The following is a 42,500-nucleotide window of genomic DNA, read 5'->3' on the forward strand; positions in this document are numbered from 1 at the left end:
GTGCATAGATAAGGCTGTCTATGGTCCCTGGGAGCATAGTTAGAACTGACTATGAGATCTGCGAGCATTTTGCGCTGGCCGACATAGATACAATTATCTATGCTTCAGACAGGCATAGTCAGAAATATCTATGAAGGATCTGAGTTGAATTATTTAGGCTCAAAGGGCGCAAGTGGCGCGTGGCAAATTATCAGTGCATCGATGCCGCCGCACGATACCTTTATTGAAACGCATGTAGGTACAGGACAAGTTTTGCGGCGCAAGATCGCCAGCGCCAGGACAATCGCAAACGATATAGATCCGGAAACGCTCCGTGATTATCCATTACCGGCTGGGGTGGAAATTCACAATATGGATGCCATAGCGTTCTTAAACATCCTTGATCTCAGATCGATGGGCCGGGTTCTGATCTATGCTGATCCGCCTTATCTTCATTGCACCCGCACCAGTAATAAGCGGTATCGGTTTGAATACACCGAAAAGGATCACATTATGCTTCTGTCAAATCTGAAAGATTTGGCGGAAGCCGGGCACATGGTAATGGTGTCGGGTTATCCGTCTGCGCTTTACGACGATCTGTTGACCGGCTGGCGGTCTATCGAGTTTCAAGCGATGACCCGTGGCGGTGTCCGAACGGAAAAATTATGGTTGAGTTTTGCCGATGGCGCGGCCCATTGGGTCAACTTGGCAGGCAAGGATTTTACCGACCGCCAAAGGATCAAACGAAAAGCCGAACGATGGGCGGCAAATTTCGCTTCTCTGCCGCAATGGGAAAGACAAGCGGTGTTATCGGCTATTATGGCGCAAGCGGCCTCAGACGGCCCGGAAATCGGTCAACCAGAATCCGACATAGACGAAATTATCTATGCTTCAGTAACAGAATAAAGAAACCCGCCTTGCTAGGCGGGTTTCTCAGCAACGCGCGGCGCATGATCGAACCTGCGTCACGGTCAATTCTGAGTATGGTGGTTAGTTCGATAACAGATTCACGGTTTTGCTGATGCCCAAATACAGAGTTGTCAAAATGGTAACCAAAAAGAAGAAACAGAAGAAGTACAGGACAAATCGTCCAGCCGGTGAAAATTGTCGCCTACCATCTGGACTTTCGCGTACCAGTTTCTTGTTCACGACGTTTTTGTTCAAAAAATCGAACAACAAGCGGAAAGGCACTATAAAAATCACAGCCAGAACGCACATCGCGAAAGCAAAGGCATTAACACCATCAAAAACCATCCAGGTTATTCCCCCCAAAAACATGAGGGCGATACCAAACACGCTCGGGTTTGTAAGTGGTGGTTTCTTATTCTTTCTGCGGAATGTGATCATCTGTTTTGGCCTTTTGATTGGTTCCGGCAAACTCGGTGGTCATTGAAGAAGCCCCGCTTTGAACGCTCTCCATCAGCCAGTCGTTTGCTGTATATTGAGGTTCGTACAAGTGCCATTTGTCATCATAACTGGATATGAACGCAGATGACGCAACAGCCAGTTCCGGTATGTATCTTTGAGGCAAAACAGAATATTCGGGCGGGCAAGGCCCTAACATATTCTTGTTGCCCTCACCGATCTGTTTGTCAGTCTTTATAAGAACCCCATCGATCAGGCATCCGTAAATTTCTTTAACGAAACCGATAGGCTTGCCTTCTCTTACGTTCGCAAAAATCTGCACGGTGATATCTAAAGCGTTCTTGTGCTTGATGCTGGTATCTATGTTTTCGATATCTTCCGCCGCTGCCGAAACCCGGTGCAGAACCGCCATACAATCACTGTCACAAGCCTCGTCCGCCTGTGCTGTTGTGGAAATCATGGCTATGAATATCGTCAGCATAGAATATCGCGTGAGACGTTTAATCATCGTTTCCCTCTGTTGTCGGGGGCTGCGGGATAGGTATTGTCTTGGCCGTGTTTTCCAAAAACTGCATAAAAGCAGTACGATACGGCGCGTCATCTGCCATGGTGTAAGAGTGATATAGTGCGCGTAAAAGTCGCGCCATGTGTGGCCGGATCTTCGAAGGGTCATCGAACCATCGAGATACGGTATCACGCCCAACCGCCGCCAAAGCCGACAAATTGTTTTGTTGCCCGGCTTCTATCCCATGATTCAGCGTGGTAGCTATGTATGCCAGCTCACCTTCGGAAACCGGATCGACAAAATCCTTCGGTTGTTTGATTTTTTTCATTCTGTATTCCGATGATTAAATCAACACTTTAAATTACATGATGATTTAATCAACATGTAATTATCTATATAAACTTGCTCAGTATTGATATCCTGGCAGATAGAAGCAGGCCCATTTGTTCTCTACAACAGCCGCCCAGATCGGAAATGCTATGTTGAAGCTACGAGTGTCATCATCGATAAACTCAGCCTGCTCAACCACTGTAACAAGATATTTCCCGTCACGGGTTACACCATAAATCAGCGGGTGGAAGTCATTGCCCAAGGTTAGAATGGTGTCCCGACCGCGAAGCTGAAAAGAGAGTTCCCATGTTCGCGCGAAATCACCGCCAGGATACAAACCTATATATGATCCAGTTTTGTCCGAATTTGCTGTTGGTGCGTTTGAAGGTTTGCACGGACCATTATTCTCAAACACGCGGGTTTCGAGAATTTTCATGTCGTCAGCCGCTGTCATTTGCCCAACATATTTTTCAAAATTCTGCTGTGTTGAGGCCAATGCAGAGTGATTATTCAGAATCAATATCAGAGCCATTGTAGCGATAGTGGTTTTCATTTTGCTTAGTATCCATTTGAAATGTCGAGTGATTTCCCAGATATGGGTTTTCCAAATCCTGTCCCTTATTTGGAATTGGCTTCTCTGGCTTCCTTCAAGGAAGACGCCAGTTCGACGTGATCGATTATCAAATGAGATGACTTAGGCTCTGGTCTATCATCAAATGGGTTTCCCGTGTGGTATAGAATCCCGCCAAGCGATATGGCGATAGCCGTTAGCGAGATAATGATACTCGCCGTATTCCAGAAGTTTTTGCGTGATGTTGCGCCTTCGATCTCATTCTGGTGCATTGCTCAATCTCCTTTATCGGTCTGCGCGACAATAGGAACACACTTTATCCACGCCCCAGCGGGAAAAGAAACGTCGCCGCGACTATCAAAGTTAGCGCCGTTTCCTAGGGTGCATCTAACGTTGTTTTTCGCGACCAATACCTGCCCATCAGTTCCGTTGATCACGGTAAACAAACCGGCCAACGATCCGCTATCCATAACGGCTACTCCGGCGCTGGCCGACCCCACTGTCAAGGTGATGCCCAAGCCAACAATCAAAGTCTTAACATTCATCGCCCTACTCCTTTCCGGCCTGCGCGGCTTTTGGTCGTGGTGTGTGTTCGACACAATAGGCCCATAACATATACAAGCCCGCGCCCCCGGTTGCTGCAATTCGGAAGAAAGCCCGGAAAAAGTCGGACGCGGTGTACCCTGTCAGATACCAAACGATACTCGCGGCAACGATGGCATAAAAAAAGTGCTTCCCGCTCTGCGCCATATCCCGATACGCCCACTCGATGAATGCGGGTTGATCCTCGGCGGGAATGTCCTTCAATTCTTTTCGATATGCGGCTTTAAGCTGCATCGCACAAAATCCCTGTTCACAGTAAAGCACAAGTTGTTGCACTGCAAAATTTGCAAATAATCGCCAAGGATAAGGAACGGCGATTGCGATTGATATTTTGACCGTGTGGCCCGCCCCGGATTGAAATCTTAAATCGGGGTGATTCTGTTTGTCATAATAAGCAATTATGACTCCACCATTCATTCCAGAATGCCCGCAATCCCGATCCCGGTTTGAAAATTGGGTGCGGTGCAAAATCATTGAGTGTTACAGGTTATCAATTTCCAACCATTCGGCGCGGGATCGGATTCATCGGGTCGGAATTGATATCCGCCTTGCACGCCCTGTTCTCCGTTCGGACCTTCATATAGGCAGTTCCAAATCAGTTCCGGCGTTTCTGATGGTACAGTTTTGCATTCGAATGTCCCATCTGGAGCGTAATAGTTGCAAACGCGACGGGTCTGAATAGTACGCTGCATAAAGACCTGATATTCACGCTCAGTAAGGCTATCGTCACTCGGCGCGGTCACAATCTGCCGGATTTGCCAACCGTCTGCCCCGGCTTCGTTCAGGGCGTCCTCGCTCGGAACGCCTTCTGTTTTAAGGATTTTAAACTCGTACTGCTGAGCGCTGGCCGATCCGGCCATCATGCCCAGGACAACAAGCGATGCTGTGAGGGTGGTTTTCATAGGAAGAAGCTCCACTCTTATTGATCGTTCAACGCCATGTAGGCCGCGCAATCTGGGGCCGCTCTTTGTGCGCGGCCATGCGCCTCAATTCCGCGATCCGCCTTCGCAAGTTCGGACATATCGGACAATCCATTATGGCACTGGTTAAATTCCGGGTCTGTCGCGCCTTCACATTGGCGCGTTGTAATGTCGATTTGGTTCATGATGAAGTTATCAACCTGATCAGTTTTCACATACAAATCGACTAACCGGAAAGTGGATCGAATTTTTGTAAGGCAAGTGCTTGTCGGTTTTACTGCGTCTGCGGCTTGTGCAGTGCCGCCAATAGCAAAGGCAATGACAAGTGGTGCAATCAAATATCCGATTTTGTTCATTTCTATTCTCTCAATACAGTGTTTCTATTTAATGCTGTTCAGCTCTGTTCCCAAGCAGTCAAGTTGTCGGGATCAACATCCAGGATCGAGGCTATTTTAGCTCGGAGTTTATTGGACATATTTCGATGTCCACGTTCAAGCTGGCTAATATAGACCTTTGTAACCCCGGCTTTCTGGGCAAGCTGCTCTTGTGTCATTCCGTGAAACTCACGGTAGACTTTAATCGGCTGCTCACCCGCCATAAGACGGGTAATGACTTCCTGCGGGTAGCGCGTACCATCATCGTCTGCAAGCGCCTGTTGCAAAGCCATTTCGTCGGCCTGATCTTCATTAATGGTCGCGAGCCAATCTGCGTATGGCACTACGACAAAAGCGGGCTGATCGTCCTGATAGATTATCTGCGGTTTGGTCATGTTATTAGTTCCTGTAGATGCTGCCACGCGGGCCAATATCCTCAACTTGAAGAATGACACCATCCTCTGAAAAAATGACGCGATAGGTGCCGACCCTTAACCGGAAATATCCGGCTCCACCTTTCAACTTTTTGATGTCAAGATCGTTGCGTTGCGGGTTTTCTGCCAGAAGACCGATTTTGTCATAGATTGCTTTTTGACCTTTGGCCGGTATTCGAGAAAGCCCCTTTAATGCCCGTTTTGTGTATCGTATTGTTAACATGCGCCAAATTTACCAAGCCCGATCTCTTAATGATCTGTGATTGATCAGCATTCCTTTCTGCCGGTAAAACAGAATATAACAAATAGAGACACAAAAGAAAACAACAAAATTAAACAAATTGCTTTATATTTTTCTGAGCTGCCGCGATACGCTTCTGCCAGTAAGCGATTTCACGCTCTATAAAATCCAGCCGTTTACGCATTCCGGACTGTTTTGCCCGATCTTCGTTATCCTGCGCATATGCGTGTAAAATGGCTTCGCGTGCTGCGGGGGGTAGTTTCCTCATATCGTCACCCGTGGGGCGATCCGGTAACCGACGCTCCTTGATAACCTGATCCAATGCAGCCAAGCTGTCCCTCGTCTTCTTGGCTTCCCTGTTTAGCGTCACTATGGCGGCTTTGCCGTCCTCTAATATGGGATTCAAGTCAACCTCCATTGGAAACTGCTTGCACGTACTGAAAACAATATCCCTCTCGGGATATCCCTAACGTTCGAGATCCGGAGCTTGGAGCAAAATGTTATCACGCATAAGGTCAAGCCCGAGTTCCTTAAGATCGTTATTAAAGTCATCCAATACGGGCCAAACTGGAACTAATGTTGCATTGGGAAACTCGTCTGGCTTGCGCTTCTGCAAATTTTCCCATACCAACCGCCCGCGATCATCGTTATCCAGGAACACATAAAGCCGCCGCACGGTTGCAGGCACAATCACGGCCTCCATAGATCCCGCTGTCAGGCATGATTGCAGAGGAATATGAGAAACGGCCATCAGTACAGACAAAAGGTTCTCGAACCCTTCGCCGATGCCCCATTCCTCCTTGATTGACCCGATCTTGATGCCGTTGCCGAAATAATCACCCATGATCGTTTTGGGTTCGTCCATCGATCTACGCACGTCGCGGCCATCGTCTTCGAGAAAATATCGCGCTGCACCGATGATTTCACCAGCCGTATTGGTAATTGGCGCAACCATGGCCGGATATTGATGCGTAACGGTATCGGAAATGCGCTTATAGGCTTTTGGATGAAAGCGAATACCGCAAGAAAACGGCAATTCGATATGTCGTGCTTTCAGGTACTTCTCTGCAAGAGATCCATTGAATTGCTGTGCAGATTTATAGAAACCGCGTGCGCTTGCGCCCGATGTGGTGCCTTTATATTTCGGCGTTTCGGACTGGGGCTGTATCGGTCTTCGAAGAATGCGCAAACCTTCGGTAACAGCATCCGGAAAGTTTAGCCGCTTGTTTAAGCGGATCAGGTCTATAATATCCCCCCTCTCACCCGTTGATGTATCCAGCCAATATCCTGCTTTTGGTCCGGATAAGTGGACATACATTGACTGACCTTTTTCACCGCCGATGCTACCGATTTTGTAATATCGTCCGGCGATATAACCGACATTGCCGAACAATGACTTACAAACATCGAGTACACGCGCATTCAGGGACGCTTTGACTTCCTCAATGTCAGCCATTATTTCAACTCGAAATGTGCCCACAATTTGCGTATTTCAGCATCTTCCTTTGGTGCCCCCTCCAAATCTGCTACAGCATCAGCGATCGACCGCAGACTATCGAATGCCAATCCAGCCCAACGGGCCAACAAGACAGGGTTAACCTCAGCCTTGTAGGCTGTGATCAGCCATGTTCGCCTTAGTGTTTGGGGAGAACAAATTTCGTCAGGAATGCCCGCGTCAAGCATAAGCAGCTTGATCCGCCTGTTTACCGTGGACCGATGATAATCAAAGACTACATCTACGGTGGCAATTGTTTGAAATTCATCTTCCAGAGGTTTTGAAATCGGAATTGATCTATCCGCGACATACACATGTCCGTTGCGGACGTCATCAGCCTTGAGCGCCAAGGCTTCCTTAAGTTGAATGCCGGTATACAACATCATGCGACAAAACAGGGAAAAATGCGGATCAACACCATCAAGTAGGCGAACGAAATTTTCCCGCTGAACTGGCAAAAGCCAAGCAGGGTTGCCTTCTTTCGTCCGATAAGTGTTTCCTGGCCACATGTTTGAATTGTTTATGTTCATTCCCGTCCTCCGGCAACATAAATTCGTAGATGATCCGTGTTCCAGGCTCAGACATTTCAATATCGATCATCACTGCTTGCAAAGCCCACCCAGAAACAACCAGCAACGTACCGTTGCGGCTTTTCCCCCTTGGTGCCCAATGAAGACACCCACCGAGAGTATGGGCGTAAAGAACTTGCCCATGAGGGCTGGCTTTGCACAGCAGATAGTTGCTGTTGTTCTGTATATCGCTCATGGATCGCCCGGAAAAAAACGGCCGGGACACGGCGGACCCGGCCGGTAGAGGTCAATTAACACAACGATCTGCATCAGCAGACCGATTAAGAACATAATACAGTATTATGTCGCATACAACCTTTATCCGTTCACCCTCGCAATTTTTGGTTCATTGAACATCTAACGACATACAATAAACGATATGTGATATATGATATACTATACATCATATAGGGTAAAATATGTTTTTCATTCCCCCTTCGTACACCAACTCGAACGCGCCGTGTGTCCATCATATCGCCGCGCCAACCCTTCTTTAATCAGAATTTCACTTAGTGAAACCCCGCCGACGCTTACGCTTGCCACAACACGCCCTCCATATCGCCCCCATTCTGGATTACAAAACTGAACATCAGAGGCACGGGACAAGATTTTCCTGACCCGATCTCGCGCCTTGATTGCGAGCATCTTCTCTCTGGCACATTTCGCCCGAATCTCGGCGGTATCGATCCCACGAACCCGAACAGACATGTTCGCTATCTCATAGGGCAAACCGGGCATTGTTATATAAATTGTATCCCCATCGTATGCCGCATGACCGGAACTGTTTGATCGCAAAGGCCAGCGATAACACTGATTGGCGTCAGCGACGGCCGGAAAAAGCATAAACATAAGCAAGACGTATTTGAGCTTCATAGATCACCATATACAACATATGATATATCATATATGACATACGATATATCAAAACAGCAAGAAATCAGAGATCAGCGCATTGAGCGCCGATCTCCAATCATATAGTCCTCCGGAATATCGATATTCCAATAATTTGCGATTGCTTTGAAGAAGAAGGCACGTTTGGTCAGCCCTGTTTCACGGACCTTTGCGTCAATAAGATCGGCAACTTCCTGATCACAATAACCAAGCTGAATAGCCTTCTGTTGCGATGGACGACCTTGGCTCTTTTCAGAAGCAGCGGGACGAAAGCGAACTGTAGCCCGCTTCAATGCCGATGTTTCCTGCTTTATCGCAGGGTCTTCTTGCGCACTTTTAGCCAGTTCCTTGGCGTCAAATTTTACCCGTGCCATTAGATCAAACCCTTTTCGTCAAGTTGGTTGAGGAATATACCGGCGCTTACGCGGGCGGCTCCGCTTGGCAACTGTGCGTTGCTACCAAATTCACGGAAACCAGTCGATTGCGCAAGTTCTCCAACTAGGGGAATACCAGAATCGATTATAGCTTGCCGGATGATTTCAGTCATATCCGTATTGCTCGCACTGGTTAGCACTGCATAGAGCGGTATTTCTCTATCAATAGAGGCTGCTAACCCCTCAAAGCTGGATTTGACCCGAAAGAAATGTTTGAGGTCGGATCTACTCGGCATTACAGGCAGCAATACCGCTGTGGCGCGCGGAGCCGCATAAATCATAATCTGCGACTTGAAGCCAGGTGTATCAACCACAATCGTATCGTAGTTGGGTTGAGCGGCCTTGATCATCGGCGCAATATCTTCGTCGCGTTCGCATGTGGTAAAGTCGATGTCCAGGCCGAGCTTTTCAGCATCCTTAAACCAATCCTCTGCATCGTGATTGGGGTCGCCGTCAATAAGCAAAACCTTTTTGCCACGTCGGGCATTCCACCAAACGATCAGGACCGCCGTTGTCGTTTTCCCTGACCCGCCTTTTGCCTGAGAAAGCAGAATAACCTTTGTTTCTCGTTCCATAAGCCCCTCATTCAACAATAAACGATATATGATATGTCATATACAACACACCATATGATTAATGTAGATGCGTGTATAACAACGCGACAATCCCACATTCAGGGCAACCGGTCAAATAAAATAAACCATATACGATAAAACATATATCATATGCCATATATCAAATCAGAGTGAACGTCATGAACAGATTACCGTTGTGTTTAATATGTATTGTATGTATAATACGTACATACAATACATATTAAAAGGAGACGACATGCCCATTAAGCCAGAAATCCGTGACCGGATTATCACCGCCGCCAATGCGCTTTCGGCCGAAGGCGTCGAGAATCCAACTAATGATCAAGTTCGAGAACAGATGGGCGGCGGTTCGCTGTCTCATATTTCGCCGGTTATGCGGGAATGGCGGGAAGGGCGAAAAGCCGCCGTTGCTGTTGCGCTGGACATGCCGTCCGAACTGAAAAAAGCGGTGCAAACGGCCATAGGCCAAGTCTGGCCTGTCGCCAGTAAGTTAGCCGCAGCCACATGGGAAGGGCAGCGTCAAGAATTGGAAGAAGCCAATGCTGCGATCAAAGCCGATTGTGACGAAGCGTTGGCCGCTGTTGCGGAACTGGAACGGGTTTTGTCGGAGCGAGAAAGCCAATTGCATGATCGAGGCGCACAAGTGGACGATATGAAGCGTCAGCTTGATGTGGCGCAGGCTGCCATCACCGCCTTGGAGGCCGACAAAAAGGTTTTGGAGCATCGTCTTACAGATCGGGATCAAGAGATCGCCAGTTTGAAAGAGGGCACCAAACTTGCGAGGGATGAATTTAAGGATTTACAAGCGCGACTTGCTGACATTGTTAAGGAGCGTGACGCGGCATTGGGGAAGGCCGAAGCCTCGCAGGCCCGTTTAGGTGACATGGATAATCTACTGGCATCACAGGCCGATAAAATCGCGGCCTTGGGTGGTGAATTGGAGGCGGTTCGTTCCTCTTTGGTTTCGGTTGAGGCTGAAAAGCAGGTTATGGAACGTAGACTTGAGGACCGCGACAAGATGAATATCAATCTTCAAGATGATATCGCACTTGTCCGCGGTGAAATGAAGGAACTACAGGCCGAATTACTCCAGATCGCCAAGGCCGGGAAACCCAGCAAAGCCAGACCGCGTAAGGTTGAGGATTGATAGATTGGGATGCCGGGTGCATAGACGTTTCTGACTATGCCGGATTCCTCAATATCTTGTGGTCCGTCAGCTCCGACCGGTTCGATATGTGGTGTTGAGTTCCACCTGCTAGAAGCCGATAGACAATTCTGTCTATGTTGGCCAGCTCAGAATGCTCGCAGATCTCATAGTCAGTTCTAACTATGCTCCCAGGGACCATAGACAGCGTTGTCTATGCTTCAGTAATGGGAAAATAGATATCCGTCACAAATGAGGTATAATTGACTTGAAGGCCACTCTACAAACACAGAAGGAATGAAAGATGAAAATGTTTGTGTTGATGACCTATTTGGTCGCAACTGGTCCAGGTGGCCTTGACAGTGGTGTTGCCCACAACATCGAATTTATACCTCCGGCCAAAAATGCTGAAACAATATGTCAGCAACTTGGAGAAGAGCATGAAAGGGCAGGGCGTATCTCAGGGAAACACGTTACAGCATCCTATCGATGTGAAATGGTCAATATCGAAGCCGACAGTGAAGCAGATTCAGTTGAACTGATGACTTACCTATCAACGATTGGCCCTGACAACCTGACCAGCGGTGTAGCTTACGAAAGCACTAACTTACCGTTGTCTTCAAATGCTGGCGAAGTATGCGATCAACTCGGTAAAGCGCATAACAAAACGGGAAATCTCGCCGGAAAGCATGTCACATCCTCATACAGATGCCCAACAATCCGGCGCGAAGATCCTGACAGCTAATTTCAGGCTGTCCCGAAAGAGCCATTAAGCGCCTGCTGATTACGCAAATGCCCCCAAATCGACGGCCAAGGATTACATGTTGACTGCATTGGTAATCCGTCGGCCGGAGGATTTTTTGACAAGATTCCTTTGGCAAAAGCGGCTCGGGCACGCCGAATGTCACCGCCTTGGTTGTTCACAAAGTCCTGCTTTGCCATGGCTAAAGCTATTGCGGCAAGAACGGTGTGACTTCCATGGACCATGATTGCCATTTCAAGGATATCACTGCGTACAGGCACAAAATTGATTGCCGCATGTCGTGCCTGTTCAACCGGATCGCGGGAATGTTTCAGTGAGCTGATCATATCAGGCGCTATCTTGAGCAATAGAGGCCAGGACTTCTCAGGTTTAACACCTTGAACTGTGCCAAATCCCCTTTCTTCTTTTTGGGAATTTTTTTGACCGGCCGACGCTCGATGCGAAGCATCGATTAGCGCGTCGGCACCTTTTTTCTTATCTACTTTCTTACCAGAAAGTGGGTGAGTTGTAGTGTTATTGGTGTTTATTTCGTCAGGGGGGGATGACAAATTTGTCGGAATATCTGAATGAAGATCATCTAATTCGGCCAACTTATCCACAAGCACTTTAATCGCCGTTTCCAGATGATCCGCCAAAGCAATTTTTGCTTTGTCGTTGTCGCCAGCCGCACATGACAGCCTGCGAAGATTGTTCAATTCAGGTTCGATGTCGCGACGGCTTGAAGAATTCTGTATCAGCACAGACGCCCGATGTTTGAGCTTCCGATAGCGTTGTATTATTGCTCGCTTTTGCTGTTCTTCCTGGAAAGCTTGATCGGCAATTTTCTTCCATTCCAACGCTTTTTCAACAAGCGGTGTCAGATCAATATAGCGTTGATATCCGTTGTTAATATCACGCTCTATAACGCCTTCTTTTTCCAAAAATGCAAGGTGGCGTTGCACGGACCTTCCGGTTAATCCACCTGTTTGAAGTTCTATAAGAGAGTTCACAAGCATTGCTTTTGGTGTTTCGTTTTCACCAAATCCGATGCCTGCTTTATAGCATGAAACTTCACAAAAACCGGAAAGAAGGTCTTGCAAAAATTTCACATTGGCCCGTCCCCAACCGATCTTTTTATAGATCTTTCGTAACGGCTGGATCATGTGATCCGGATGTGAAAATTGACCGCCAATAAGATATTTTTGCGCCGAATTAAGTCTGTAATTTCGCATCGTTTTCCCCAAAATTAGGTTGCACGACGCCTCTCTTTCGGCTATACAAATAACTGCTACGTTGTTTGTATGCGCCGAGAGGCGAACAAATTCAAGATTTTGAAACCCGGTGTTCCAGCACCGGGTTTTCTATTTTTCCAAAGGCAACTCTGAGCGTTTGGCTAATTCATCGAGATAGCTAAATTTCGGATCTTCTTCCATCTTCTGTTTGAGCAAATCCAGTGCCGCCGTCACGATCTGGTGGTTGCGGATCTTCTTTCTTGTCCTCGGATCGCGCTTTGAACGCTCTTGCGTCAAAAATGCGTCAAGGTCCTGGGGAATGTTGACGGTAATTTTCGCCTGATAATCGGTTTGAGCGTTCATAAGCCATTCCAAAAAGAGAAAAATACTGGCGTAATGGTGTTGCTCCGAAGTTACCTTTTCAGATTGATCGAAAGCAACAAGTTTTTGATTAACAAAAGATAAACCCCCGAAAACCGGGGGTTTAGAACCTTGTTTCAGCTTTAAACTTTGAACCTGTTTGTTGCTTCTGGCGGAAAGGTGGGCATGGACTCGCCTTGATTCGCCCGCCATGCCCACCAACCATTGGCCCCGTAGGCAGCATCATACTTTCGGGATTTCTCCCGCTGGCGATCCAGATAATCGTCATCTGTTCTGCCAAAGACTTCCATAATCCAGCGATGCGGTTGTGTGTCAAGCAGCACCAAATCCGGAAGCGACATGTTCTCCGGATCGAAGCGTAAGGGCTTCTCAAAGGCCCGTTGCTGGTCAACAAGAGCTTTCACGGTCATAAGCTCCAACCCACTATCCACGGGGATAAATTCAGAGCTTACAGACCTGATTGAGCCATCAAGGACATTGAAATAAAATCGGCCATCTTTGAGAAAATGAGGTTCGCCTTGTAAAAGGGCCAACTGTCTTCCTTCGATAGCTGAGACGCTTTTGCAAAGTGCGCGGACCAAATCGGCCGGTCCAGTAGGGATGATCCGATAAGAATCACTGCCCCGAATAGGAAAGCTGATTCGTGCGTCTGCCGGTCGGGCGTCATCGAACTCTGGTATCCGATGTAACTCAGCAAGGATCATCATCGTTCCGCGATTGTCGGCGGCTTTCCTTGCTATATCGTGCAAGCGCCTCTTAGCTGCATGAAAGTGTTTGCCGGGCAGATCATCGATCACGACTTGAAACACCTCACCGAGATTGATCCGGCCAGCCTGGATGTGACTAGCTTCATTCTGAACGAACCTCAACGTTGTATTTGCCCGGCTCCCCTGCATCTTGGGATACCAACGGTTCAAATGTGTTTGTTCCCAGAGGAAATCAAACAGGCTGTAACAAGACAGAGGCGGTTTGCTTTTACTTTTCTTTTTAGGTTTGGGAACATCTTCCAGAGCAGAACCGGTCGATGGAGTGTTGCGTTGCAGGGATGTATTGAGCCGGATTTTGAAGATATCGCCAATTTCTTCAATGCGGTCGAGCATATCAGTCCGGCCAGTATGCTCGCTTAGATAGTGGCGACAATCTTCATGGTGAGGATGCACCTGTGTTCTGTAACGCCGCAAAAACGGCGATTGTCCGTCCCGACATACAATCGAGAGGGGCGGGGCCAAACGCCGAGGCATACACCCGCAAAACACTTGGGGAGAATCCGGTTTAGCAATGCGTCGAAGAGACAAAAAAAGCCGATCCCGATGATCAGGATCGGCATTCAGTTCTTTGAAAGTAATCGTCCGACCGTCACTAAGATAAATCTTGTCTGGTACATTCATGCCTGCAACATTCCTGTGTGTAATGTTGCAATTATGGCGTTAATCTACGCTATGAACAATTAAATTCTGCGTTGTTGAATCATAGAGGATGTCAACATGCCCCTCGATCCCGAAAGTAAAGATCAGCTCGTTGCTTGCGGCTGGTTTTTCTATGTGGATGGTGTTCGTAGACAAGGCCAGTTTCAAATCATTATGATCGATCAGTTCATCAGAAATTGTGATAACCAAGCGCCGCTTCTCCCGGTCAAAGGAAAAGCTGTAGTCAGTTTTATCAGGGAAATACAAAACGAACGTATTGCCTCGATATTTTTCCAGAAATAGTGAAGATCCACCGATATCAAACTTCTCAACATCCACCGGCTTTTCGAATATCTGAACATCCAATCGCCGGTGAAGTTCAATACGTTGCCCAGGTGAAAGCAACGTATAGGCTTCGAGAAATGCAACCAGTTTGCCATCTGCCCCACGCCCATCTGTGCCATTTTTTATACTTGAGACAGTTTGAGGCGCAATGTCGCATAGGCGGTGAATATCAACTGGTCGCAATCCCAAGTCATGGATTTTAAAATTGAACCATTGGCTGGTCTGCTTTGTCATCGCTGTGTTTCATTTTGTCGTTATCGTTTGATCGTGTTTGCTCGTTGTCGATCTTTTTTAAGAAATTGTTATTGTCCTCCTTGTGCTACCGTTCTCGATTTTTTCCAGCTTCCCGTAGCTTGCCGAAACAGAAACCGGAACATCCGCCCAATCCAACGGCGGATATAGAAGAAGATCCAGCGGCGATATCTCAGCGCAATCACGGCAACAAGAGCGCCGACCGATTGCACAGACGGATGATTAAAAGCGTAAATAGCCATCCCAATCCAGATGTGAACGGCGAGTACCAATCCTGCCAATCCAGCCATTTGTTTCATCACTTCGATCCTTTATTTCCCTGTTGACCTTGCTGAGTTGTCGCCCCTGGCTGCGCCGTTTTTGGGGCGGCTGTCGCCTGAGAAGTATTCTGTCCTTCACTAATTGGGCTCGCCATCGCGCCACCCTGCGCTGCGTCGCCACTTCCCCCCTGTTGTGAAGTATCGTTCACGGTTGTTTGCGTCGAATTGGAGCTTTGCTCTTCCTGTTTCATATCTCCATCTCCGTCAAAGTCAGTCGGGAACGGACCATCTGCCCTGTCATTCCCCGCATTATCGGAAGGAATTTGCGGTTTCCCATCATCGTTAAGGCCAAGCCCAATTCCACCTGCAATGATCGAAGTCGCCGCAGCCGCAAAAGCTGCTGTTGCTCCTGCGACACCGTGAACACCTGTAATCATGCTTACGAACGATTGCGCGAGATACAGCATAAACGCCGCCATAACGATCAGAAAAACAGATGTTGCAAAAAACTCTGTTGCACCGAACAGGCGCATTAGTTGATCGTCAGACCCGGCCCCCATCAGCTCAGCTAACATACCTAATTGCGCCTCACATTGCGATGTCGCCGTGGGTCCGGCTGTCCGGATGCACTCTGCGCCATTAACAAAAACCTGCATGATGTCCTGCATGAAGCCAACAGCAACCGATGCGGCCATAATAACCAAACCTGCATGAACCATCACCCGTAACCCCGCGAAGAACATTCCTCGCGTAAGTCTGAATGCGGCCAAGGCGGACAAAATTGACCCAAAAGAAACCACCAACCCACCAAGTAGAATTTGAGCAATTACTATATACGAGAAATATATAATCAGGAACAGAGCCAAAAGCGCGATGATCAAGCCATAAGCCATTGACATTGCGGATGAAGATAACTTGTGAAAAGAGGGAAACCATCCGGAGTCATCAACTTCTTCCCCCGTGTTAAAGCCAGCTTCAATGAAGTAAAATATTGTCTGTTCATACATCCCGATCAGTCTTGCGGGCCCGTTTGTGGCTAATTCTGGCGGCTCGATATCCGGATTAAGATCCTCGACGATGGCAATACCCTGACCTGTTGCAACATCGAGCGTCACGGACCACAACTTGCTAACGCTAAAGGCGTCATCGGTCGAAGCGGTCATCATCGTTAATGCAATTGCGCCCCAAACACACGCCCCGCCGATTTCCCAAAGCACGGCAGCGGGATCATCCATCGGGTTTTCCAGCATGGAGAAGCGTATCAGCTTGATCCCGTAATACAGTGCCGACAAAACCACACCGAGAAAGAAGATCCAGAAGGCCAAGGCCGAGAAGGCCGTAAACACTCTTTCGGCATAACCGATCAACTGGTTTCCAAGCGGATTAGTCAGAACACATGTGAAGCAAAATTCTTCCATCAAACTCTCAAACTATGCAAAAAGCCAATTTCATCGCATGGATTATTCGTTAATACAGAATTTAATTATTGCATGTTTTCCAAGGAAAACGTACAAAAAAATGCACGTTTCGTTAATAAGAGGACATTATGTCATTAACACTTGAAGACCTCAAAGAACAACAACGCCAGCTTGACGAACAGATCAAAAAAGCCAGAGAACAACATGAAACAAATCTTGGGCAAGCGGCTGTCAAATTCAAAGGAGATGAAGTAACGCCCGCCGATATCATTGCGGGACTTGTAATGCTTGAAATGGAAGGAGCCGAAGCTATGCGGAAAGACGCATATGCCAAGGCTGAAAACTTTCTGCCCAAACGCAAACGCGCCCGCAAGAAAGCTGCGGCTTCTCAACCAGTCCAACGCCCGCCTTCTGCTGAGCATAAGCCTTCAAACGAGTGAATTACGCAGAACGACAACCCGAACAAAAATTCAGCTCGGAGGGATGCTCGTTCGTTTGGGCATCCTTGAAAAATTCAATATCAGCCTTGGAGACAGACTAGAACTGTCTCCGGGGCGGGAAAAAGCTTATTGGCTGCTCTCTTGCCTGATTGCCGGTCTTGACAGAGTGGAAAAGCAAGACCCGTCAAGCTACTTCGCGGCCGGGGATGCGATACTGTCTGAAAAGCTGAACGAAGATGGTCCCCGCCAGTTTCGACAAACGGGCCGACAGGCAAAAACCCGAACAATCATTCAGGCCGGGGGCGTATTGTGGAAATCAGGGTTCCCGTCATGGGCCGGAATTGAAATGGGGAAAGATTTGCAACGTGACAGAAAGTCTTACAGGCCCGTGGCCTCTTTGTTTGGTTGCCTCTCTGAAATGCCGATCTCAACTGACAACCGTAGCGAACCGCCAGCGGAGTTTTCGCTAGATGAAGATCTATAAACAACTTACCCGCCCATATGCCCCTTGCGTGTTGTTTCTCGCCCTCGCAGGTGGGAGCATGTACGCGACGGACTTTGGGTCCATAAGCTTGTATGTGACCGCTACGCTCCTGATTGGTACGTCTATTGGTCTGTATTTTAACAGGGATTTGGCCTTAACGGGTATTCTTCTGCCGGTACTGGCCGTGTCGGCGGCTCTATTTGCTACTTGGCGAATGCTACAGACGGCAATCATCGACTTGCCGCATTTCAATAATGCCCGCGCTGCTTATTCCTGGCTTCGACACAGCGGCGTCGAAAACCTTGATATTGTATCTCTGGGTTTATCGTTCCTTCCGATTTTCTTGCTTCTGTTCATAGCCTTTCCTCTCGCGAAAGCCTCCTTGGTCAAGGTCCGGCAAGTGCGTTGGCGTACAAAAGCGCAGCGCTCGGATAGCGATGCACTCGGTTCAGCCCGCTTTGCCGATGACAATGAGATTGAAAAACTGAAAGGTGAGAATGGTCTTCTCTTAGGCCGTCACGATGGGGAAATCGTTCGAGCAATAGATAAAGGCGGCAAGGCAAGAGAGGGGCATATTCAAACATATGGCCCAACCCGCACATGGAAAGGGCGTGCTGGAATTCTCCCACAGTTCGCCTTAGTTGATCACCCGTTTATTGACATCTGCCCGAAAGGGGAAACCGTTGCGATAACATGGGAACGGCGTGAACAGATGGGTCGCACATTCTTCGCGTTAGATCCACTTGGTATAACCGATAATTGGGTATCTGCGCCAACAGCGACCTTCAACCCACTAGCTCTGATCAAGAATGATAAAACCCTGACGGAGCGCGTACAGGCGTTAAGCGATGCATTGGTATATTCCCGGCCCGGGGATCAATCGCACTTCATTGAGATTGTGAAATTTTTCATCGAAGGTTTGATAGCGTGGGTCACAGTGACTTACCCGCGCGATGAAGCGCATTTAGGTACTGTGTATGATTTGGCACTGCTACCCGGAGACGCGTTTGACAATCTTCTCGAATGTATGTCGGCCAACAAAACGCTTGCGCATGGCCTACCATTTCTTGGTGCAAGATCGGTCCAGGAAGTGGAAGGCGATGAACTCAGCGGCGTAAAAAGCACTATAAAACGCTCATTGGGTTTTTTGCAAAATCCGCATTATCGTGCCGCCATGACATCAAACGACCCGCGCCGTGAAATTAATCTGCACATGATTTTTGAGAACAAGGCCGATCTGGTGATTGTTGTTCCTGATCACGTCATCGAACGAGATCCACGCTTTGTACGTATCGTGTTTTCCATGGCTATCACCGAGTTTAAAATATGGCGACGCAGCAATCCAATGGTGAAACGCATTTTCACCCTCATGGATGAATTTTTGCTCTTGGGGCATTTCCCCCCGGTTGTTGCAAACTGGAACAGCATTGCCGGTTACGGCATGTCGTTCTGGTTGTTCATCCATGAACGGGGTCAGCTTCGCGGACTATACCCGAAGGAATACACGATGTTTAACACGGCCGAGATTGTTCAAATTTTCGGCACCGGGATCGGAGATGATGAAACACCCGAATGGGTTTCAAAGCTCTTGGATAAATTCACAATCATCACAAAAGGCGAACAACGTAACGCGGGCGCAAAACCCGGATCTATGACATCCGACGCAAACCGTCATATTGGCGAGTCAGTCAGTGAAGGTGAACAATCTCGATCCTTGATGACACCGGGGGAGATCCGGGCCTTGGATCTGAGCGAACAACTGCTTTTCGTGCGCGGTTTCCGGCCGATGAAAATAAAGAAACTGGACTATCTCAACGATCCGGAATTTGCAGGTCTTTTAGCACAGAACCCATTACATGAAGAAGGAGACGCAGAATGAAGTATGTAGCATTAGCGGCCTTGGCTCTGGCTGCATCATCGTTGCCGGCGTCGGCCGGTATGGAAGTCATCGATCCGACCTCAATCATTCAAGAAGCGAAGACCACCGGCGAAATTGCCAAAAACGGAAGCTATTTGCAGGAACAAATATCCCAAGGCAAAGAAATGCTGGAAAACATCGGGGATGTTAAGTCGGTGGGTGTCGATGTCCTGGGCAATATCGGAAATCTGACGAATGCAGCCAACGGCGCACTTAATGCCTGTGGCATCGGCGGGTTCATACCAGATTTGCCCGGCCTGTCTATCGACTTGCCGGATTTACCTGACCTGTCTTGTCTAACTGAATCTTTGGGATTTGTGCAGGAAGCGTTATACGCATCGCATACGATAGGGGCCAGGTTCGGATTATCGAAAGGCAATGGAAGCAGTGGAGACATCCGGTTATCGTCGGAGGATATTGTCGCTGCAAAGGCCAATGGATCGTGGAGCGCAATTAAATCAGCGGTTATCGTCAATCGCGAGAATGCGCACCGGGAAATGGTAGAAAGAAGCCTTGCGGCTGCTTATCAAGGCCGCACAAACGCGCCGAAATCAGCCCAAATTCTTGATTTGCAAAAAACCTTTGCCACTGATGCCGATGATTACGGCGCAATGATACAACTAATGTCAGCTCAGTTACGTGGTATCACCGAAGAACTTGCCAGCATGCGAGTGCTTATGGCTATGCAATTGGGTATGGAGGCAACGAAGGAAGTACAGAGCATCCCCGTCGAGAACACGGTGGATGGGAAGTCAGATTCCAGCAACCCGCTGGAAGCGGCGTCAAACTTCGTCAAGTTTCAGTGACATAAGGGCCGTCTGAGGCCACTTAAAGCATAATATTCCGAGAAGACCCGGCAGGCATACTGCCGGGCTTTTTTTCGCGCTTCCGGACTGTCGCCGCGAATATGGTATCGCGCCACCCCTTCAACCACCGATCCGGTGTTTCGGATGTGGGTCTTCAACAATGCAAATGCGAAACGCACATTCTGTCGTGGATCGAGCATATCGTCTATCGATTCAAAATGGTGGTTCCACCAGCGATAATTAATTTGCGCACATCCAATATCGAAGTTCTCTTGACCTTCGCTTATCAACCCTAGCGCAAACTTCTTAGCATTAACGAAATCTGAAAAATAATAACTCTCACCTTTATAATTAATGGCCCATGCCTGCGGCCTTTTGTATTCTCGTTTCGTTAATCCACTTTCGACCAGCAAGAGTGACGATAGAAGGCGATAATCGTTTAAATTGTGCGTGACCTCTTGCGCAGAAACAAGACAATCGGCGGAATACTGCGGATTTGCAGAAACAGAACCCACCCCTAAAGTGTAGGCTACTATTCCAATGGCGATGTGGCGAAATTTTGACATTTATTAATCTAACGTGAACTGCTATACAAAACACGTACCACATAAACATTCAGGGTTAAAGACATGAAGACTGAACGAAACAAGCATGTTCTTTCGAGAACGCTCTTGCTCATGGCCGTTTGCACAATGGCAATTGTTGCGTTTCCGGAAGCCAGCTTTGCTGACTTCATTGGTGAAGCGGATGCAAACACAGCCGGTAATGAAGTCCTCGCGTGGGGAATGTGGGTTTATCGCTTCTCTATCGTTGGCGCTGGCGGATGGATGGGCTTCAAGTTCCTTTGGAACAAAGGCGACACTGACCCGAAAAAAATCATCAGCCTTTTGGTTGGCGTCGCAATTTTCCTTGCGATCCCCGAGTTCATCACCTGGACTGCGGATAACACAGAAGAAGTGACACTCGATTAATGAACCTTATCGCGTATCGCTACCACCGTCCGGCGCGGCCTTTGACTGTCGCCAAGATCCCTGTCCAAGTATGGGTTTACCCACCAATGGCCGGGTGGATTGGATATGACATGGGCGGGCGGATACTCGCAGCCTTTGGGGTTCCGTTCGCTTCGGTGTTTGGCTTTGGACTGGCAATTCTTGCCTTTCTGACGGTTGCCGTATGGTGGTGGCGTGCGTGTTTGGACAATCCGTATGCAGGCCAAGAACATGTATGGCGGGTCGCAGGTCGCTGTCGCCGTGTGGTCTGGTGCCTTTGCAGATTTGGCGGCAAGCAAAAGGGATTAGACTTTTATGTTCCTTGATCCAGCAACTATCTCGGTGATGATCAAATACGGTGCTATGGCGATCCCGACTGCCGGAGCATTATTTCTTGCCTCACATGTCCAGCGCCCCATCTATCGCCCGTCCTTGCAGGCGGCAATGAACTTTGGTGAATTTATAGTCAAGAAGAACAGCGCAGGTGAGGTGCGTTCAGTATATCATCGGTCGCCCAAAGGATCGATGATGCGCATATTTCGCATTCGCGGATGTGATTATTCCGAAACCGGCCACATAGAGCGCAAAGCCATCAGATCAACCCGCAAGCGTTTTCTCGAAGCGTGCGGTGAGAACAATGTAAAAGTTAAATTTATTACGAAGCGTCGTGATTTGGATGACGCAGCGGCAAACCGGGCATCTGTATCACCCCTTGTAGACGAAATCGAACGCCGGTTTAATGCGCAGTTTTCAGATCTTTCTATCAAAAAATACTACGTCTGCCTCGAAGTCGATAAAGACAATCGTGACTCTCGCGATAAGTTGGACAAAGCAGTTACGTCACTGAAATCAACCTTTAAGACATATGGTCTTGAAGAACTTTCACATGATCCTGATCAATCTGAGCATGCAGAATTTTATGCTGATTTAATCAACCCCGGAACCAATCAGCGTGTTCGCGGAAAAGAAGGCAACTTTTACAAAGCGGTTGCATCAACAAGCTACGGTTTTACTGAACAGACCGGAGTTATTCGCTTCTGGCGCAATACCCGTGAAAGCTATGGAGCCTTTGTTGTTATCAATGAGTGGGAAGGTCACGGAGATGACCGCATTATTGATGCAATTGTGTCTCTCCCATACGAGATAACAGTCAATCACATATGCCTTCCTCTAGACAAAAAAACCAGCCGGTCACGGGCCAAGACAGCGGAAATGCTGGATTTGGAAAGATTGGGCAGCGCGGACGCCATTGCTTCACACAAGAAGTACCAAAGACATTTCGAAACAAACGCGAACGACCCGCGTTGCATGGTGTTTCAACAGCTATTTATATTTGTTCATAGCCAAACCAAAGAAGAACTGGAAGCAGCGACAGACGCTATTGTATCGAAGCTCAACGTGGCCTTCGAAATTAAGTCTTCTACATTGTCCGGCTGCACCCGAGAAGCCTACCTGAACTTCTTTCCGGGTAACTACATGGCAATCCGTCAAGAACGGGTTGATAGCAAACAGGTGGCAACGCTCACCCCGTTTGAAGGGGCGCATAGTGGGTTCACAAAGTCACGTTGGGGTAGTCATATTCAAATCTATCCTGCGGCGCGTGGCACAGGAAAGGTTCATGTAACCTTTCATGAGAACCAACGCAGTCTGGCGGCGAATTGGGCAATTCTTGGAAAGACCGGCGCGGGTAAAACGGTGCTGGCATCCCATCTGATTTTAAGCACGCTGGCCGCTCACGAAAATATCATGATTCTGTTCGTGACTAGGCGTATGGGGGGATATCCGGCCGTCAAAGCGGCGGGCGGTAAATTTCTGTCTCTCAACCATGAAGATCCGAACGCGCTTAAACTCAATCCGTTCGACGGGAAATTAACCCCCGAAAAGAAAAAGAGAATTACGCGCTGGCTCCGGTTGGTGGGGGGGCGAAGTGCATTCAATGACAGTACACATGATGACGCAGCCGAACAGGCAATCGAGCATGTGTTACGAACCTTGTCCCGTGCGCAAGATCCTGCCGACATGGAACTGCGTCGCCTTGACACGATGTACCCCACACACTTGCAGGGACTTGGCGAGTTTAGCCAGCGTATTCGGCCATTCGCAGAAGGTGAAAGCTATCAACATCTTTTTAACGGCGAACGCGATGATTTGGCAAGCCAGCTAAATGGAAACGCCCGCTTCTTTGCCTTGGATAGTCATGGACTTGTGGAAGACGACATTGCGTCGGCTCCCGTATTTTTCCATGTCCTAACAACGCTGGAAGCGGCTGCGGCGGAGCAAGGTCGGCCCTGGATGGTGGTCTTCGATGAGGCTCCGGCCTTGCTCCGCAACCGGTTCGTAAAAGAACTAATCAAAGAACTGGCTGTAGAAATTCGCAAAACCTTCGGCGCAATCGGGATGCTGTTCCAGCAACCAGCTCAAGTAAAAGAGGCTGGTTTGGTTGAAATGCTGAACACGCAGTTCATGACCAAGTTCTATTTCAAATCAGTAAAAACAGATCCGAATGTTCTTCGGGATGATTTCAATCTGCCGGAAAGAGCAGTGCAAATGATCACGGGTTCCGACACTGACGATTACGACGTGGTGATGCAGAAAGATGCCTTTACCACAGCGTTCAATGTCAACCTTCGGTGCTTGGGTGATCATATCGAATTACTGAACTCCGATCAGGATGCAAGCCAAGCTTTGCTGCGATTGGAGAAAATACACGGCGATCAGGCAATGCAGAAATATTTGGAACTTAAAGGAAAATACGAGGGGATTGCTTATGCCTAAAAAAACCATCGCCGTAATTGCCTCTTTGATGACGTTAGCGGCCTGCACTGGTCCCCGTGAAGCAGCCGTGGGCGTGGGGAACGGTCGCAATCAATACAAGGTGTCTCCTTGTGCAACCTCTTTTGCTGAATCGGATAACCGCTATTGGTCTATTCAGCGCGTCGGGTGCAAATCGTTGCCACTCGAAAAAACAAACTTCGATGACTGGTTAAATGAGGCTTGATTATGAAATTGTTCAAGCTCAAGCCCAAAAAGGAAAAGAAGTCGAGTGCAGCGAAGGCATTTAAAGCCGACATCGAGCATGAGGAAGACCCAAAAGACCGCGAAGTCTATGAGGTCCATTCGGTGCTGCCCGGATCGCCTTATACCAAGCAAGGCCGGTTCGTAATCTTCTTGTTTGGCCTCGTCGCTCTGCTGTCAGCTTACAATGGTGTCCAGTCCTACGAGAACAGCGTTCTGGCGCGAAACCAGACCCGCGTTGCAACAAGTATTGTCCAGATATCTCCCGCATCCAAGCAGGTCATCACGCTTCGACAAACAGAGGATTTGGACGTAAAGGAAGCTGGCATTGCAACCTATCTGCCAGTCTGGTTACGCCACGCCCGCGAGTTTGCCGGAACGCTGGAAGAACAGACTCGTCGCGTTCAATCCAACAAAAAGGTGAAATGCGCGTCTCCGTTGTTCTGGCTCACTGACCGAACCTTTTATAACAGCGTTACCCGTGACATGAACAAACGCTATCCGGCTTTCCGTAACGAGTATGGGGAAGGCGCGATAGTACGGCTGGAAATCGGGGATAACACACCGCAAAAGCTCAGTGACAAAGGCGGTTGGTACTATCTCGACTTCGTAGAAGTCTGGGAAGATCCCCGCCATCAGGAAATCTTACGCAAACCGCGCAGGGTGCAGGCCCGCATCGCTTTCGAAGATCTCGAAATGCCCAAATGCGGCGTAGATCAAAACCCCGTGGGACTTGTCGTCAAAGAGGCATATTTCAATGATCGCTAATTCACGGGTGATGTTGAGCATCACCATTGTTGCACTGTGCGTTGCTTGTATGTCAGTGGCGCGTGCGCAGACCGAAGACGAACAAATCCGGGCCAATTTGAACAATGATGCCCAAATCCTGACCGATGCAGATATCACCGGAGAAACCGCAGATTTGTCCGGTGTGATGCTTGACATGAAGTCGATTCAAGAGGCGTGGCAGCAACCCGACTGCCTGGACGCGCTTGGTAAGCCTCGCAAAGATTACGGTGCTTGCGCGTTAGGCCAAGGGCAATCTCGTCCCGGCTTTGTTGCCTATCATTGGGAAGCTGGCGCCCAAATGAAGATCTACATGCGTCCGCGCTTTCTAACCGTAATTCGCTGGCCGGAAGGCGTCGAACTGTTGGACCCGCTTGTTGGTGACAACGTAAATTTCGAAGCCACCAAAGACGCTGAACTCGGCAATATTATTTGGGTCAAATCGAGAAGCTACAATATCGACACGGACCTTAAGGTCCGCGACAGCGCCGGGCATATCTATTCATTCATTCTGCTTAGCATGCCCGAAGACAATCCGAAGCTGACAGCGACCGAAGTAGCCATTTTCCCGCAGAAATCATTGATCGAGCAAATGCAGGCGACCAAGGCCGTCCATGAGAGGAATGTTGAGTCCAACCCGAGTGCTGCCACAGAAGCCAAAGCACCAGCCAAGGATGTGAACCCTCTGACATCCGCTGTTGATGTGGAAGATCGGAAGACCCGTGCCGATTATTTGCGGAACTTGAACTACAATTTTTCGGAATCGTTGTGTGATCGCGATGCCTTTGACATCAAGGTTCCTGACGAAATATCGGCACAAGAACTTGCGCCGGAACATGTCTGTACCGATGGCAAATTCACAATCTTTGATTATGGAGATCGATCCGACACGATCAAACGCGCACCGACATTCCAGGTCATTGATGATGTGGATGTCAACATACCGAACTATAAATGGACCGGGAAAAACTCGCAGCTTCTTATCGTCGAAGTGACCGGCGATTTCTCGATGATCGTTGGTGAAATGTATGTCTGCTTCTTCACCAAAAATCGTAAGCCCGTCCCATCCATGGTGACGATAGGCGGGGTATAAGATGAAGAAGCGGTATATTATAGCGGCGCTGTCTTTGTTTCTGGTCGCCTGCGATGCATCTGATCAGAAACAAGACAATTCCAAAGTTGAAGACAACAGTGGGCCACCAATCAACGACGAAATTGTAGATTTCAATGTTGATCTGGAATTAGCCAATCGTAACGCCGAAGAAAACGCACCACCGGCCAAGATCGAAGAAGTTATGCCAGATCCCGAACCTGGCATGCTCGCGGTGTCACAGTCATCTCTTGATCTTGGACTAGCCGATCAGAACGGAAAATCGGATGAATACAGCCTTATCGTGCAGAACATCGGTGAAATGCCGGTCAGGCTGTTTTCAGTCCGGACAGACAGTAAGAGCGTGACGCTCAAAAATGACTGCCCTCCGGAACTTGCCGCCAGTGACACTTGCACAGTCAAACTTAGCATGCACACCGATGTTGCATTTGAAAACCTCGACGACCGTCTGACAATCGATAGCGATGCCGAAAATGGATCGGTTGTGGTTCCTCTTAGTGGAGCTGTCTTTGCGACATTAGAGGAAGAACCTGAAACCGAAGAAGGTCCGTCGATGGCGTCTCTTATCGAGGCCGAAAGACGTAAACGTTTGGCAGAAGCAAAGAACCGATCTTTCACGCAACTTAATGTTGGCTTCGGATCTGTCATGCAAGTATCGGACCCTGTTAAACCCCCTGTCGAGTACGTGGCGGAAGATCCAGATTACAGGGCACTAGAAGACATTACAGAGGTCGTTAGCACTTTTCCGGTAAACAACTGCCGGATTATGCCAGATGGCACTCGGATTAACGCCTCGCTTGATACGACCATCCTGACGGAACAAGAGGGGTCTGTTCGAGCGATTGTGCTGCAAAATATTGTTTCATCTTGCGGAAACATTCTTGTGCCTGCCGGTTCGGAGATTCTTGGTACAAGTTTTCAATCCGAGAATACCGAACAGTCCCGCGCAATGGTCGCGTGGTATCGCATCCGTCGTGCTAAAGATAATGCATCGATTAAGTTTGAAGGTATGGCCGCAGACATGTCCGGACGTCCGGGCATTCCGGGCGTGGTATATACCCGCACGCTTGAAAAGTACGGCCTGACTGGTGCCTTGATCGGTCTATCTGCTCTCGTCTCGTTCTTGACGCCTGTTGATGATGACCAGGCGAGCGCCGCAGTCAGTGACGCGACCAACAAGCTTGGTCAGCTTTCCGCACAAACACTTGAACAGAATATGGATATCAAACCCATCGTGGAAGCACGCAAGGGCGCGATTATCCAAGTTGTCGCGCATATGCAAGACATCTATTTCCCTGAACCAATCCCCTTGAAAGTGGCAGAACAATGAGGTTGTCATGAAAAACATAATCTTAAAAATCATGATCTCGGTAGGGCTATTGGCCCTGTCATGTGCAGTCGCCACGGCTCAAGACACGGCCGGTACAGGTCAAAACACAACAGAAGAAAAAACCTCGGATAGCTCGTCTTCCGGCATCGTGACGGTGAGCCTCATTGATCAAATCAATGCCGAGAACCAGAAAGTCATCAAGCAAAAAGTCGCCGCCAGCCTGAATGATGTGGTGAAAATCGGTGATACGAACAAGCGAATTGTCGAGTTCGACCGTTTGCGTCTTGAAGGTGTGCTTGATGCAAAGCAGGCGATGGATACCCATGTCGGCAAAGCGCAGTGGAAATCCCTTGCGTTAGACATCGAGGACGGCAGTGTTAAACGCAAGTTCCTATCATCACCTCTTGAGAGCGAGGTGAAATTCAAAGGGACACTAGAGCCGGGACACAACTATTCCGCCACCGGCAACATTACCAGCCTGATTGCCGATGCCAAAGAGCTGCTTGGCGAGGAAGTGGAAAAGGTTGCCGAAGAAGTGGAAGAAGCGTTGGAAGGGTCCGGAGATGGCCAAACGCTCGGAGCTTCCGGTTCGTCGGGTCAAAATGACGGTTATGATCCGGGTGGACTTTCAATATATGAACCGGATAAAACCCCGGAAATCACGCCGGATACGGTCTATGGCACGACGACTGACGGATGCGAAGTGAGACTGAGTGATGACCTCACTACTGTCTATGAACAATCAAAAACAACAGAAGACGGCACCCCAGTAGGAAACTGTGCTGATAGCGGGCGGTCCTTCACAGTAAACTTTTCAGAAGATTCCTGCCCGCTTGAATACGAAGCTGGCGCGGAGTTCGCCAACATTCTGTTTAAGGCATTCTATATCAAGGATGCCGAAACTCGCTATCTTCAAAAGGATGGAAAAGACTGCTTCCGCCATTTGGATAAGAAATACGCGGTCAGCTACAATGAAACGGCTTGCCCGGACAATCCGGCTGTATCACCAGACAGCGATACCGGACAGGTCATGGTTCGCGGTGAACCTTTTGCGACGCGCACAAGTGGAGAATATGTCCGCTTGGCACAATGCGCCGATGTTGAGGAAGTGGACATTACGTGGATCACGGACGATTGCGGAATCTCGGATGACTGGACCACTGAAAAATCATATCAGAAGCAGAAAGCCGTCTACACCTATAAAGATCGCCAATATCCGGCGTTGGGTTGCGTAACACGCAATTCTGTTAGCTACGATATGGAAAAGGTAGATGCCAACTGCCCGGTTACCAAAGTTGGTTCCGGGGCGGACGCAGCAATCATCAAAGCATATGACTATGTGATTTATGTCGATGGTGAGCAAAAACTACGACAAAGCTGCCGCGCAGATACGACATCTGTGCCAGTTATCTACAATAAAGCAGCCTGTATAGGGACATTCATTCATGATGAAGATCTGTCATATGGAACGGTGAAACTGCAATTCGAGGATCCCGACACCGAACAATTGCGCGATTTGGGCCAATGTGAACGTAATCTGGACGAAAAGTACGAACACAAGATCCAAACTATTGATTGGCGTCCGGTCGATGACGAGCTGATCGCATATCCGATGCGTGAAACCTATATTGATACGAACGTGGGCCATCGTACCGTCAAGACAGAAGAAAGCGATGTGCCAGATCCATATGTGTTCGTAAAAACGGGAAGCGAACTCAGCGGAACAATTTTCTATGAAGGATGTCGTCGGTATCAGGATTCAGGTATCTGGGACACGTATTCGCGCCCAAACAACAGCACATATAAGCGTTTGGTAGAAGCGGGCGCACCACTAGATGAAGGAGACAGATGCCAGCCCATAGTGACGTGGGACGAAGAAAACCCCTCATTAAGCCGCGGCGCAGTGATCGTCGGCAAAAATGGTACGGATTGGACATTCAGTTGCAGGGTGTATCGCAGCGAAGTTGCCACTAGGGACACAGTACGAGAGGATGGGGTGATTATGTCCTCTGAATCCCAAACAGGGCAAATATACCAACACAGCCACACGGCGTACAACTCAAACACCGGTCAAGGCGTTACTGCGTGTGGTTGGCAAGGGACGTGGGCCGCATATCCATCCGAAATTACCAACTCGCAAAAAGCGAGCCTTGAGGCCGGTTGGGGATGGTAGAATGAATCATATAATTCACCCCGAACAGACGGTAATTCGACGTGAAATGCGTCTGATCGATCAGATTACATTTAGACCGATCAGACCTTTCTTGGACGATCACAAGCGGTATCCGGATCTGCAAGAACTTAATATTAACAAGGAAGGGCAAGTAATCTTGCAATTCCGCGATGGTAGAAAAGAGTTCCTTGATGTGCCGGGCATCACTCAGCAATGGGCGGAAGATGTGTGCCAACAGTTGGCATCCCTGCACGGGTTGCCGTACATGGAAGGTCATAGAACTATCTCGTGCCGGCTAACCGGGGGTCACCGCTGTACGGCGGTGACCGGCCAGGAAACCGTTGCATCAGGGATTATGTTTTCTATTCGCGTTAAGCGGCACTTTAAGGCAACCCCTGAAAAATTCGGCTTAACTCCGGATCAGATCGAGACACTTCACAAAGCAGTAAAGGAAGGATGGAATATTATTATTTCGGGGGCGACCGCCACCGGAAAAACGACGTTCCTGAACATGCTTCTCGATTGGGTTCCCCTCGATGTCCGTCTGTTCCTGGTTCAAGATGCCCCGGAACTGACAGCACCGCATGCCGATCAGGTTGAAATATACATCCCTCGCCATGAACACGCTCGGGGTAGGCGCATGGGTGCGGCCGAAGTTATGGACGTATCCATTCGCGCCAATCCGGGCCAAGTCGTGAATGGTGAGTTGTCGATATCTAACGCACCTTTCACGCTCTTTCTCGCTAATGAGGGGCACAAAGGCATGAAATGGACCATGCATGCCAACAACCCTCTTGAATGCCTTGAGGGCTACAAAACTCGAATGGCGTTGGGCGGTCATCCGACTTCCGGCGTTGTCGCACAGCTTGTCCGGAACATTGATCTGATCATCCAGATTGAAAACCACGAAGGCAGACGCTTTGTGTCTCACATGGTCCGTCCGGACGAACTGCCGTGGCATATGCTTGAGGGTGAAGCAACAGAACTGCCGCCGCTAGGATCTGGTTTTGTGATGCCCAGGACAGCACCACCAACCGTTGCGGCCAGCCAGTTTCATTTTCGAAATTATGTGCGTGCGCAACGGGCACAATTCAGAACCTATCGTCAGAACGTTGAAACCAATCTTGGTGTGCTGGACCCGCTGGAACGGGCAGAACATGCAGCCCATTCTTTTGAAAAAGGGCTTTCGACTGTCGGCATGTCAATGTCATCGATGTGAGGAAGTGAGATGCTTACAGCCCTAGTCGTCCCGTCCTACCGGATCTTTAAACTGTTTTTGTTGATTTTCTTGCTGTTGGCAATGAATGAGTACCTTAATCAGCAAGGAGCAACGACCGTCGAAGAAGCGTTTGACATTATTCTTGCAATGCCGCTGGAAATGTTAAGGTCCATTATCATAGATACCGTGAAAATGGCACTGTGGCCGCTTCTACCGTTTGGTCTAATCCTTCACGGACTAATTGTTGTTGCTCTGGAATATCTCGATGACAGAATGCCTAGATGGTCCGAGAAGATCCGAGCTTATGTCGAGGAAAAGAATTTTTCGAAACCTGATACTGAATAACAACGTAGCCCGGTAAGGGACACGGCAAACAGAAAACCCGCGTTGCACTGTCAACGCGGGTTTTTTGTACGTGTGGCAACCTACCACATATCGAACCGGTCGGAGCTGACGGACCACAAGATATTGAGGAATCCGGCATAGTCAGAAACGTCTATGCACCCGGCCTCAAGGCGGCATCGGGTGGATATCGGATCGATCATAGACAGAAACAACTATGCCAGCTGTACCGGCCTGCATAGATAAGGCTGTCTATGGTCCCTGGGAGCATAGTTAGAACTGACTATGAGATCTGCGAGCATTTTGAGCTGGCCGACATAGATACAATTATCTATGCTTCAGCGAACAATTAGCGGGCAGCGAACCGCGCCGTCACGCCCGGCCTGATAGATGCATTTGGATAACAAATTGGCGTTGTCACGGGTTACCTTCGCGACAGCGGGCCATTCTATCGGGTTTGGAGTGCCAATAGCCGCAAAACCGACCCCGTAGGCCACCCCAACAAGCAAGATGGTGTAGACGGCCGATTTTCCCCATCTGGCGAACTTCTTTCCACTGCTCCGACTGGATGAAGATTGCCCGGATTTTTTTTCAATACGTTTTATTGCAGCCTCGATGTCTGCCAATGTCTGTTGAGTGGCTTTCGTATCTCCTTGAGATTGTACCGCATCCAAGGTTGTTTTTCGCAGCTCGGCAAACTGGTTTTCCATCGCAACCGCGAAAGCTGGCTTTCCGATGACTGTTGCTAGTTGCTCATAAAGAGCTTTGGTATTGGTCTTGATGCTTTCCAGCACTTCATCGATGTCATTGCGGCCAGCTCGCTTATTTACATCCTCAAGGATCGTGACCAACAGACTTTCCACGGCGCTCAATTCATCTGAATTAGGGCCAGGTGTTGGGACATGCGATTTAGCCGGCAACTCGGCATCGTCCTCGATAATAACCCCGTCTTCATCGTGACGAATGGGGCCGCTATCATCCTCGGGATATGCCGGGGGGATATCGTCTTGGTCAAAATCGTTGTCATTATTTACCATCTTTACCTCAATGTTTGATGCCGCGTGACGGCTTCTGTGATGGTCCGTGTTTTTGATCGTTGCTTTGCGGCTTGCGCGTTAGGTCGCGCTTGGCGCTATCAATTTTTTGTTTCTCTCTGATCTGCTTGGCAAGGGCCTCTGCCTTGCTGTTCGCCCGAACGGCATCTTTGTTCTGCTCAAGAGACTGCCGCGCACGTTCAACACGGGCACGCAAAGCGGGATCTTCAATGCGCTGAACAAGCTGCTTTGTTCTGGTCGAAGCCTTTTCCTCTTTTTGGCGTTTTTGCGCTTCTGCTTTCTGATTAGCAATCTGTGCGGCTTTTTCCGACCGCTTGGCGTGAGAATTGGAATGCCTATCCAAACGGGCGTCATCGATCCGCAACCGTTCTTTCCATTCCGGCCGCACTTGCAGAACGGGCCGAATTTCTGAGGCCAGTTGGTCGCGTTCGCGTATAACTTTCGATGTCTCTTTATAGCCCGGTGCTTCACGAATATCGATCTTCTCGCGCTTGGCCCAATCAACTAATGTCGCCCATGAACGACCAGCGTTGGCTCGCAAATCAACATACTGCCGGGCCTTTTCATAATATTGCCGCTCCTGGATCGACATGTCTTTGGCGAAGGTGCGATCTTCATGCCGTTGTTTGGCATCGAATGCAGCACGCACCGGCACGTTATTTTCAGCCAGATGCTTTGCATGTGTGCGTAGATCCTCTGTGATCGCAGCACCGTGCTTGTCAGCAATGGCAGGATCTTGCGTCCGCATTGTCTTGAATGCAGTCACATTCTCACGCGCGACGTGATGGCGGGCATGACGTTCCAGCTTGTCAGCGTTTACCTTTTCGGCTTCCACCCATTTTTGGTGCGCGAGTGGATCTTGATTAATGTCATATGCTACGCGGTCCCTCAAAGCTTCCAGATGCCGGAATTGTTCTGGATTGGTTTCGTGAAGCCTGTTCCCGAAAGCCTGTCCAACTGCGCCTGACACAGCGCGATACTCGCGAACGCGGTTGAAAGCCACGCGGGCATTATCAGAAAGGTTAAATTGTGTACGTTGGCGCTCGGCTTCCCGAGCGAAACGATAAACCGCCCTGCCCTCAATACCGGCATCCTTGATCAATGGATAAGCCCGCTTGTCTTTGGCAAGTGCCGGTGCAACTGCCGCTGCCCGGTCTAGTTTTCCTGCTTCAATGGCCTCTTTAAACTGTCGCACCCGGTTCTGACGGTTATGCGTCAAGGCTGCATCGATAATCTTATCTGATCTGACATCGATGTCGCCAGCAATGGAACGCCAATCGACATTATGGCGCTCCGCACGTTCAACTACTGACGCGGCCAACATATCCCTTTCTGAACGGGCCAATGTAAAATCATTATAGTGCTGACTGTCTGACCAGCGTTCCAAACGGTTTGATTTTACATCTTGAAGCACAGCTTGCAGATAAGCATTCGCCCGAACGTTCGCCTCTGCATAGCCCAAGAGATCGACGGCTATTGACCTGTCATCGCCGCTGGCTGTCTTGATATACTCAGCCCGCTTATGTCCGCGATCATAAGCCGCACTTTGATCTTCTATAGCTTTCCAGGATACCGGCAAAGTTTGCGCGTCTCCTGCATCTGCCCCACCACGCTTAGGCCCGGTGTAACGTAGGAACGGACGATAGGTGTCCTTGTCGAGCGAGATCCGCGCGGCCATCTCGTTTCGGCGGGCCTGCAATACCTGATAATCTGTATATCGTTCATGGTCAGAAACGGCAGGAGTAGCCGCTTTCATCTCACGATATAGCTCCTGTGTCTCTCGATGCAATTTCCCGAAACTGATCATGACATCGCGGGCTTTGGCCTCGGCTTCTGTCAGACGCGGTTCTCGCCTGCCTGCTACAATTTCAAGAGTATCAGATGTAAGTCCGGCACGATTGATCAGGCTATCGTGAACTCGTCGATTATCGAGAATGTCTTTGGCAACCTGCGCATGCTCTTTACGCAGTTCATCCACTTGTTCCCAAGCCTTCGCGATCTGCTCTCGGTGATCTTTGCCGTAAACACTGTCGATCCGTTGCCAATGACGGATGCGTTCTTGAACCGCCCGCACTTGGGTTCCGATCTGGCCGAAACGTTCCACGCGCATTTGCGCCGCAAGGCGATCCGGAGAAATACTAAAATCAACGATCATGTCTTTGTCAGAAACCCGGCGTGCGGATTTGACAAATTCGACATATTCGGAAAACTCAGTTTTGGACAGATAGATATTGGCGTCCAGCCTGTGGCGCGTCAAAGCAACATGCGTTTCGGCCGCACGCATAAAATCACTGCCAACCACCAGTGTCTTGTTGACGGTTTGCCCCTGCGATTTATGCAGCGTCACAGCATACGCGGGTGACAACTCGTTATATTGTTCCGGGGTGAACTGGACCCGTCGCCCGTCATCTGTCTGGACAACAATACTCTGTTCGGAAATGCTCTCAACGATCCCGCGCGTACCATTATTGACCCCGGCCCGGTCACCCTCAATAGTGCTGACCTTCCAACCTTTACGGTCATTTTCCATAAAGACGACACGCATGTCTTTTGCCAAAGAAAGGGATGGTGCGCTCTCAAGATAGACGGTTTCACCTATATCACCACGCGACTGTAGTCGTTCAATGATAGCCGTATTCAGGGCATTCACTTCATCGTTGGTAAAGGCCAGAACCATGCTTGAGTTATAGTCGTCGATCTTAATGTAATCATCGGCAACACGGGCAATCAGACTTTCCCGATTTTCTAAGAAATGTACTCGTCCGTGCTTGTGATATGCGTCGAGCCCGTCACCCGTCCGATATTCACCAAGCTGGATAGCTGCATCACGTTGCCATTCGATTTTTTGACGGCGGTTTTCGAGTAGTTCGGCAACGTCATAACGGTCTGCCATTGCACGGAACGGCGCACCCGCACCAATAGACCCGATCTGCTTGAAGTCACCAATCTTGATTACCTTGGCACCCGCGCGGTGCGCATCCGTCAACAGCACATCAACGTCGCGCATTGACACCTGACCAGCTTCGTCAAAGAACACAACGTCGCCGGTTTTCAGAACATTCTTCTGCCGGAAATGAATCTCCCGCTGCGCTGCTTTACGTTCGTGAGGCGTTTGCGCATTGGCAGCACGTTGCATAGCTGCATCAAGCATTTGCCGGTTCGTAATGTAACTGGCAAGGGTCTGGTTTTCTATGCCAGCTTCGATCCCCAAATTTTCGGCGGCGATCCCGGCTACCGCCATACCAATAACTTTCCGGCCCTCCTCCTGGTACTGTGCAGCTACAGGTTTAACAACTGTCGTTTTACCCGTGCCAGCCCGACCAAGAGTAATAACCAAATCGCTATTTGATGCCATGTGCCGGATAGCGTGTTTCTGTTCGTCGCTATAAGGAATACCGGGGGCAATTCCTTGCGCGATCCGAGCTTCCAGCGCGTCACTATTAATCGAAACCTTATGGCTCTTGTTTAAGATATCTGCGGTGTCGAAAACACGTTTCTCAAGGGTAATGTAACTGGTGGATGAATACCTTGCATCGCCATCAGTCCCTTGCCCGATATGCATTGTGGAAACATGCGACAAGACAGCATTAACAATCTCGCTATGTGCTTGCGCATCATCCATAGCGAAGCGTTTAAACACTTCATTATGAAGATGCCGCGCGGTCCATACACCGTATTTTGTATCGAGTATTTTGCCAATCTCAGAGACATTTTCAGCCAACTTGCTTGCATTATCACGGGCAATATCACGGTTAGCAGTAACGCGCTCCGAAACCTCGCCACGGGTATCAATCTGCCGCGCACGGAAGCCTTCATGAATTGTAGGTTCCACATCAACGCCAAGATCGGCATAGGAACGGTGATCGATCCGCGCAGACAAGCCCAAACGCTGCAATTCAGAATTCGCGACACGCGCCCACGCTGCCCGTGTTTCGTTCAAGAATTCCTTTTTCTGCCAATCCCTGTTTTTTGCACCAAAGCCCCCTGCCTCAAGGTTCCGCATTGTCGTCATGACATGAAAATGAGGATTTCCCTCCTTCCAATGTACGGCAAGATCCGCGACCATCCCTTTAGCAACAAGTTCCTCCATGACAAACTTACGAGCGAGGGAAACGCCCTGCTCTTTCGAAAGTTCCACAGGTATGGATGCTTCGATCTCGAACGCAGTTTGCGCGGACGAAATTGCATCTACCCGCGCACGGTTACTAGCAGTCACCACGTCGTCGTATGACTGCTTCAAGAACTGTATTTCTCGATCACGCACCGAGCTAAACTGCTTTTGTTGCGCATCAGATAGCAGGTCAATCTTCGCTTGAAGTCTTTGTGCTGTACGACTTTCAACACCGCGATACCGAAGATCTATGCGTCGATCTTCGTCTTTCTCAACGGCGTTCCAAAGCGCCTGACCGTCATTCTTTTTTGCAATTTTCTGCAAAAATTCCGGGGCATTATCGGGCGCAAAAATTTCGTGATGCAAAACTTCACTCTTGTTTGAGTAGTTTTGCGACCTTCCAAGCCTTTCATCTTCGTAATGCGCCCCAGCACGGTACGCGGCCGAGAAGACCGAAGACCGTCCCGCAGATCGGGAAATGACTTGCTGGTGAAGATGATAAATCGCCATGCCGTGAGTATATCGCAGTCGGCACGACCGCGCAAGCGCAACGCGCATAAGTGCGCACTAAGAAAATTGTGGTCTAAAGCCCTCAATTGTCACCGTGACTATGGCTTGGGCTTTAGACCACTTCAAGAAGTGGTCTGCCGCCACAATCCACCGAAAAGAGGAAAGTGTGAGGGGCGGAATGGCAGATAATTGTTGCTGGTATTTGATCACAAGTTCGTCATAGCAATTAGCATCAACAGTGCATAAAAGCCCGTCGCACTTAGCGCGCGGACAGATGGCGTTTCCATATCGCACTCTATGTCCGCGCGCGGTCCTCTTTCGGTGGATTGTGGCTTGAAGGCAGCCACTTCTTAATAAAACTGGATGATGGTGTAAGGAGCGCAGCGAGTGTAACCATCATCACCGCATATTGAGCGCGGGACTGGCGAAGCCAGGACCAAGCCAATATAACTTATCGGGAAAGTCTTTTCCCGATACCGTTTTGCGCCGTCCGGGATCGGGCGGCGCAAAACTTTCTACGGAAAGGCATCGTTCCAAACGAATTAAAGGCCCGTTCACTTTCAAATATGAACGGGCCTTGTTGACGTTTGAGAACTAAATTTGAATGTCCGACGTTGTTCAATATCTATGATAAGTTGTGAAGAAATCAGTCATCGGATCAAGCCGCGAACAGATCGTATTGAATTCGATTTTCACCGATGGCGTGCGCGTACCATTGATCGGCCATTGCTCTAGCGATGCCGGGGAAGAATTTACTTCGTTGCTTCCATCGATCAGGGCCGGGGCTGGCACGATGGATCTTTGACCATTCTTTATGTTCAGCCGTTCCGGATTTTGGCGGTGTCAGTTTGTTGGTTGGCACAAGGTCCGGCAATCCATCCAGATAAAGGCCGGTTGCTTTAAATACGGGATCGCCAAACCACCACGGTTGAACCGTCTGTGATGCTTCACGATAGTTGCGTATACGCTGCTTTGCATGCTTGTGCATTACCGGATTTTCGACGGCTTTGTATTTGATAGGAGCGTTCCAAAGATCGGAAAACAACGCACACCCTCTATCGAGTTCAGCCCACATGAACGCCCGCCGCTCATCAACGGACATCGCCAGATAGGCCATACGCTGATCAAGAGTGTAGTTAGACCCGCTCAACTTGGAAGGCGGTTCGATAAGCCACCGAACACCGCTATTGCATAACCGCGTACAGGGCGGATGAAACACTGCAAGAAAATCCCATCCGTCGTGAAGGTGATCGCGAATATCGCCAATGATGTGCCTATTAGTCGGCGTGTCACTTGGCAGCAAGTCGCATGACCATGCCTCTACACCGGGTTTTTCATTGAACGCATCGCGCACAATACCGGAAGATTCACACCCTATTAAAACTCTGAATGTCATGCGCTAAACACCTATCCGTATCCGTGTTTTATGTTGTCGAATGGATGCCTATTCAGAAGGCAAAGCCCATCTGTCCGTTGGTTTTGGTGCGAACCGGCACGCCCTGAAAATCCGGATTGCTCTGCGTTACAAAATCCGGCAATGATCGCTTGTTGCGATAATCGTTTTCGATATCAACAAGCCCCTCTTTGTCCGCATAGGCGCAGAAGATAGAAACCGCTGTTTCTTCAACACTCAACGGCGGATAATCGTGATAGTGGTGAAAGCGATAACCCGTTTCAGAAATGAAGGGCATTCCAAAATCAACAACGTAAAATGAAAATCCTCTGCACGAATCAAGCGGGCACGTAAACTTTACCAAGGCTCGGCCATGTGGTGTATCAATGAGAAAAACACCGTTCTGCCCCCAATGCGGGATTTGTCCGGGTTTGGCTGCAAGTTCTTGGGCAAAAACCGTGCCTGAACCGTTATCACTGAAACATGCAAACCGGCCTCGGTCGCCGTTCGTTGCTTCGATAAGTGCATCATATGCATCACTGGCAATTTTAAACGCACCAGCATCGTTTGCGCGAATTGCAGCGTTAAAAGCAAGTGAAATGGTGTTGGCTTTGCTGATATCGTTGGCTGTTACGTTGTGCATTTCAATTAACCTTTATCTTTATTATTGTTGGAGTGGTGACGAACAAGCGCGAGAAACCAGCGATCCGGATCAGATAGAAATTCGTCATATTCCGCTAATTGCTCGCGCATGGTATCTCGGTCGTCGTCGGTGTAGATGTTCCACTCATTCCTGCGCGCCAATTCGTAGTCGTCTGCTACTTTATCTCTGGCGTGAACTATCGCTGTATGCAGAAGATCACGAAGACCAGTAGGCGTTAGAGTTGACATAAAACCTCTCCTTAATTTCTAGGCTTCAAAAAACATTCATGTTTTTTGGAGACGCCCTCCGGGCGACGGACGGGGGATGGAACACAAGGGCAAAAACCGGCTAAGTGGTGCGGGCGCAGCGACCGCAGGGAGTGAGCCACGGTTAGCCGGTTTTTGTTTATCTTGACCCTTGTGTGGAATGGGGGCAGCGCCCCCAAACCTCCCCCTGTAAGGGGGCCGGGGGGTTAATGCGGGCTTTGCCCGCTGGCGCGGCATCGCGCCAAGCAACCGGCGTCAAGCCGTCTTTGTGGTGGACATCGATTTAAGCCGGCATTGCGTGAACCGTTACCCGAAAGGGCGGAAACCGGCTTGCCGGGTTCCGTGTAGGTTGGCCGGGGTCTGCTCCTGGGCGATAGCCCAAGAGTGGGCCGCGGCCTACCGGAATAGAGTGAACGCCTATCCGCGCCCGTTATGTGCCCCTGTCGGCCTGCCCGAAACCATCCAGTTGCCCGCGTTCGTAAAGGTTCATGAAACCAGCGAATTGAACAGCTTTACCGGGAAACCATTGATGATTATTCCAGTATTCCCGCAACTTTTTACGTTCATCGGCTGGCAACCTGAACAATCGGGCGCGAGCTTGCCGCCAAACCTTTGCTTCAAAATCCCGATGTGATTGCGATGTGATATTCCATCGCCGGGCACGGTTTTCCATTTCTTCGTCAATTGATGGCTGCTGTTCTCTAACGAGTTCGGCAAGCAACGGCAAAGCTTGCTGTTCCCTGATTTGCCGCCGTTTTGCAGCGGCGCGTTTGCGGTCGGTAACATCAAAGGTAAATCTTACATTTCGATCAAAACGCATGGCGTAAACTCCGACGATGAAACATGAAAGAAAAGGACGGCGGGCGGGTCGCCCGCCCTGCCCTTACTTCGGTTTCCTCAAGGTTAGGGTGACGGTGTTAACGTTGGTGCCGCTCTCGCGGAACGATCCCGCGGGCAAGGATTGGAACGGATCGCGATATTCCCCGCCCCTAATTTTCTGCACCCATGCTTGAAACTTCTTGTGCTTTGCCGTCTCGCCAACTTCGGCGGTAACGGGCAGGATCGCGACGAGCTGACCACCCGGCTTTAGCCATTCAAAGGCAGCTAGAACATGGTCCATCCAGTGCAAGCCATAGAAAGGCGGGTTCATGACGATGCCCGCATATATTGGCATCGGGTGAAGGCTCAGAAAGTTGGCCCGCTGCGCATCGACGCCTTGAATGTTTTTCAGGATCGAATAACGGCCTTCGTCAATCTCAACGGCGGTAATCGTCCGATCTGGGAAGCGGTTTTTCATAGCATGAACCAGAGCGCCGTCGCCCGCGCTTGGTTCAAGTAATGGCCCATCCGGCAACCAACCAAACAAGATTCTTTCGACAACGTTTTCCGCAGTTTTCTGCGAGGTGCGATAGAAAGCGAGGTCTTTGCTAACCGCCGTGGACCGGGAACGGAATAAATCGTCTTCCTCTTTCTCGACGCCATCGGGCAATACATCGCCGTAATAGTCGCGCAAAGCCTTATTGATCTTGGCGACCAGTTCCGGGCTTTTGAACCACAGGTGAAGATTGCCATTCATGAAGGTACGAATCTTGAAAAATTCGCTGTCGGTGAAAGACTGCTGTACCGAACCGTTTTCGCGGTCTTCCTCAAGGGAAGCGTGAAGGCCGGTAAAATCGCTTGGTGTTTCCATCAATAGAGCGCAAATGCGCTCTATATCTTGGAAAAACTCGCGCTTGCGGTAACATACATACCCGTATTCGCTGTAATAATTTGTGATCACAACGCGGCTTTTGACCTTGAAAACATCATGCGATTTAAAGCGTTTATCGAGGTTCGAAAAGACATTAGCCAAACCTTCAACAAAAGTGTTATTGCGGTTCAACCAAAGGCTTTCAAAGGTCGCCAGCACATTGTTTAGATCGGCAACCGGGGGATCGGTTTCGAGGTCTTTACGCCATTCCTCGCGCTGCGTGGCGTTCATGAGTTCAAGCAGGCCGGTTGTTTTAATCAGATGTTCCCAAATGCCGGAATCGATCATGCGCCGCGCTTCTTTTATGGCGTCGTCCTTGTAAATGGCGGTTTTGATATTATCGATATTCCGGTAATCCCGCCCAACATAACCGCCGAAGGTATTAACGGCGGTTCTGCAACCTTCTTGAGCTTTCAAATACTGGTCCAGGTTGTCGGCAAAGCTGTTAATAGCGGCTTCGCGTTTCGCGCAAATCTGGTGAATGTTGTCACGTACAGCGATATCAAAAGACATGGAAAAACCTCGGATAATATGAATTTTCGGAATGTTGGGGGATCAGGCAGCGATAACGCGCTGCCCGGTGCCCTTGACTGTTTCGCTGCCGTGCGTGGCGCGGATCTCGTCAATCGAATATTCTTTACGGTTGCGGCGACCCTTCCAGTCGTCCGGGCGGAAATACCACATCCGTTTTTTAGTAGCCCAACGGAAGGCGGCGGCTTTAAGGGCCTCTTTGTGGGTTTTGGTGTCTCCACCAACCCAAACCCAAGCGCCACAAATTTCAATTTCCAGCCCGGCTAAATTGATGATCGCGTTAAGCGCATCATTCAGCATGTCGGGATAGTTGCCCTGCCCGTTTGCGTCCTGTTCAATGTTGCCTGTGTAATTCTTGAGGGCATCAAATGCCGCGTTAACGGCTTTCATCATTTCCGCCCCGGCCGGGTTCACATCGGGATGATATTTCTTGGCGGCTTCGCGATATGCGAGTTTCACGGCTTCCGGGGTAATTTCACCAGTCAGTGAAAGGATTTTTGCGGCGTCAAAAGGTGTCATTGATCTGATCCCCTAATTTCTAGGCTTCAAAAAACATTTATGTTTTTTGGAGACGCCCTCCGGGCGACGGACGGGGGATGGAACACAAGGGCAAAAACCGGCTAAGTGGTGCGGGCGCAGCGACCGCAGGGAGTGAGCCACGGTTAGCCGGTTTTTGTTTATCTTGACCCTTGTGTGGAATGGGGGCAGCGCCCCCCAAACCTCCCCCTGTAAGGGGGCCGGGGGGTTAATGCGGGCTTTGCCCGCTGGCGCGGCATCGCGCCAAGCAACCGGCGTCAAGCCGTCTTTATGGTGGACATCGATCTAAACCGGCAAGGCAAGCCGTTACCCGAAAGGGCGGAAACCGGCTTGCCGGGTTCCGTGTAGGTTGGCCGGGGTCTGCTCCTGGGCGATAGCCCAAGAGCGGGCGGCGGTCTACCGGAATAGAGCGCAGCCAGAAGATAACGTTAGATCGATCTATCCTGCCATAACCTACCACATATCGAAGCGGTCGGAGCTGACGGACCACAAGATATTGAGGAATCCGGCATAGTCAGAAACGTCTATGCACCCGGCCTCAAGGCGGCATCGGGTGGATATCGGATCGATCATAGACAGAAACAACTATGCCAGCTGTACCGGC

General features: G+C 49.4%; 46 protein-coding genes. 16 read left to right on the forward strand and 30 right to left on the reverse strand.

Features of this window, described 5'->3' with window-relative positions:
* Positions 1 to 99 precede the first annotated feature (99 nt).
* Positions 100 to 885, forward strand: coding sequence for a DNA adenine methylase (locus tag ACTU44_RS21705; protein ID WP_462097464.1), 786 nt, complete (start codon positions 100 to 102; stop codon positions 883 to 885).
* Positions 886 to 1,300: 415 nt separating this feature from the next.
* On the opposite strand, the gene ACTU44_RS21710 is transcribed toward ACTU44_RS21705, so the two are convergent.
* The 15 genes from ACTU44_RS21710 to ACTU44_RS21780 all read right to left on the reverse strand — a co-directional run bounded on the left by ACTU44_RS21710 (position 1,301) and on the right by ACTU44_RS21780 (position 9,286).
* Positions 1,301 to 1,852: a hypothetical protein gene (locus tag ACTU44_RS21710; RefSeq protein WP_462097465.1), complete on the reverse strand. Its 552-nt coding sequence runs from the start codon at positions 1,850 to 1,852 to the stop codon at positions 1,301 to 1,303.
* Positions 1,845 to 2,177 carry a hypothetical protein gene (locus ACTU44_RS21715; protein ID WP_462097466.1) on the reverse strand — a complete coding sequence of 111 codons (333 nt, stop codon included), beginning with the start codon at positions 2,175 to 2,177 and terminating at the stop codon, positions 1,845 to 1,847. The genes ACTU44_RS21710 and ACTU44_RS21715 overlap by 8 nt, the downstream gene beginning before the upstream one ends.
* 78 nt (positions 2,178 to 2,255) lie before the next feature.
* Entirely contained in the window at positions 2,256 to 2,732 is a 477-nt protein-coding gene (locus ACTU44_RS21720) for a hypothetical protein (RefSeq protein ID WP_462097467.1), read from the reverse strand.
* Between the two features lie 293 nt (positions 2,733 to 3,025).
* Positions 3,026 to 3,295, reverse strand: a complete 270-nt coding sequence (locus ACTU44_RS21725) for a hypothetical protein (protein WP_462097468.1) — start codon at positions 3,293 to 3,295, stop codon at positions 3,026 to 3,028.
* A 4-nt stretch (positions 3,296 to 3,299) separates the two neighbouring features.
* Entirely contained in the window at positions 3,300 to 3,770 is a 471-nt protein-coding gene (locus ACTU44_RS21730; RefSeq protein ID WP_462097469.1) for a hypothetical protein, read from the reverse strand.
* Between the two features lie 53 nt (positions 3,771 to 3,823).
* A complete protein-coding gene (locus ACTU44_RS21735; RefSeq protein ID WP_462097470.1) occupies positions 3,824 to 4,255 on the reverse strand; it encodes a hypothetical protein in 432 nt (143 codons plus the stop codon).
* A 17-nt stretch (positions 4,256 to 4,272) separates the two neighbouring features.
* Complete coding sequence (locus tag ACTU44_RS21740) at positions 4,273 to 4,629, reverse strand: hypothetical protein (RefSeq protein WP_462097471.1); 357 nt, start codon at positions 4,627 to 4,629, stop codon at positions 4,273 to 4,275.
* 38 nt (positions 4,630 to 4,667) lie between these two features.
* Complete coding sequence (locus ACTU44_RS21745; RefSeq protein ID WP_462097472.1) at positions 4,668 to 5,042, reverse strand: helix-turn-helix transcriptional regulator; 375 nt, start codon at positions 5,040 to 5,042, stop codon at positions 4,668 to 4,670.
* A gap of 4 nt (positions 5,043 to 5,046) precedes the next feature.
* Entirely contained in the window at positions 5,047 to 5,304 is a 258-nt protein-coding gene (locus tag ACTU44_RS21750; protein ID WP_462097473.1) for a type II toxin-antitoxin system RelE family toxin, read from the reverse strand.
* Positions 5,305 to 5,413: 109 nt separating this feature from the next.
* Entirely contained in the window at positions 5,414 to 5,740 is a 327-nt protein-coding gene (locus ACTU44_RS21755; RefSeq protein WP_462097474.1) for a hypothetical protein, read from the reverse strand.
* Between the two features lie 48 nt (positions 5,741 to 5,788).
* Positions 5,789 to 6,778 carry a DUF7146 domain-containing protein gene (locus ACTU44_RS21760; protein WP_462097475.1) on the reverse strand — a complete coding sequence of 330 codons (990 nt, stop codon included), beginning with the start codon at positions 6,776 to 6,778 and terminating at the stop codon, positions 5,789 to 5,791.
* Positions 6,778 to 7,347 (reverse strand): site-specific integrase, encoded by a 570-nt coding sequence (locus ACTU44_RS21765; protein ID WP_462097476.1) that lies wholly within the window; start codon positions 7,345 to 7,347, stop codon positions 6,778 to 6,780. The genes ACTU44_RS21760 and ACTU44_RS21765 overlap by 1 nt, the downstream gene beginning before the upstream one ends.
* Positions 7,348 to 7,812: 465 nt before the next feature.
* The gene (locus ACTU44_RS21770; protein WP_462097477.1) at positions 7,813 to 8,259 is read right to left on the reverse strand and encodes a thermonuclease family protein; all 447 of its coding nucleotides are present in this window, start codon (positions 8,257 to 8,259) and stop codon (positions 7,813 to 7,815) included.
* 71 nt (positions 8,260 to 8,330) lie between these two features.
* On the reverse strand, positions 8,331 to 8,651 hold the full coding sequence (locus ACTU44_RS21775) for a hypothetical protein (protein WP_462097478.1): 321 nt from the start codon (positions 8,649 to 8,651) through the stop codon (positions 8,331 to 8,333).
* A complete protein-coding gene (locus ACTU44_RS21780) occupies positions 8,651 to 9,286 on the reverse strand; it encodes a ParA family protein (protein ID WP_462097479.1) in 636 nt (211 codons plus the stop codon). The genes ACTU44_RS21775 and ACTU44_RS21780 overlap by 1 nt, the downstream gene beginning before the upstream one ends.
* Before the next feature lie 256 nt (positions 9,287 to 9,542).
* Between ACTU44_RS21780 and ACTU44_RS21785 the strand changes: the two genes are divergently transcribed.
* Together ACTU44_RS21785 and ACTU44_RS21790 are read left to right on the forward strand one after the other, a co-directional pair.
* Positions 9,543 to 10,454 carry a DNA-binding protein gene (locus ACTU44_RS21785; RefSeq protein WP_462097480.1) on the forward strand — a complete coding sequence of 304 codons (912 nt, stop codon included), beginning with the start codon at positions 9,543 to 9,545 and terminating at the stop codon, positions 10,452 to 10,454.
* 301 nt (positions 10,455 to 10,755) lie between these two features.
* Positions 10,756 to 11,196, forward strand: coding sequence for a hypothetical protein (locus ACTU44_RS21790; protein ID WP_462097481.1), 441 nt, complete (start codon positions 10,756 to 10,758; stop codon positions 11,194 to 11,196).
* A gap of 2 nt (positions 11,197 to 11,198) precedes the next feature.
* On the opposite strand, the gene ACTU44_RS21795 is transcribed toward ACTU44_RS21790, so the two are convergent.
* The 6 genes from ACTU44_RS21795 to ACTU44_RS21820 all read right to left on the reverse strand — a co-directional run bounded on the left by ACTU44_RS21795 (position 11,199) and on the right by ACTU44_RS21820 (position 16,487).
* On the reverse strand, positions 11,199 to 12,425 hold the full coding sequence (locus ACTU44_RS21795; RefSeq protein ID WP_462097482.1) for a hypothetical protein: 1,227 nt from the start codon (positions 12,423 to 12,425) through the stop codon (positions 11,199 to 11,201).
* A gap of 129 nt (positions 12,426 to 12,554) precedes the next feature.
* Complete coding sequence (locus ACTU44_RS21800) at positions 12,555 to 12,998, reverse strand: hypothetical protein (RefSeq protein ID WP_462097493.1); 444 nt, start codon at positions 12,996 to 12,998, stop codon at positions 12,555 to 12,557.
* On the reverse strand, positions 12,929 to 14,194 hold the full coding sequence (locus tag ACTU44_RS21805; protein WP_462097483.1) for a DUF1173 family protein: 1,266 nt from the start codon (positions 14,192 to 14,194) through the stop codon (positions 12,929 to 12,931). Before ACTU44_RS21805 ends, ACTU44_RS21800 begins: the two co-directional genes overlap by 70 nt.
* A gap of 39 nt (positions 14,195 to 14,233) precedes the next feature.
* On the reverse strand, positions 14,234 to 14,791 hold the full coding sequence (locus tag ACTU44_RS21810; RefSeq protein ID WP_462097484.1) for a hypothetical protein: 558 nt from the start codon (positions 14,789 to 14,791) through the stop codon (positions 14,234 to 14,236).
* A gap of 68 nt (positions 14,792 to 14,859) precedes the next feature.
* Positions 14,860 to 15,108, reverse strand: a complete 249-nt coding sequence (locus ACTU44_RS21815; RefSeq protein ID WP_462097485.1) for a hypothetical protein — start codon at positions 15,106 to 15,108, stop codon at positions 14,860 to 14,862.
* A complete protein-coding gene (locus tag ACTU44_RS21820; protein ID WP_462097486.1) occupies positions 15,108 to 16,487 on the reverse strand; it encodes a type IV secretion system protein in 1,380 nt (459 codons plus the stop codon). Before ACTU44_RS21820 ends, ACTU44_RS21815 begins: the two co-directional genes overlap by 1 nt.
* 128 nt (positions 16,488 to 16,615) lie before the next feature.
* Here ACTU44_RS21820 and ACTU44_RS21825 point away from each other — a divergent pair, with 128 nt between their 5' ends.
* Genes ACTU44_RS21825 through ACTU44_RS21840 form a run of 4 tightly spaced genes read left to right on the forward strand, consistent with a single transcriptional unit; the run spans position 16,616 to position 20,135 of the window.
* Positions 16,616 to 16,927, forward strand: a complete 312-nt coding sequence (locus tag ACTU44_RS21825) for a hypothetical protein (RefSeq protein ID WP_462097487.1) — start codon at positions 16,616 to 16,618, stop codon at positions 16,925 to 16,927.
* 43 nt (positions 16,928 to 16,970) lie between these two features.
* Positions 16,971 to 17,411, forward strand: a complete 441-nt coding sequence (locus tag ACTU44_RS21830; protein WP_462097488.1) for a hypothetical protein — start codon at positions 16,971 to 16,973, stop codon at positions 17,409 to 17,411.
* A complete protein-coding gene (locus ACTU44_RS21835) occupies positions 17,398 to 19,290 on the forward strand; it encodes a type IV secretory system conjugative DNA transfer family protein (protein ID WP_462097489.1) in 1,893 nt (630 codons plus the stop codon). Before ACTU44_RS21830 ends, ACTU44_RS21835 begins: the two co-directional genes overlap by 14 nt.
* Positions 19,287 to 20,135, forward strand: a complete 849-nt coding sequence (locus ACTU44_RS21840) for a hypothetical protein (protein WP_462097490.1) — start codon at positions 19,287 to 19,289, stop codon at positions 20,133 to 20,135. The genes ACTU44_RS21835 and ACTU44_RS21840 overlap by 4 nt, the downstream gene beginning before the upstream one ends.
* On the opposite strand, the gene ACTU44_RS21845 is transcribed toward ACTU44_RS21840, so the two are convergent.
* Positions 20,129 to 20,701: a lysozyme family protein gene (locus tag ACTU44_RS21845; RefSeq protein WP_462097491.1), complete on the reverse strand. Its 573-nt coding sequence runs from the start codon at positions 20,699 to 20,701 to the stop codon at positions 20,129 to 20,131. The genes ACTU44_RS21840 and ACTU44_RS21845 overlap by 7 nt on opposite strands.
* A 63-nt stretch (positions 20,702 to 20,764) precedes the next feature.
* Here ACTU44_RS21845 and ACTU44_RS21850 point away from each other — a divergent pair, with 63 nt between their 5' ends.
* The 9 genes from ACTU44_RS21850 (at position 20,765) to ACTU44_RS21890 (ending at position 31,103) form a co-directional block, all read left to right on the forward strand.
* Positions 20,765 to 21,106 carry a hypothetical protein gene (locus ACTU44_RS21850; RefSeq protein ID WP_462097492.1) on the forward strand — a complete coding sequence of 114 codons (342 nt, stop codon included), beginning with the start codon at positions 20,765 to 20,767 and terminating at the stop codon, positions 21,104 to 21,106.
* 333 nt (positions 21,107 to 21,439) lie between these two features.
* Complete coding sequence (locus ACTU44_RS21855) at positions 21,440 to 23,899, forward strand: VirB4 family type IV secretion system protein (protein ID WP_462097448.1); 2,460 nt, start codon at positions 21,440 to 21,442, stop codon at positions 23,897 to 23,899.
* A complete protein-coding gene (locus ACTU44_RS21860) occupies positions 23,892 to 24,122 on the forward strand; it encodes a hypothetical protein (RefSeq protein ID WP_462097449.1) in 231 nt (76 codons plus the stop codon). The genes ACTU44_RS21855 and ACTU44_RS21860 overlap by 8 nt, the downstream gene beginning before the upstream one ends.
* A gap of 2 nt (positions 24,123 to 24,124) precedes the next feature.
* Positions 24,125 to 24,907 (forward strand): hypothetical protein, encoded by a 783-nt coding sequence (locus ACTU44_RS21865; RefSeq protein ID WP_462097450.1) that lies wholly within the window; start codon positions 24,125 to 24,127, stop codon positions 24,905 to 24,907.
* Entirely contained in the window at positions 24,897 to 26,018 is a 1,122-nt protein-coding gene (locus ACTU44_RS21870) for a TrbG/VirB9 family P-type conjugative transfer protein (RefSeq protein ID WP_462097451.1), read from the forward strand. The genes ACTU44_RS21865 and ACTU44_RS21870 overlap by 11 nt, the downstream gene beginning before the upstream one ends.
* A 1-nt stretch (position 26,019) precedes the next feature.
* A complete protein-coding gene (locus ACTU44_RS21875) occupies positions 26,020 to 27,366 on the forward strand; it encodes a TraB/TrbI/VirB10 family type IV secretion system protein (RefSeq protein ID WP_462097452.1) in 1,347 nt (448 codons plus the stop codon).
* Between the two features lie 7 nt (positions 27,367 to 27,373).
* On the forward strand, positions 27,374 to 29,539 hold the full coding sequence (locus ACTU44_RS21880; protein WP_462097453.1) for a hypothetical protein: 2,166 nt from the start codon (positions 27,374 to 27,376) through the stop codon (positions 29,537 to 29,539).
* Between the two features lies 1 nt (position 29,540).
* On the forward strand, positions 29,541 to 30,758 hold the full coding sequence (locus tag ACTU44_RS21885) for an ATPase, T2SS/T4P/T4SS family (RefSeq protein WP_462097454.1): 1,218 nt from the start codon (positions 29,541 to 29,543) through the stop codon (positions 30,756 to 30,758).
* 9 nt (positions 30,759 to 30,767) lie between these two features.
* Complete coding sequence (locus ACTU44_RS21890) at positions 30,768 to 31,103, forward strand: hypothetical protein (protein ID WP_462097455.1); 336 nt, start codon at positions 30,768 to 30,770, stop codon at positions 31,101 to 31,103.
* Positions 31,104 to 31,438: 335 nt separating this feature from the next.
* On the opposite strand, the gene ACTU44_RS21895 is transcribed toward ACTU44_RS21890, so the two are convergent.
* The 8 genes from ACTU44_RS21895 to ACTU44_RS21930 form a co-directional block, all read right to left on the reverse strand.
* A complete protein-coding gene (locus ACTU44_RS21895; RefSeq protein WP_462097456.1) occupies positions 31,439 to 32,137 on the reverse strand; it encodes a hypothetical protein in 699 nt (232 codons plus the stop codon).
* A gap of 7 nt (positions 32,138 to 32,144) precedes the next feature.
* Positions 32,145 to 36,776, reverse strand: a complete 4,632-nt coding sequence (locus tag ACTU44_RS21900) for a MobA/MobL family protein (RefSeq protein ID WP_462097457.1) — start codon at positions 36,774 to 36,776, stop codon at positions 32,145 to 32,147.
* 658 nt (positions 36,777 to 37,434) lie between these two features.
* A complete protein-coding gene (locus ACTU44_RS21905; RefSeq protein ID WP_462097458.1) occupies positions 37,435 to 38,172 on the reverse strand; it encodes a hypothetical protein in 738 nt (245 codons plus the stop codon).
* Between the two features lie 52 nt (positions 38,173 to 38,224).
* Complete coding sequence (locus tag ACTU44_RS21910) at positions 38,225 to 38,812, reverse strand: hypothetical protein (protein ID WP_462097459.1); 588 nt, start codon at positions 38,810 to 38,812, stop codon at positions 38,225 to 38,227.
* A 5-nt stretch (positions 38,813 to 38,817) separates the two neighbouring features.
* Positions 38,818 to 39,060, reverse strand: a complete 243-nt coding sequence (locus ACTU44_RS21915; RefSeq protein WP_462097460.1) for a hypothetical protein — start codon at positions 39,058 to 39,060, stop codon at positions 38,818 to 38,820.
* A gap of 448 nt (positions 39,061 to 39,508) precedes the next feature.
* Positions 39,509 to 39,898, reverse strand: a complete 390-nt coding sequence (locus ACTU44_RS21920; protein WP_462097461.1) for a hypothetical protein — start codon at positions 39,896 to 39,898, stop codon at positions 39,509 to 39,511.
* 63 nt (positions 39,899 to 39,961) lie between these two features.
* A complete protein-coding gene (locus ACTU44_RS21925) occupies positions 39,962 to 41,341 on the reverse strand; it encodes a DUF4942 domain-containing protein (protein ID WP_462097462.1) in 1,380 nt (459 codons plus the stop codon).
* Between the two features lie 42 nt (positions 41,342 to 41,383).
* Positions 41,384 to 41,878, reverse strand: coding sequence for a J domain-containing protein (locus tag ACTU44_RS21930; protein WP_462097463.1), 495 nt, complete (start codon positions 41,876 to 41,878; stop codon positions 41,384 to 41,386).
* Between the last annotated feature and the right edge of the window lie 622 nt (positions 41,879 to 42,500).

This window comes from Thalassospira sp. SM2505 (genome assembly GCF_054901115.1).

Bases quoted from the DNA above. Each gene is read 5' to 3' on its own strand.
- ACTU44_RS21930 (WP_462097463.1), bottom strand. From the start codon at position 41,878: ATGACACCTTTTGACGCCGCAAAAATCCTTTCACTGACTGGTGAAATT.
- ACTU44_RS21800 (WP_462097493.1), bottom strand. From the start codon at position 12,998: ATGGCGGGCGAATCAAGGCGAGTCCATGCCCACCTTTCCGCCAGAAGC.
- ACTU44_RS21795 (WP_462097482.1), bottom strand. From the start codon at position 12,425: ATGCGAAATTACAGACTTAATTCGGCGCAAAAATATCTTATTGGCGGT.
- ACTU44_RS21765 (WP_462097476.1), bottom strand. From the start codon at position 7,347: ATGAACATAAACAATTCAAACATGTGGCCAGGAAACACTTATCGGACG.
- ACTU44_RS21885 (WP_462097454.1), top strand. From the start codon at position 29,541: ATGAATCATATAATTCACCCCGAACAGACGGTAATTCGACGTGAAATG.
- ACTU44_RS21740 (WP_462097471.1), bottom strand. From the start codon at position 4,629: ATGAACAAAATCGGATATTTGATTGCACCACTTGTCATTGCCTTTGCT.
- ACTU44_RS21770 (WP_462097477.1), bottom strand. From the start codon at position 8,259: ATGAAGCTCAAATACGTCTTGCTTATGTTTATGCTTTTTCCGGCCGTC.
- ACTU44_RS21845 (WP_462097491.1), bottom strand. From the start codon at position 20,701: ATGTCAAAATTTCGCCACATCGCCATTGGAATAGTAGCCTACACTTTA.
- ACTU44_RS21715 (WP_462097466.1), bottom strand. From the start codon at position 2,177: ATGAAAAAAATCAAACAACCGAAGGATTTTGTCGATCCGGTTTCCGAA.
- ACTU44_RS21815 (WP_462097485.1), bottom strand. From the start codon at position 15,108: ATGAAACAAATGGCTGGATTGGCAGGATTGGTACTCGCCGTTCACATC.
- ACTU44_RS21760 (WP_462097475.1), bottom strand. From the start codon at position 6,778: ATGGCTGACATTGAGGAAGTCAAAGCGTCCCTGAATGCGCGTGTACTC.
- ACTU44_RS21905 (WP_462097458.1), bottom strand. From the start codon at position 38,172: ATGACATTCAGAGTTTTAATAGGGTGTGAATCTTCCGGTATTGTGCGC.
- ACTU44_RS21775 (WP_462097478.1), bottom strand. From the start codon at position 8,651: ATGGCACGGGTAAAATTTGACGCCAAGGAACTGGCTAAAAGTGCGCAA.
- ACTU44_RS21745 (WP_462097472.1), bottom strand. From the start codon at position 5,042: ATGACCAAACCGCAGATAATCTATCAGGACGATCAGCCCGCTTTTGTC.
- ACTU44_RS21750 (WP_462097473.1), bottom strand. From the start codon at position 5,304: ATGTTAACAATACGATACACAAAACGGGCATTAAAGGGGCTTTCTCGA.
- ACTU44_RS21890 (WP_462097455.1), top strand. From the start codon at position 30,768: ATGCTTACAGCCCTAGTCGTCCCGTCCTACCGGATCTTTAAACTGTTT.
- ACTU44_RS21925 (WP_462097462.1), bottom strand. From the start codon at position 41,341: ATGTCTTTTGATATCGCTGTACGTGACAACATTCACCAGATTTGCGCG.
- ACTU44_RS21920 (WP_462097461.1), bottom strand. From the start codon at position 39,898: ATGCGTTTTGATCGAAATGTAAGATTTACCTTTGATGTTACCGACCGC.
- ACTU44_RS21865 (WP_462097450.1), top strand. From the start codon at position 24,125: ATGAAATTGTTCAAGCTCAAGCCCAAAAAGGAAAAGAAGTCGAGTGCA.
- ACTU44_RS21730 (WP_462097469.1), bottom strand. From the start codon at position 3,770: ATGAATGGTGGAGTCATAATTGCTTATTATGACAAACAGAATCACCCC.
- ACTU44_RS21805 (WP_462097483.1), bottom strand. From the start codon at position 14,194: ATGAATGTACCAGACAAGATTTATCTTAGTGACGGTCGGACGATTACT.
- ACTU44_RS21895 (WP_462097456.1), bottom strand. From the start codon at position 32,137: ATGGTAAATAATGACAACGATTTTGACCAAGACGATATCCCCCCGGCA.
- ACTU44_RS21710 (WP_462097465.1), bottom strand. From the start codon at position 1,852: ATGATTAAACGTCTCACGCGATATTCTATGCTGACGATATTCATAGCC.
- ACTU44_RS21785 (WP_462097480.1), top strand. From the start codon at position 9,543: ATGCCCATTAAGCCAGAAATCCGTGACCGGATTATCACCGCCGCCAAT.
- ACTU44_RS21855 (WP_462097448.1), top strand. From the start codon at position 21,440: ATGTTCCTTGATCCAGCAACTATCTCGGTGATGATCAAATACGGTGCT.
- ACTU44_RS21880 (WP_462097453.1), top strand. From the start codon at position 27,374: ATGAAAAACATAATCTTAAAAATCATGATCTCGGTAGGGCTATTGGCC.
- ACTU44_RS21725 (WP_462097468.1), bottom strand. From the start codon at position 3,295: ATGAATGTTAAGACTTTGATTGTTGGCTTGGGCATCACCTTGACAGTG.
- ACTU44_RS21915 (WP_462097460.1), bottom strand. From the start codon at position 39,060: ATGTCAACTCTAACGCCTACTGGTCTTCGTGATCTTCTGCATACAGCG.
- ACTU44_RS21735 (WP_462097470.1), bottom strand. From the start codon at position 4,255: ATGAAAACCACCCTCACAGCATCGCTTGTTGTCCTGGGCATGATGGCC.
- ACTU44_RS21830 (WP_462097488.1), top strand. From the start codon at position 16,971: ATGCTCGTTCGTTTGGGCATCCTTGAAAAATTCAATATCAGCCTTGGA.
- ACTU44_RS21790 (WP_462097481.1), top strand. From the start codon at position 10,756: ATGAAAATGTTTGTGTTGATGACCTATTTGGTCGCAACTGGTCCAGGT.
- ACTU44_RS21825 (WP_462097487.1), top strand. From the start codon at position 16,616: ATGTCATTAACACTTGAAGACCTCAAAGAACAACAACGCCAGCTTGAC.
- ACTU44_RS21820 (WP_462097486.1), bottom strand. From the start codon at position 16,487: ATGGAAGAATTTTGCTTCACATGTGTTCTGACTAATCCGCTTGGAAAC.
- ACTU44_RS21910 (WP_462097459.1), bottom strand. From the start codon at position 38,812: ATGCACAACGTAACAGCCAACGATATCAGCAAAGCCAACACCATTTCA.
- ACTU44_RS21840 (WP_462097490.1), top strand. From the start codon at position 19,287: ATGAAGTATGTAGCATTAGCGGCCTTGGCTCTGGCTGCATCATCGTTG.
- ACTU44_RS21755 (WP_462097474.1), bottom strand. From the start codon at position 5,740: ATGGAGGTTGACTTGAATCCCATATTAGAGGACGGCAAAGCCGCCATA.
- ACTU44_RS21780 (WP_462097479.1), bottom strand. From the start codon at position 9,286: ATGGAACGAGAAACAAAGGTTATTCTGCTTTCTCAGGCAAAAGGCGGG.
- ACTU44_RS21705 (WP_462097464.1), top strand. From the start codon at position 100: ATGCTTCAGACAGGCATAGTCAGAAATATCTATGAAGGATCTGAGTTG.
- ACTU44_RS21835 (WP_462097489.1), top strand. From the start codon at position 17,398: ATGAAGATCTATAAACAACTTACCCGCCCATATGCCCCTTGCGTGTTG.
- ACTU44_RS21900 (WP_462097457.1), bottom strand. From the start codon at position 36,776: ATGGCGATTTATCATCTTCACCAGCAAGTCATTTCCCGATCTGCGGGA.
- ACTU44_RS21860 (WP_462097449.1), top strand. From the start codon at position 23,892: ATGCCTAAAAAAACCATCGCCGTAATTGCCTCTTTGATGACGTTAGCG.
- ACTU44_RS21720 (WP_462097467.1), bottom strand. From the start codon at position 2,732: ATGAAAACCACTATCGCTACAATGGCTCTGATATTGATTCTGAATAAT.
- ACTU44_RS21850 (WP_462097492.1), top strand. From the start codon at position 20,765: ATGAAGACTGAACGAAACAAGCATGTTCTTTCGAGAACGCTCTTGCTC.
- ACTU44_RS21870 (WP_462097451.1), top strand. From the start codon at position 24,897: ATGATCGCTAATTCACGGGTGATGTTGAGCATCACCATTGTTGCACTG.
- ACTU44_RS21810 (WP_462097484.1), bottom strand. From the start codon at position 14,791: ATGACAAAGCAGACCAGCCAATGGTTCAATTTTAAAATCCATGACTTG.
- ACTU44_RS21875 (WP_462097452.1), top strand. From the start codon at position 26,020: ATGAAGAAGCGGTATATTATAGCGGCGCTGTCTTTGTTTCTGGTCGCC.